Genomic DNA, 56,679 nt, shown 5'->3' on the forward strand with positions numbered 1-56,679 from the left:
GGACTTCGAGGATTACCTGGCGACGCTGCCACGGAACACCCGCACCAGCGTCCGCAGGGAGGTCGGGCTCTTCGCCAAGGACTGTGCGACCGAGACCGTACCTCTCCGTGAAGCCATCACGACCATCGCGCCGATGATCGTGAACGTGCGGGCCAAGTACGGGATGGCGTACAGCGTGGAGGCGGTCACGCGACGCCTGTCCGCGTACTCGTCCGCGCTGGGAGACGCCTCGTCGATGGCCATGCTGTGCCGTGTGCGGGGTCGTCTCGTCGGTGCTGGAGTCATGTGCCGCTGGCATGACCGGCTGTACGTGACCGACTTCGGGCGTCTCGACAACGACGATGACGGTGCGGCGCCGGACCCGTTCGTCTACTTCAACGCGGTGGTCTACGAACCCATCAAGTACGCCTATTCGGTGGGGCTGTCGAGAGTCGTCACCGGCGCCGGGGCGGAGCTGGGCAAGGCCCGGCGTGGTTCGGCCGTGCTCCCGCTGATGCACCTGGCGTGGGCGGCGACCGGAGGTGGCACCGACGGCCAGATCGACACCACGCCGGCGGAGAACCGCAGGCAGCACTGGCGCGAACTACGCAGCGCTCACCCCAGGTACTTTCACTCGGCGTGGGATGAGCTGCTGTGAACGCAACATCGATCCGACGGGCTGGACGTCATGCCCGCGAGGGAGGTTAGCGTGAGCCGAGTGGACGAGCCGGCCGGCCCCGTCCGTGACACGACCAGAACGACGACCAGCACCACATCCAACACCGCGACCAACACCGCGACCAACACTGCGACCAACACCGCCACCAGCGCTGTCCCGCCGGGGCTTCTCGGACGGGTGCCTCGTGACCTGAGCAGGGTCGCCCTGGTTCACGAGGATCGTGGCATCACCTTCGGCGACGTCGCCGCGCTCAGCGAGGACATCAGCGGCGTCGTACGGGGTCACCATCTGAAGGGCCGCGTGGTGGGCGTGCCGGCGGACCGGAGCCCGGAGTTCGTCGCGCGGATCGTGGGGCTCTGGAGCGCGGGAGCCGTCCCGGCGATCCTGGGAGACTGGGGTGCCGAGCGGGTGCGTGGAGCATTGACGGCCACTGGCGCCGTGGCGACCTTCGGACCGTCGTCCGCCCCGGCCGGCCTGGAACTCCTGGACGACGGTGTCCCGTCACCGGCGCGCCTCGATGGTTTCGACAGAGAGGACGAAGAGACCGAAGAGGACGTGGGAGGAGTCAGTCATATCCTCTTCACGTCCGGCACGACGGGCAGGCCCAAGGGCATTATCGTCGGACGAGCGGCCTTCGAGGCCGCCAGTGTGGCGTTCTTCAAGGAACTGCCCATGGACGAATCCGATCGGATCGCCTTTCTCAGCAGACCCGGCCACGATCCGAGCCTGCGGGAGCTCATCGCACCCTGGCTCACCGGTGCGACGTTGTTCATTCCCGACAGTCGCACGGCCGCGGATCCCCGGCTGCTGGCGGCCTGGCTCTCGAAGCATTCCATCACCGTGCTCCAGGGCTCGCCGGTCCTCCTCCAGCTCATGGCGGGCTCGTCGCTGCTTCCCGTCGACAGCCTGCGGCTGGTCTGCTCGGTGGGGGCCCGGCTCACGGCAGCGGCGCTGCGGTCGACGGCACGGTTCGCCCCACAGGCCACCATCGCCAACTGCTACGGCGCGTCGGAGACGCCGCAGGTCGTGTGCGTGCACCAGGTGCCGCCCGGTAAGGGGGTGGCGAGCGAGGACCCGGTTCCCATCGGACGCGCGCTCGACCATGCCGTGGTCAAGATCGTTCCCATCGACGCGTCCGACGGTGAGAGTACGGAAGGCCGACTGCACGTGGAAGCCGCCGCCTGCGCACTCGGCTACACGGACGGGACCCCGCTGCTGACTACCGGCCCTAACGGCCGCTGGTACGACACCGGCGACATCGTCCGTCGGCTACCGGACGGCTCGATGTGCTTCCTACGGCGGGCGGACCGGCAGGTCCAGGTCAACGGCACGCGGGTGGAGCTGGACGAGATCGAGGGCGCGGCCGCGCTGGTCGCCGGTGTCGCCGAAGCGGTGGCGACGTTCGTCGAAGACAGCAGCGGAGTCGGATCCGTACGCCTGACCGTCGTACGGAGCTCCACGACGGCGATCGACGGCGACGAGCTTCGTGCGGCGCTCCACGACCACCTGGACCCCGCGGTCGTGCCCTCGAGCATCGAGGTGCGTGCCTCATCGCCGGACGAACCGGCGGTCGTGGACGCCGCGCAGGCTGAAGACCGGGCGGCGACGCTGTGGGAGGTGCTTCACGAGAGCGCGCGGTCCGCTCTCGGCCAAGGCCGGAGCGACGACCGGATCGACCCTGACGACGGCTTCTTCGAGGCCGGCTTCACCTCGATGTCCCTCATGCGGTTCGTGTCGGAGCTCTCCGTACAGCTCGGAACGGAGATCTCTCCCCTGCTGGTCTTTCGCTGTCCCACCCTGAATGCCTTTGCCAACTACCTGCGGGAGAACCTGGACGACGTGTCCTGACCCCGCGACGGCTCGCTCCTCGTATGGAGCGGCAGCAAGCGAATCGGAGGACGGACGATATGGGCAACCTCGTTGAGCCGATCGCGATCATCGGGATGGCCGGTCGTTTCCCGGGAGCGGTCGACACCCAGCGGCTCTGGCGGAACCTCGTGGCCGGCGAGGAGGCGGTGCGCTTCCCGTCCGAGGACGAGCTCCGGTCGAGCGGCGTGTCGCGGGAAGCGCTGGACGACCAGGCATACGTGCGGGCGGTGGCCGAGCCTGAGGGCATCGACCTGTTCGACGCCGGGTTCTTCGGCCTGAACCGGCGTGAGGCCGAGGTGTGCGACCCGCAGCTACGGCTGTACCTGGAGACCTCGCACGCCGCTGTCGAGAACGCCGGTTATGACGCCTTGAGGCTCGGTAGGGCAGGCGTGTTCTCGTCGGTCGCCGCGAACCGCTACGGGGTCGGCCGCGTCCTCGGAAACCTTGAGGCACTCCGGAGTGCCACCGGCATGGCGGCCGGCATGTGGAACAACCCCGACAGCGCGTCCACGCTGGTCTCGTACAAGCTGAACTTGCACGGCCCCAGCATGACCGTGCAGACCGCGTGTTCGAGCTCCCTGGTGGCCGTACAGCTCGCCGTGAACGCGCTCCGGCTCCACGAGTGCGACGTCGCTCTGGCCGGCGGTGCCGACGTCGAGTTCCCGGTCGGTCACGGCTACTGGTGGGCCCAGGACGGCCCGCTGAGCCGGGACGGCCACTGTCGCCCCTTCGACGCGGCGGCCACCGGCACGATCTTCGGCAGCGGCGTCGGCGTCGTGGTGCTCAAGCGGCTCGCCGACGCCATGGCCGACGGCGATCGGATCACCGCGGTGATCCGGGCCGTGGCCGTCAACAACGACGGCGCGAACAAGGTCGGCTTCACCGCGCCCAGTGCCGATCGGCAGGCGGAGGTCGTGCTGAGAGCCATGGAGCTCGCCGACGTGGGTCCCGAGGACATCGGGTACGTGGAGGCACACGCCACCGCGACTCGGCTGGGTGATGCCATCGAGATCGCGGCGCTGAGAAAGGCGTTCAGCGCTCGGGCGACGTCGGGACTCGCGCCCGGGCGGTGTCCCATCGGATCGATCAAGGGAAATGTGGGCCACCTGGGTCACGCGTCAGGGATCACGTCGCTGATCAAGGCGGCGCTGTCGCTCGATCATGAGCAGATCCCCGCGAGCGTCAACTTCGCGGAGGTGAACCCGTTCCTCGAGCTCGGGAACTCACCGTTCTTCGTCAACGACACGCTGCGGCCCTGGCCTCGATCGGCCGGCCGGCGACGCCTGGCGGGGGTCAGCTCGTTCGGCATCGGTGGCACGAACGCGCACGCGATCCTCGAAGAGGCGCCGACCCGTACGGTCGACCCGGCTCCGGAGCCCACGCAGCTGATCGTGTGGTCGGGACGGACGCCGTCCGCGGCCGAGGCGTACCCGGAGCAGCTTGCCCAATCTTTCAAGGAGAGCGCGGACCCGCTCTCCAGCGTCTCGTTCACGCTGCGGCAGGGGCGCACGCCGCACCCGGTGCGAGGCGCTGTGGTGGTCGAGAGCATGTCCGACGCGGCCAATGCCGTGCGTGACCACGGGCGGCGAATCGTCACCCCGGAGGAGCAGGCAGACCGAAGCACCGTGTTCCTGTTCCCGGGCGAAGGGGCGCAGCACGCCCACATGGCGGCGGAGCTCTATCGCACCGAACCAGCGTTCAGTGAGGCACTCGACGAGTGCTTCGCTCTCTTCGATGCCTGCGGCCTGCCCCAGCGGCAGGTCTGGGAGCGGGCGCCGGAAGAGCCGTCGCTCTTCAGCGTCGAGTACGCGCTGGGGCGGCTGTGGCTGGCGTTGGGCATCGAGCCGGACGCGCTGCTCGGCCACGGCATCGGGGAGTTCGCGGCCGCCACGCTCGCCGAGGTGTTCACCCTCCCGGAAGCGGTACGGCTGGTGAGCGCCCGAGCCCGAGCGATGGGCGAGTCACCCGGAGGCGCGCGGCCGGCCTTCGACGGTATCGAGTTACGTCGTCCTCGGTGGAAGCTCTACTCCGCGTCCACTGGCGGCCTGGTGAGCGGCGTGGACTTCTGGAGCCGGCAGCTCACCCAACCCGCCCTGTTCAAGCAGGCGCTTGAGGCCGTGTTGTCCGACGGTGACCGGGTGCTGGTAGAGGTGGGCCCCGGGCGGACGCTCACCACCCTGGCGCGCTCACATCCTCAGGTACGCGCCAAGCGGCATTTGACGGTGCCGACGCTCCCGAGCGGGCCGTCCAAGGGTGCCACCGAACGCGCCTCGTTCCTTCACGCGCTGGCCCGGCTGTGGACCCTGGGCGCTGATGTGGACTGGTCGGCGCTGGCCGCGACGGGTGAACGCGTACCTCTGCCGGGCTACCCGTACCAGCGCGAGCGGTACTGGATCGAGTCTCCGAGCGGCCCCGCGCCCGTCCACGAGGCGCGGGAACCAGCGGGCCGTGCGGTGTTCCGTCTGCCCACGTGGGTGGAGGCCGAGTCGGCCGGGCACACCGACGTCTGGGACCGGCCACTGGTATTCCTGCCCGACGACGCGCGACGAGCCGCCGAGCTGGTCGCCCTGCTCGGCAAGGCTGGGTGGGATGACGCGTTGCTGGTACGGCACGGTGCCTCCTATTCGGGAGCTCGGGGCTCGGAGTTCGTGATCCGTCCCCGCCACGAAGCGGACGTCGTCCGGCTGCTGGACGAGCTGAGAGACTCGCAGCGATACCCGGAGCTCATCATCGACGCGACGCAGCTCGGCGGCGGCCTGGCCGAACCCGACCTGAGCGACATCGACCACCAGATCGACACCGGTTTCCAGCGAATCGTCGAGCTGCTGCAGGAAGCGGCGCGACGGGCGCCCGACAAGCGCGCTCGCGACGTCCTGGTCGTCACCGAGCTGTCCGCGGACGTGACGGGCGGCGAGACCGTGCACCCGGTGCGAGCCATGCTGCTCGGACTCCTGCGGAGCTACATCCTTGAGAACCCCCGCGCCATGTGCAAGCTCATCGACATCCAGGGCGGCGTGACCGACGAGCGGCTGGTCGCGGAGCTGTGCGGCCGGAAGCGATCCGAGATCGTCGCCCTGCGGGGGGATCGCCGTTGGGTGCCCGGTGAGCGGGAGTTCGTCCCTGACGGTGCGGGCCCTGTCGACCTGCGTCACAGGGGTGCCTACGTCATCACCGGCGGGCTGGGCGGCCTCGGTCTGGCCGTGGCGCGTGGCCTGGCGGACACCGGTCTGCAACCACGGTTGCTGCTGCTGGGCCGCCATGTGACAGACGGACACGACGCCGAGCTCGCCGAGATCCGGGCTCTCGGCGCCGAGTGCCGCGTCGAGGCATGCGACGTGACCGACGTGGACGCGCTGCGGCGGGTGATCGACCAGGCGTCGGACTCCTTCGGGGGGATCAACGGCGTCTTCCATCTGGCCGGCGTGGCGGGAGGGGGCATGCTCCAGTTCCGGACGCGGGAGCAGGTGTCGCGAACGCTCGCGCCAAAGGTCCACGGTACGTTGGCGCTGGTCGAGGTGCTGCAAGGCCGGGCGGACCTCGACTTCTTCGTGGCCTTCTCCAGCCGCGCGGCGCTCAGGGGCTTGGTCGGCGGCGCCGACTACGCCGCGGCGAACGCCTTCCTCGATGCGGTGGTACGCCGGCAGCCCTTGGCAGGCTGCGCCTCGATGACCATCAACTGGCCCTCGTGGGCCGAGGTCGGTATGGCTGCCCGTCAAGGGCGGCCACCGCAAGACGCGCCATCGGATGTGCGCTGGTGGTCGACCCCGCTGTCGGCCGAGAACTATCCGATCCTGGACGAACACCGTATGGACGGCGTACCGGTACTGCCGGGCACGGCCCAGGTCGACTTCGTCCTGCGCGCCTTCCACGAGGCGATCGATCGCCCGAACGGGCGGCCCGCGCAGCTGCGCCACATGGTCTTCCGGAAGCCGATCACCACCCCGGAGCCCGTGTCACTCGAGGTCGGCTTCGAACCGCACGAGGACCTCTGGCGATTCACCGTTCGCACCGCGCCGCTCTCCCCCGACTCCCTTGACGGCTACCGCGTCCACACGACGGGGGAGATCCTGCTGGTGGACGCCGGGGCGGACACGGTGGACCTGGACGGGCTGCGCGCGTCGCTGCCCGAGCGGCGGATACCCGTGAACGACGCTGAGAACCGGCTGTTCACCATCGGGCCGCGATGGCCGGGAGAGGAGATCTGGACCTCGGGAGAGGACATCAGCACGAAGCTCGCCGTACTCACCTTTCCCGAGGCGTTCGGCCATGAGCTCGATGAGCACGCGCTGCATCCCACCCTTCTGGACGCGGCGGTGTCGCTGGCGCGGGATCCTGACCTTGAGCCTCCGCACGCGCCCTTCGCGTACCAGTCGATCGTGGTGCACCGACCGATACCGGGGCTCGCCTACAGCCATATCCGCCGACGCCCGAGCGGTTCGGACACGATCGTGGCGGACATCGACGTACTGACGGCCGGCGGTGACGTCGCCGTCGAGGTCAGGGGCTTCACGATGCGCCGCGTCGACGAATCCATGGTCGCCCCCGAGACTTCTCGTGAAGAGCGAGGCGCCGATGCCCAGTCGTCGCCCGACGACGGGATCACGCCCGCGACCGGGGTCGGCATGCTGCTGCGCCTCCTGGGTCGCCCCAGCCACAGGCAAGTGGCGATCACCATGTCGGGGGAAGACTCGGTCCTGAAGAACTCCCCCGAGGACATGCCAGACGCCGCCGACGCCGCCGACGCCGCCGAACAACCGACGGCCATGGCACGTGCGCCCGAGCGGGTCTCGGATGGAGCACCATCGGACGAGGCGTCGCTCGAGGCTCGACTGATGGAGATGTGGTGCGCCGAATTCGGTGTGGAGTCGGTCCGCCCCGACGAGGACTTCTTCGAGCTGGGCGGCGACTCCTTCGCCGCGGTGGGTCTGGTCGAGGAGATCCGCAGGGCGTTCAGCGTGGACGTCGGCATCGCGGTGATCTTCGACCACCCGACGGTGGCCGAGCTGGCCGCCGAACTGCACCGGCTGTCGTCATAGCGGCGTTCAGCCACGAACCTTCCTGACCCATTCGTGAAGAGTCTCGGGAGGCAATTGCTCGACGATCTGGTGGCCGCCGTCGATCATGTGGACCGACAGCCATTCCGTCGTGTACTGGCTCCAGTCATTGAGGCACTCGGTGTTCCAGGAGCTCGCATCATCCTTGGCACCGACCGCGATTATCGGCGCGTTGAGCATCGGGCGCGAATCTGTCTCAAGATAGCGATTGAGCAGCTGATATTCAGACCGCCAGAGACGTGCGTACTCGGGGAGAGCCGCCGTTTCCATGATGTGTGACGGCGCCTCCAACTCCTCGGCCAATGCCCGGTCCGGCAGCTCCGCCAAAGGCGAGACAGGCGTGCGATGCGGCGGGTACTGGCACATGACGACGATGCCGCGAAGCTGTCGCTCCAGGTGCTTGGCCGCCTCCAGGCAGACCAGAGCGCCCATACTGTGGCCCACGAGCACGACATCCGTGGCGCCAGAGTCCGCGATGAGGGCCGCGAGCGCCGCGCCGCGCTCGTCAACGGAGGGCACATTCATCGGCTCGCTCCAGGTGGCCCGGCGGACGACAGGTTCCCGGCCCGGCTCGTTCCACCGCTCCACGAACTTCGTCCGGCCGCCCAGACCGGGAACGAAGATGACGGCCTGGCCACCATCGAGTGCCGGGCTGACAATGTAGCTCGCAGGCTCCTGACCACCCATTTCATTCGCTCCTATTGACAAGTGACGAAGTACAAGGGCCAACCATTTACCAACGTGTAACTACCCCATCCCGGACAGTCTCCATATATCGCAACATCAACCGCCAGAGGCAAATTTTCCGAGAATACTGGTTCATTTCAGTAGATCATGGCAAAGTGTGGCAGGTGTCCACGCTGCTAGCTGCCGCCGTGATTATCCTGATCGCTTCAACAGTGCACGCGGTGACCGGATTCGGGTACGCCCTCGTCGCCACTCCCCTACTGGCCCTCACGGTCGACCCTCATACAGCGGTGGTCGCCACGACGATGTCCGCCCTGGCCATGACCGTCACGATCGCCGTGCGTCAGCGTCACCACGCCGAGTGGAAGGTGGCCATGATCGCCATGGCCGGCATTGTGCTCGGCATGCCGCTCGGCCTCTGGGTGTATGGAGTGACGTCGGAGCGAGTGCTCACGGCCCTCATCGGGGTCGGAGTCCTGGGCTGCACGGTGATGGTGTGGCGGCGGGTGAAGGTGCCGGGGAATGTTCCCGTACTGGTGGGAGTCGGCTTCATCTCCGGCGCACTCTCCACCTCGACCGGCACCAATGGGCCGCCGATGGTCGCCGCCTTCCAGGGTATGGGCTACGACCCCACGAAGTTCCGCGCCACCCTCTCGGTGGTGTTCGCCGGCACCAGCGTGCTCAGTCTGGTCGGATTCGCCGTGGCCGGCGAGGTGAACACCCAGTCGATCTGGATCGGCGTGGTGGGCCTGCCGATCGTGCAGCTGGGGTGGTTCGCCGGAAACGCGGTCTTCCGCCGCATCGATCCGGAGCGCTTCCGCAAGGTGGTGCTGGCGGCCCTCCTGGTCAGCGCGGTGGTAACCCTCTCCGCCGCACTCAACGGCTGACTTCCGCTTTTACAGCTCTTTTACGGCAAGCACGGTGGGCCCCAACCGCCACACGGGGCCGGCCTCTGTCCAGGGAGACGCTTCTCCGGTGGAGGTGGCCGACCGCCGTGACGAGATGGTGAGACCACCCGCGTGGACTCCCGCCAACTGGCTTCCGAGAGGAGCAGCGGCTGCCGCACGTGGCCTAGGAGATCTTGCGGCGGTAGGTGTTCATGGCGAAGGCGTAGGCGACGACGAGGATGCCGACGCACCAGCCGAGGGCGATCCAGATGTCGGTGCCGACCGGCTGCTGGGCGAACAGGGCGCGGATGGCGTTGACGATGGAGGTCACCGGCTGGTTCTCGGCGAAGACGCGCAGCGGGCCGGGCATGGTGTCGGTGGGCACGAATGCCGAGCTGAGGAACGGCAGGAAGATGAGCGGGTAGGAGAAGGCGCTGGCGCCTTCCATGGTCTTGGCCGACAGGCCGGGGATGACGGCGATCCAGGTCAACGCCAGGGTGAACAGGATCAGGACGCCCGCCACCGACAACCACGCCAGCACTCCCGCCCCCGAGCGGAAGCCCATGAGCAGGGCGACGAGCGTCACGACCACGAGCGAGATCAGATTGGCGACCAGCGAGGTCAGCACGTGCGCCCACAGCACTGACGAGCGCGCGGTCGGCATGGACTGGAAGCGCTCGAAGATGCCGCCCTTCATGTCCATGAACAGCCGGTATGCGGTGTAGGCGATGCCCGAGGCGACCGTGATGAGCAGGATGCCGGGCAGCATGTAATTCACGTACGAATCCGACCCTGTTCTGATCGCGCCGCCGAACACGTACACGAACATCAGCATCATGGCGATCGGCATGATCGCGGTCGTGATGATGGTGTCCGGGCTGCGCGTGATGTGGCGCAGGGATCGTCCCAGCAGGACGGTGGTGTCGGTGAAGAAATGCTTGCTCATTTTTGTTCCTTATGCCTTCGTGCCGACGAGGGTGAGGAAGACGTCCTCGAGGGTCGGCTGCTTTTCGACGTATTCGACCTTGGCGGGTGGGAGCAGTTGCTTGAGCTCGTCCAGGGTGCCGTTGACGATGATCCGGCCTTCGTGGAGGATCGCGATCCGGTCGGCGAGTTGTTCGGCCTCGTCCAGGTACTGCGTGGTGAGCAGCACCGTTGTGCCGCGGGCGGCGAGCTCCTTGACGGCCTGCCAGACCTCGATGCGGGCTTGGGGGTCGAGGCCGGTGGTCGGCTCGTCGAGGAAGATGACCGGCGGGTTCCCGATGAGGCTCATCGCGATGTCCAGGCGCCGGCGCATGCCGCCGGAGTACGTCGCGACCTTGCGTCCGCCCGCGTCGGTGAGCGAGAAGCGGGCGAGCAGGTCGTCGGCGATCTCGCCGGGCTTCTTGAGATGCCGCAGCCGGGCGACCAGCACGAGGTTCTCCCGCCCGCTGAGGATCTCGTCGACGGCGGCGAACTGCCCGGTCAGGCTGATCGATTCGCGTACGTCCGCGGCCTGGGTGGCGACGTCGAAGCCGTTCACCCGTGCCGTCCCCGCGTCGGCCTTGAGCAGCGTGGACAGGATCTTCACGACCGTGGTCTTGCCGGCCCCGTTGGAGCCGAGCAGGGCGAAGATGCTGCCCCGCGCCACGTCGAAGTCCACGCCGCGTAGCACCCGCAGCTCCTTGTACGCCTTCTCCAGGCCCTGCACCTGGATCGCCGCAGCTTGCTGTGTCGTCATCAGTCTGTCCTGTCCTTTGTCGTGGTGTTCTCGCCGGCGGCGCGCTCGATGGCAGTGGCGAAGCGGTTCCGCTCGTAGATCCCCGGGCGGCTACTTAGCGGTGCTGGCTACCAGTACAAAGTAGCACTGACTACTAGTACTTAACAACACCGAATAGCGGAGGATTGTGCGTGTGGGTGCGGGCGGCCTGATCGCTGTTCGTGAGCGAGTCCGTCATCCCTTAGGCGAAGACGGGCTCCGCCGGCTCACTGGAGAGTTCGATCGTCGCGGACGAGGCGGAAGCGCCCGCCCCGCGATCACAAGTGCGTTCGCTGAACTGTTCATGGCGTCCACCATCGCCGAATGCGCTGATACCAGCCCGTTGCCGTGCTGACACGGACGCTGACACAACACCGCGGCAGGCCCGATCCGCCGCGGCCTGGTGCGCCTCCCTAGGGGCGATTGGGCGTCCACAGAGCCCTCCCGGGCCCGGGATCTCACCGTCGGCCGCCCGCTGGACGCGCGGGCGGGTGTCCACCAGCCGAGCGCCGCGGGCGACCGCGACGCCGGCTTCGGCGGGAGACAAGCGGCGCCACTCGGCGCGCGCGGCGGCAAGCGGGCTGTCGATGGCCAGGGGCCCGAAGAACTCCGCCTGGCACCGGTCGACGGGTGTTACTTCTCGGCCGTGCCGGATTCCCCGCTGATGGACTCCTGATAGATGTCCGCGTAGGTGCGCGAGTCCTTGATCAGGTCGTCGCAGAAGGCGGCGACATCGTTGCCGATGAGTTCCAGGACTCCCCTGTTGGCCGCGACGCCCTCCTCGAAGAAATCGACGATCCCGGTGAGCAGGGACCCGTCAAACAAGTCGATCGGTCCGACCTTGAAGAGGTACTTCTGAATCTCCTTGTAGACGATCCGGTAGTCCGGCGGGAGCGCCTTGACCCGCGCCATGTGCGCCCGCCACTGCTTCTTGCCCTCGATGATGTCTTGGATGCCCACGTCAGCCTCCTAGCCGGCCCAGTTTCCTTGCGACGTTCCTGTTCAACTGCTCGCGCCACCGGTCGCGATAGCCCCGAGCCCCTTCTCCGCCGACCAGCGCCGCGCAGAAGCCCGCGATGTCGTCACCCAGCACCTCGTGAATGCTCTGCTCATCGGCCGCTGTCTCTTCGAGCAGCCCCAGGGCGCTGTCGAGGATCGGCATCAGGTTGCGACCTGAGAAGTCCCCGTAGGGAAAAAGATGGCCCTTGATCTCTTCCCACGCCGCCCGGTATTCGGCCGGCAATGTCGCGGCCCGGGCTTCGAACGCCTTCCAGTCCCTGGTGAGATCGCTGCCTGTCATGGCCTCCCAGAAGTTCATCTCCCGCCCTCCTTGAGCTTGTCGATCCGTGATGTGACGTACTCCCATTTCGCCCAGAACCTCGCGAGCTCTTCGCGCCCCGCGTCGTTGAGCGCATAGAACTTGCGCGGCGGGCCCAGCCCGGACGGTCGTTTCGTCACCTGGACGAGCTTGTTCTTCTCCAGCCGCAACAGGATGGTGTAAACGGTCCCCTCGACGACGTCGGCGAAGCCGAGTTCGTTCAGCCGACGCGTGATGGCGTACCCGTAGGTCTCCTCGCCGCCGATGATTTCAAGCACGCAGCCCTCAAGCGTGCCCTTCAGCATCTCCGTCAGGTCGTCCATCGTGGTTCCTCTTCGATCTCCTAGTACTTTGTAGTACCGAGTACCACTACACAGTAGCACAGAGTAGAGAAGAAATGCCTAGCGAGCAGACCGGCGAACTAGAAAGGATCATGACCGCACGTCCGCGCAGCTCCACGCGCGTGTGCGCCCGCGACGACGCCCCCGGGGGCCTCGGACCGGCACCTGGTGCCAAGGCGTCAGTGGCCGCCACCCGCCAGGTTGAGACCGACAACACCGAGGAGGATCAGCGCGATCGAGACGATCTTGAGGAGGGACACGTCTTCTCCCAGCACGATCATGCCGAGAGCGGCCGTGCCGACGGCACCGATGCCTGTCCAGACCGCGTAGGCCGTACCGATCTCGAGGTTCTTGAGCACCAATGCCAGTAGGCCGAAGCTGAGCACGGCGAAGACGAAGAAGCCGACGCTCGGCAGCAGCACGGAGAATCCATTGCTGTGCTTGAGCGAATAGGCCATGGCGACCTCGAACAGACCGGCGACAATGATCATGACCCAGGCCATGACAGCCCCTTTCTTTCAAGGAGCGTCGTCTTTGCAGGCCGGGTACGGCGCGTCTCGTCCGGGCGGGACCCGATCGGCCCCACATCGCTGACAACGGCCGCGACCACGTGAGGATTCCCGGCCGCGCCCTGCCCGGCTGGGGGCTCATCGTCCGGCACGACAAGGACAATTGCTCAAGCGGTGAATGCGGATGACGCCGGAACTGCGGCAGCTCCGTGGGTGCGGGCGCCCACTCCGGTGCTGGGGGCGCAGGGCCGGTCGTGCCACGCCTGACCGAAGGGGCACACGGGGCCGGTGGGACGCCGCCGCCCGCCAGTCCGCCGCTGCTTCAAGCCCCGAAGCATCGACGCTAGTACGATCCTTCAATTCGCGAAACGTCTATAGGATGGCGATATGACCACGCCCGAGCTCACCGCGGTGGTGGCCGCGACCCACGAGATCTGGATGCGGACCAACGACCTGATCGGGCACGCGCTGGCCGGGCACCAACTGACACCGGCGACGTTCCACGCGCTTTGGGCCATCGACCCGGAAGAGCCGCCACCCTCGATGAAGGTGATGGCCGAACGCCTTTATTGCAACGCCCCCAACCTGACCTTCATCACCAACCAGCTCACCGACCGGGGCCTGGTGGAGCGCGCCGTGGACCCGGCCGACCGCCGCTCTCGCGTCCTGGTCCTGACCGCCAAGGGCCGCGAGGTCCGCGACGAACTGGTCCGGACGGCGCTGGAGAAGACCCCGCTGGCGGCGCTGACCGACAGCGAACTGCGGCAGCTCATGGCCTTGTTGAACCGCGCCGTCGGACCCGACTGACTCACCCGGCACTCCCAGGAGTCGGCACCACGGTCTAGGTCCGGTCGTAGACGACCGCGCCGTACCCAGGCTCAGGTCGCTTCCGCGTCGTAGGGAGGCAGTTCGCCGTAGCCCAGCTCGTCGACCGGCTCAGGATCGTAAGAGGTGGTGACGGGCTCCAGCTGCTGGGGCTTGTTGGCCCAATCGTCCTCGTCCTCCAGCAGGTGCTTGCGGACGAAGTTTTTGGGGTTGAGGTCGCTGGGGTCGAAGTTGGAGAACTCCGGGCCCAGGCCCGCCCGCAGGTCGTCGCGTGCGCTGTTGGCCATCCGGCGCAGGTTGCGCAGCGTCTTGCCGGCTTGCGAGGCCGCCTGAGGCAGCTTGTCGGGACCGAAGACGAGCAGCGCGATGACGACCAGCGCGCAGATCTCCATCCACCCGAGTCCGAACACCGTTTGCTCCTACCGCAGTCCAACCAAACCGGGGACAACCCGACCCCTCAAGACTAAGGCCAAACCGCCCCGGCCAGGTCGCCAGCCCCCGTCTCGGTTCAGCAAGACCACGCGGGCGGTCTCACCGTCTCGTCACGGCGCCCGGCCACCTCCACCGGAGGAGCGTCTCCCTGGACAGAGGCCGACCCCGAACGGCGGTTGGGGCTCACCGTGCCTGCCGTAAAAGCTGTGAAAAGCCGTAGAGCGGTCGCACCGTCTCGTCACAGCGGCCGGCCACCTCCACCGGAGGAGCGCCCCTTTGGCAGAGGCGCACCCACACGGCGATTCTGAAGGAACCAGGACGATCAGGACGGCGTCGGAGCCGGGGTGTCATCCGCAGTAACGGTAAGGGTGGCGGTGCGGTCTTGGCCGGCGCGTTGGTATTTGATGGTGATCTTGGAGCCCGGAGACTTGCTGCGGATCAGGGCGATCAGTTCGTTGCCGTCCTGCAGCATCAGCCCGTCGATCTCCATGATGACGTCGCCCGCCTTGAGGCCCGCCTTGGCGGCCGGGCCGCCCGCGTCGACCGGCTGCCGGCCCTCCGTCGGGCCCGAGGCGATGCGTACGCCCTGGCCCTTGTAGTCCTTGTCGAGGACGATGCCGATCTTCGGGCGCTTGGCCTTGCCGGTCGTGATGATCTCCTCGGCTACGCGGCGCGCCTGGTTGACCGGGATGGCGAAGCCGAGGCCGATGCTGCCGCCCTGGCTGCTCATGGAGCGGCTCAACGTGGCGATCGCGGAGTTGACGCCCACGACCTCGCCCTTGCCGTTGACCAGCGGGCCACCCGAGTTGCCGGGGTTGATGGCGGCGTCGGTCTGGATCGCGCTGATGTAGGCGGGCTCCTCGGTGCTGGTGCCGCTCTCGTCGCCCGCGATGACCGGGCGGTTCAGGGAGCTGACGATGCCGGTCGTCACCGTGCCGGTGAGGCCGAGCGGGGAGCCGATCGCGATGACCGGGTCGCCCACGACCACGTCCTCGGAGTTGCCGAGGGTGATCTCGGGCGTGCCGAAGGTCTCCTCCGGCTTGACCACGGCCAGGTCGGAGCCCGGGTCACGGCCGACGATGCGGCCCTTCGTGGTCTTGCGGTTGTTGAACATGATCTGGATGTCGCCGCCCTTGGCGGCCGGGGCGACCACGTGGTTGTTGGTGACCACGTAGCCGTCCTTGATCAGGAAGCCGGAGCCCGACACGCCCTCGGCGCTGCTGGCGTTGACCTCCAGCGAGACCACGCTGGCCCGGGCGCGGGCGGCCACTCCGGCGACGGAGTCGGGGGCCCGGTTCGTGGCGCCGCTCGGGATGGGGCCGAGGCTGTAGGAAGGGTTGGTGCCGCTGCCGCCCGACCTGGTCAGCAGGTAGGTGCCGACGCTGCCGAGCCCCGAGGCGACCAGGGCGATGACGACCGCCAGGACGATCAGGACGCCCGTGCCGGGGCCGCGCCTGGGAGCGGGTGCCGACGTCAGGCCGCCGGGCGGTGGCGCCCAGCCCGCGCCCATACCGAGCGCGTTGGGCGGCGGGGGCGGGCGCTTGGCGCCGCCACCGAACGGCGGCGGGCCCGCCGAGTTGCCGAAGAACGGGCTCTCGTAGGTGCGGGTGCTGTTGGGCGGCGGTGGCTCCTCAGCCGGTCCCTGGCCCGAGGCCGGAGCCGCGTACGAGGCCGGAGGCGGGTAGGAGGGGCTGCCATAGGACGCGGTGTCTCCGGGGCGGCCTGACGGGTCACCCCACCGGCCGCTCTCGGAGGAGGCCGTCTCGGACCGCCATCCAGACTGTTCGGCCTGGTCGTCGGCCGGCAGGAACTCCGGCCGCCCCTGTGGCTCAGGGAAGTCCGACGGCATGCGTCCTTCTGGTGGGCGCGTCTCGTCGGTCATCTAGATCTCACCACTCCTTGCCTCGGACACCGCAATCCTGGCGTGAACGGCATACGAGAGTCGTAAAGCAATTGTCAGGCAATGAGCCAACATATGTGGACACCTGACAGATTCCCGAACTCAAATCGTATGCCCCTGACGCCGTCGACTACGCCACTCGAGTATCCCAGGCATTCCTGAGAGTGGGCGTGAGATCAGGGCGTGGCGGTGGGCAGAGTCGTGGTCGGCGACGAAGTGGGCGTGTGCCGCGCCTGCTCGAACAGCTCGACCGGCGGCGCCTGGGCGCTCTGACCGACCCCCGAGACGGCGAAGAAGGTGCCGAGCGCGACGGCCGCGGAGACCACGCCGACCGCCACGTACGCGCCGCGCCGCCTACCCCCGCGACCAGGGCCCGAACCGCCACCAGTCGCGTCCCTGCGCGGGCGGTTGTCCAGCGGAGCGATGCTGTGCGGCCCAGGGATGGGCACTCCGCCGAACGTCCGGGTAGGGAAAGGCCGCTCCCTGGGGGGCAACGGGCCACCGGGCTCGGACATCCGCAGCAACGACATGGTGAGATCGGCCGGCATCACCGGGCCGTCGAGCGAGCGCAGGCGCGACTTCAGCGCCCGCATCGACTCGACCTCCCGCCTGCAGTCGCCACAGAAGGTCAGATGGGCTAGAGCGCGGTCGCGTTCGGTGTGATTCAACTCACCGTCCACGAGCGCGGAAACGCGTTCTCCAAGATGCGACATATCAGACTTCCTCCCCACGGGTTCCCGACGGGAATGATGGCGGGGGGAGTTGGGAATTACGGGGGGCCCGGTGATCGAGCGCCTCCCGCAACTGCGCCCGGCCACGGTGAATACGGCTTCGGACCGTACCCAGCTTGACGCCGAGCGTGGCCGCGATCTCCTCGTACGACAGACCCTCGATGTCACACAGCACGATCGCGGCCCGGAACTCCGGTGCGAGCGCGTCGAGCGCGGCCTGGATGTCCGGCTCAAGGTGCGCGTCGTCGAACGCCTGCGCCGGTGAGGGCTCGCGCCCGCGCAGCCGTTCGGCCGCGTCGTCGGCGAGTCCTTCGAACCGGATGCGCTGCTTGCGCCGCGCCATGTCGAGGAACAGGTTCGTCGTGATCCGGTGCAGCCAGCCCTCGAACGTTCCGGGGGTGTAACTCGACAGGGACCTGAAGACCCGCACGAAGACCTCTTGGGTGAGATCTTCGGCATCGTGGACATTGCCGGTCAGGCGATACGCCAGCCGGTATACACGTGCGGAATGAGTCCGCACCACTTCCTCCCAGGTGGGAGGCGTCCAGTCAGACACGGGAGTATCGGCCTGGTGGTCACTTTCGTCCACCAGAACTCCTCTCATTGGGACCACCGCTACCGCCATAGTGCCTGGTTTCGTCCCTTCGTGCGTACTGCCTGCCTTCCGGACCGGCAAAGCCCGTTTAAACCTGCAACGCCTCACGGCCGTCTTGAGTTCCCGTCCCGGCGTGTCTCCCCTAGGCTGCGATCGGTGACCAATCGCACGAAAGTGGGGGGAGGAGGCCGATGACCAGTCCGGTAGAGGCCACTCTGGCCTATGCGGAGCAGTTCCATCATGAGGATGAGATCCTGCACGCGGCGCGCCTGCGCGGCCTGGAAATGGGTGCCACGCCCATCCTTCCCGGGGGCGGGGCGGCGCTCTGCTTCCTGGCCACGGCCGTCAACGCCAAGTCGGTCGTCGAGATCGGCACGGGCTGCGGCGTCTCCGGTCTCTGGATGCTGCGCGGCATGCGTCCCGACGGCACGCTGACCAGTGTCGACGTGGAGCCGGAGCATCAGCGGCTGGCCAGGCAGGCGTTCGCGGAGGCCGGGTTCTCCGGCGGGCGGGTGCGGCTGATCACCGGCCGGGCCCTCGACGTACTGCCCCGGCTCTCCGACGGCGGCTACGACATGGTCTTCGCCGACGGGGCCAAGCAGGAGTACGCCGACTACCTGGCTGAGGCGGTCAGGCTGCTGCGCGTGGGCGGCATCGTCGCCTTCGACAATGTCCTGTGGCACAACCGCGTGGCCGACCCGGCGCAGCGCGACCCCGACACGGTCGCGCTACGCGAACTGGGCAAGCTGGTGCAGTCCGACGACCGCCTGCGCTCGCTGTTGATGCCCCTGGGCGACGGCCTGCTCGCCGCCGTCAAGACCGCCTCATAGCGCCCTCATAACGCCAAACACACGTTGTCCTAGCGCGTCAGCCACTCCAGCAACACGCGCACCCCGAACCCGGTCGCGCCCTTGGTGAGCACGCCCTCGTTCACGGTGCTGCGTCCCACGCCCGCGATGTCCAGGTGCGCCCACGGCCGCTTGCCCGCGAACTCCCTCAGGAACAACGCCGCCGTGATCGACCCGGCCCCATAGGTGGAACCGCTCTCGACATTGGCCAGGTCCGCGATCGAGGACTCCAGCGCCGGCGCGTAGTCGTCGATCAGCGGCATCCGCCACAGCCGGTCGTCGCTGGCCTGCCCCGCCTCGACAAGCCCCTGGGCGAGGTCGTCGTCGGTGGCGTAGACGGCGCCGAAGCCGCGGCCGAGCGCGACGGTGATCGCCCCGGTGAGCGTGGCGATGTCCACCACCGCGTCCGGGTCGAGCTCGGCGTCGGCGTAGGCGAGCGCGTCGGCCAGCACCAGCCGCCCCTCCGCGTCGGTGTTGAGCACCTCCACCGTGCGGCCGCCGTAGTGCTTGATGACGTCGCTGGGCCGCTGGGCCGTACCGGAAGGCATGTTCTCGGCCGCCGCGATCAGGCCGGTCACCCGCACGGGCGCGCCCAGCCGGGCGAGCGCGGAGATGACGGCGATCACCACGGCGCCGCCCGCCATGTCGGTCTTCTGGGTCTTCATGTTCTCGTTCGGCTTGAGCGACAGGCCGCCCGAGTCGAACGTGATGCCCTTGCCCACCAGCACGACATGCCGATCGCTCGGCTCGGGCGGGGTGTAGGAGAGCTGGATGAGGCGGGGCGGGTTGGCCGAGCCCCGGCCGACGGCCAGGATGCCGCCGAAGCCGCCCGCCTGCAGCTGCTCCTCGTCCCAGACGCGTACCGGCACGTCCTGCTCGGCCGCGCGCTCGGCCAGCCAGAGCGGGTTCTTGACCGACGCGGGCGTGTTGGTCAGGTCGCGGGCCAGCGCCACCGCCTGGGCGACGGTCTGGCCGCGCCGCACCGCGCCCTCGTCGGCGCCGACGAACGTCAGCGCCCGCACGGACGGCTTGCCCGGCTCGCCGATCTTGAAGGTGTACGCCGCCAGCAGCGCGGCCTCGGTGAAGGCCGTCACGTCGCCCGCCGGCGTCACCACGACCAGCGCTTCCCTGCCCTTGGCCTTGCGAGTGAGCGCGGCGCCCGCCTTGCGCAGCGCGCGCGGCGAGCCGTCGCCGACCCCGTACAGGAGCACCCGGCCGACCCCGTCCGCCCGCGCCACCGGGACCTCCACCACCTCACCCGCCTCTCCGTTGGCGTCATAGTGCGCCAACAGGGCGGCCGTCGGCACGTGCAGATCCAGCTCGACGGCGGGAGCGAGATCGGCGTCATAGGGCACGGCGAGCAGCTCGACGTCCGCTGGTACGTCGGCCACCACCGATGCCGTGGTCTCAATGGGCACGGAAATCCCCCTCAAACGTCAGCGGCCCTGGCGCGGACGCACGCCAGGGCCGTGGAACGACCTGTGTCTCGGGAGCTCTCAGCCGACGACGTTCTTCAACGCTTCGCCGAGCGCCTTCGCCTCGTCGGCGGAAATCTCCACGACGAGCCGGCCGCCACCCTCCAGGGGGACCCGCATGACAATGCCGCGCCCTTCCTTGGTGACCTCCAGCGGACCATCGCCGGTCCGCGGCTTCATCGCCGCCATGCGTGCATCCCTTCCTGCCTTGGGCTCCCGCGGCCCGCGGTTTCCGGCCGCCCCTGAGGATGGCCGACGCATTCACGTCATCTGTGATGTCCTATTCTCCCGCATCGAGAGCGCTCATGGGTAACGATCTCCTCCCAGAATGCGTTGTCCATGCTGGCGAAGGCGGCCAAACTGGACTTCGTGCATGCTCGCGCCGCTCTGTTCGACCTCTATGGAGACCACCTGCGCTCGCGCGGTGGACAGGCGTCCGTGGCCGCGCTCGTACGGCTCATGAAGCCCCTCGAAATCGCCGCCCCGGCCGTGCGGACGGCCGTTTCCCGCATGGTGCGGCAGGGCTGGTTGCAGCCCGTCAGGCTGCCCCAGGGCGCCGGTTACGGACTTACGCCGAAGTGCGTCAGACGTCTGGACGAAGCCGCCTTGAGAATTTACCGAGCCGGAACTTTGAGCTGGCGTGGCCGGTGGCACCTGATCGTCCTCGAGCCGGTCAAGGACCGTCCGCGCAGGGAACGGATCCGCGCCGACCTGACCTTCCTGGGGTACGCCGCGCTGTCGGAGACGACGTGGATCGGCCCGCGTTCGTCGATCGAGCTGGACAACCTGCTGGAGGGCGAGGGCGTGCGCGCCGACAGGTTCGACGCGGCGCTTGAGGGCGACCCGCGCGAGCTGGTGGCCCGCGCCTGGGATCTGACCGCCATCGGCGCGGCGTACGAGCACTGGCTGTCGGAAGCTGTCACTCTGGTCGGCGCGCTGCCCGGCGGCGCCCCGGCTGATCAGGTGTTCGCGACCAGGAGCAAACTCGTGCACGGATGGCGCAACTTCCTGTTCCGGGACCCCGGCCTCCCCCCGGAGCTGCTGCCGTCCGCCTGGCCGGGCGAGAAGGCCAGGGCCTACTTCGAGCAGGAGGCGGTCCGCCTGCTGCCCGCGGCCGCCGCGTTCGTCGACAGGGAGCTGCCTTGATCCGCTATGACGTGACCGATGCCGTCGCCACCATCACCCTCAACCGGCCCGAGGCGATGAACTCGCTGACGGCCGAGGTGAAGGCGGCCCTGCTCGACGCGCTGCGCCGCGCCGCCGCCGACCCCGAGGTGCGCGCGGTGCTGCTCACCGGCTCGGGACGGGCCTTCTGCGCGGGCCAGGACCTGCGCGAGCACGCCGACAACCTGGAGGCGGGCCGCGGCCTGGCCGACACGGTCCGCGCGCACTACAACCCCATCGTCGAGCTGATCACCACGATGGCCAAGCCGGTCGTGGCGGCGGTCAACGGCGTGGCCGCCGGGGCGGGCGCCTCGCTGGCCTTCGCCTGCGACCTGCGGGTGGCCTCGGACAAGACCAAGTTCGCGATGGCGTTCGCCGGGGTGGGCCTGGCGCCCGACTCGGGCGCGTCGTGGACGCTGGCCCGCCTGGTGGGTCTGGGACGGGCGACCGAGCTGCTGCTGCTCGGCGAGCCGCTCGGCGCGGCCCGCGCGCTCGAACTGGGCGTGGTCACGCGCGTGGTGCCCGCCGACGACGTGCTCAAGACCGCCCATGAGCTGGCCGTACGACTGGCGGCGGGGCCCACCAGGGCGTTCGCGGCCACGAAGCAGGCGCTGGCCTACGCCGCGACGCACTCGCTGCCCGAGACCCTGGCCGTGGAGGCCGACCTGCAGGACGAGTGCGTGGCCACCCAGGACCACCTCGACGCCACGCGGGCCTTCCTGGCCAAGGAACCGCCGACGTTCCGCGGCCGCTGACTGTCAGGGCTGTTGCTGCCGGGCGACGCAGCCCTCGATGTGGTCGTTGACCAGGCCGATGGCCTGCATGAGGGCGTACGCGGTGGTCGGGCCGACGAATCTGAAGCCGCGCTTCTTGAGGTCCTTGGCCAGGGCCTTGGAGGCCGGGGTGATGGCCGGGACGTCGGTCATCGACCTGGGGACCGGGGACTCGGCGTCGGCGTACTGCCAGACCAGGTCGGACAGACCGCCGGGCAGGTCGAGCGCGGCCCGCGCGTTGGCGATGGTCGCCTCCACCTTGGCGCGGTTGCGCACGATGCCGGGGTCGCCGAGGAGCCGGGTCACGTCCTCCTCGGTGTACGCGGCGACCTTGGGGATGGAGAACTGGTCGAAGGCGGCGCGGAAGTTCTCGCGCTTGCGCAGGATCGTCAGCCACGACAGGCCCGACTGGAAGGCTTCCAGGGAGACCCGCTCGAAGACACCGTCGTCGCCCCGGACCGGGCGGCCCCACTCCTCGTCGTGGTAGGTGATGTAGATCGGGTCCGCCATCCCTGGCCAGGTACAGCGGATCACTTCGGGCACTTGCGTCACTTGCTCTCGTCCCTGTCCTCGCCCGGCGCCACCCGCACCGGCTCACCCTCGCGCTCCAGCCCCTTGTCGCTCGGCTGGGCCGCGATCGGCTCCCCGTCGTCACTCGGCTGGACCGCGACCGGCTCACCATCGCGAACCAGCTCACCGTCGCGGACCGGCTCGTCTTCCGTTGCCGCGGCCGAGGCGTCGAACGCGGCCGTGCGATCGGCCGGCGCCTCGGATGGCGTGGCGTCGTCTTCCGGCTTCACCACAGCGTCCGGCTCTGCCGCGACGTCCTGCTGGTCGGGCATCGCCGACGCGTCCTGCGGCTCGTCCGTGGGCGGCTCGGCGTGCTGGTCTCCCAGGTCGTGCGGCTCGGCCGCCGAGTCCCCCTCCTGAGAGAGGTCCCGGGGCGCGGCCGGTGGCTCGTGGTCGGTGCGCAGGCCGGCGCCAGGAGCCGCGTAGACCTCCTGGCGCGCGTACAGCCGGCTCGACAGCAGCTCGGAGACCCGCTGTTCGAGCACCGCGATCCTGGTGTCCCGAGCGCTGATCGCCGTCGCCGCCCTGCGCAGGGTCTCGTCGACACTCTGCGTGTGGTAGCCGACCAGGTTGACCGGCAGCTGCAGCGCCATGAAGTCCACCGCCGTGAGCTGCCCGGGCTCGGGCAGGTCGAGAGGCGGCACATCCGGCGGGAACTCGGTCAGCTCCCCGCCCCTTCCGAGGGAGACCAGGACCACGCAGGCCAGAATGGCGAGCGCGGCAATGGCGAGTACGACCAGCACATTGGCATCGTACTCATACGATCGAGGCACGAGTCCCGCACTTGCCGCGCCTGTTACGTCTTGGGACTCCCCGGGACGGGTCAGCCGGTGGCCTCGCCGAGCTCCTCGACGCTGGGCCGAACCGGCGTGCTGGTGGCCTCCAGGTGCGCGAACGCCTCCTCGACCGTGGTGGTCCAGGAGATGGCGTCGAAGACGTTGGCCCGGGTGAAGCCCGCGTCGTACATGTTCTCGATGAGCTGCCGCAGCGGCGTGTACAGGCCCCACGGGTCGAGGATCACCAGCGGACGGTCGTGGATGCCGAGGACGCGGGCCGTCCAGATCTCGAAGAGCTCCTCCAGCGTGCCGATGCCGCCGGGCAGGACGAGGAAGGCGTCGGAGCGTTCGTCCATGGCGGCCTTGCGCTCGCGCATGCCGGTGGTGACGATCAGCTCGTCGGAGCCCGTGTCGGCGACCTCGATGTCGACCAGGACCTGGGGGATCACGCCGATGGTGCGGCCGCCGGAGGCGCGGGTGGCGGCGGTGATGGCGCCCATGCACGAGACGGTGGCGCCGCCGCTCACCAGCGTGTGGCCACGCTGGGCGAGCTCGACGCCGACCTCTGTGGCGAGTTGGAGGTATTTCTCGTCAATCTTCTGACTTGAGGCGCAAAACACGCAGATATTCACATATTTGAGCTTATTGGGGCTCGGCCGGCTGGGCGGCGACGGCGCTCTTCTCCTCCCGGAGCTGCTCGGACCGCTTGAGGTCGGCGTCGACGATGAGGCGTACGGCCTCCTCGACGTCGTCGGTCATGGTGATGAGGCCGAGATCCTGCTCAGCGATCTTGCCGGTGTCCAGGAGCGTGCTCTTGATCCAGTCCATCAGGCCGCCCCAGAACTCCGAGCCCATCAGCACGACGGGGAAGGAGGTCACCTTCTGCGTCTGCACCAGCGTGAGCGCCTCGAACAGCTCGTCGAGCGTGCCGAACCCACCGGGCAGCGCGATGAAGCCGCACGAGTATTTGACGAACATCGTCTTGCGGACGAAGAAGTAGCGGAACTCGATGCCGAGGTCCACGTAGTCGTTCATCTTCTGCTCGAAGGGCAGCTCGATGCCGAGCCCCACCGACATGCCGCCCGCCACGTCCAGAGCACCCCGGTTGGCCGCCTCCATGATCCCGGGGCCGCCGCCGGTGATGACCGCATAGCCGGCCTGGGCCAGCGCACGGCCGAGCGCGCGGCCCATGCCGTAGTCGGCCGAGCCCTCGGGCGTGCGGGCGGAGCCGAAGACGGTGACCGCCGGGGGCAGCTCGGCCAGCTGCCCGAATCCCTCCACGAACTCCGCCTGGATGCGCAGCACTCGCCACGGGTCCATGTGCACCCAGTCGGCGGGGCCCTGACGGTCGAGCAGCCGCTGATCATGGGTGGTTTGAAGCGCGAGACTGCCGCGGATCACGGCCTGCCCCTGACGGCGTTCCGGACGTGTCTGTTCCATGCGGTCACGCTAGCCCAACGCCGGGCGACCCCGCGCACAACGAGGACTAGTCACCCGTTAGAGGGCCTCTGCGGCAAATGCCCTGGTAGATGGCACTAAGAACCCGCGTAAAAAATCTTGTAAGAAGCAGGAACCAGATTTCGACCTGCCTGCGTCTAACTGCCGAGGGTGCTGCTCGGGACTGAAAGTGGCTTTCCCCGCCAAATGGCCGGCGAGGAAAGCCACTTTCACTTTGTCAGCCAGTTCAGCAGAGCCCGCTCGCTCTCCACGATCTTCGGAAGCGACACGTACTCCCCCTGCTGATGCGCCAGGTTCGGGTCACCGGGACCGTAGTTCACCGCCGGCACCCCCAGTGTGGAGAAGCGCGCGACATCCGTCCAGCCCAGCTTGGCCCGCGGCGCGCCGCCGACCGCGGCGGTGAAGGCCGCCGCCACCGGGTGGGTGAGGCCGGGCCGCGCCGCCGGGGCGCCGTCGGTGAAGCGGACCTCGAACCCGTCGAACACCTCGCGTACGTGCTCCTGCGCCTGCTCGATCGACAGGTCGGGCGCGAACCGGTAGTTGACCGTGACCACGCACTCGTCCGGGATCACGTTGCCCGCCACGCCGCCGCGCACGCCGACCGCGTTGAGACCCTCGTGGTAGGCGAGCCCGTCGACCACGGGCTGCCGGGCCTCATAGGCGTTGAGCCGGGCCAGCACCGGCTCGATGCCGTGAATGGCGTTGACCCCGAGCCACGACCTGGCGCTGTGCGCGCGCTTGCCGGTCACGGTGATCTCGGCCCGCAGGGTGCCCTGGCAGCCGCCCTCGATCACCCCGTCGGTGGGCTCCATGAGCACCGCGAAGTCGGCCGCCAGCCAGTCGGGGTGCTCGCGCGCCACCCTCGTCAGCCCGTTGCGCTCGGCCTCGATCTCCTCGCAGTCGTAGAAGACATAGGTGACGTCACGGTTGGGCGCGGGCACGGTGGCCGCCAGCTTGAGCGCGACCGCCACCCCCGCCTTCATGTCCGAGGTGCCGCAGCCGAAGAGCAGGTCGCCCTCGACGCGGCTGGGCAGATTACCGGCGACCGGCACCGTGTCGAGGTGCCCGGCGATCAGCACCCGCTCGGCGCGGCCCAGCTCCGTGCGCGCGACGAGCGTCTCGCCCGATCTGTCGACCTTGAGGTACGGCAACGCCGCCAGCGCCCGCTCGACCGCGTCGGTCAGCGTCTTCTCGTCGCCGCTCACCGACTCGATGTCCACGATGGCCGCGGTCAGCGTCCGTACGTCCTGCGTCAGGTCCAGCATCAGGTGTTCACTCCGTGTTCGCGCAGCGCCTCGTTGAGCGCTGCCTTGTCGTGGCGCTGCCCCGGCTCCAGGCGCTTGATCACCAGCACGCAGGGCAACCCGAACGTGCCGCCGGGGAACTCCTTCTGGCGGGTGCCGCCGACGGCGACGCACCAGTCGGGTACGCGGCCGCGGGCCAGCTCCTCGCCGGTCTGCACATCGATCACCGGGATGGAGGCCGACAGGATCGTGCCCGCCCCGATGACGGCGCCGCGTCCCACCCGGGCGCCTTCGACCAGCATCGCACGGCTGCCGATGAGCGCGTCATCCTCCACGATCACCGGCACGGCGTTGGGCGGCTCCAGCACACCGCCGATCCCCACACCGCCGGACAAATGAACGTTTTTCCCGATTTGGGCACAGGAGCCGACCGTGGCCCAGGTGTCGACCATCGTGCCTTCGCCGACGTACGCGCCGATGTTCGTGAACGACGGCATCAGCACCACGCCGGGCGCCAGATAGGAGCCCCAGCGCGCGATCGCTCCCGGAACCACCCGCACCCCGTCGAGCGTGGTCTTGAGCGGATGCCGGTCGTGGTGCTGGAAGTCGCCCACCTGCGACCTGGCCAGGCCCAGCACCTGGAAACTGAGCAGGATCGCCCGCTTGGCCCGCTCGTCCACGACCACCTCGCCGTCGGACAGCCGGGCGGCCCGCGCCTGTCCCCTGTCCAGCAGGTCGATCGCGCTCACCACCACCTTGCGCGCGTCGAGGTCGCGGGGGGACAGCTCCTCGCGACGCGCCCACAGCTCGTCCACCGCGGATACGATCGGTGACACACCGCTCACGTGCCTCATGGCCACGGAGCTTATCTGGCCGGGTAGGTTTTTCAGCGTGCGCCTGCGCTTCTCCCGCGGAGTCATCACCATCGCGGTCATCGTTCTCCTGCTCGCGGTGGGGATCTCCGTCGGCCTCTATCACCTGCTCAAAAAGACGCAGCCGCTGGCCATTCCGGAAGCCCACTGCAGCGTCAAGACCCCCGTGGGCGACCGGGATCTCGACATCGAGCAGGCCCAGATATCGGCCACCATCGCGGCCGTCGCGGAGCGCCGCAAGCTGCCCGAACGAGCGGTGGTGATCGCCTACGCGACCGCGCTGCAGGAGTCGAAGCTCTTCAACCTCGACTACGGCGACCGCGACTCCGTCGGCGTGTTCCAGCAGCGCCAATCGCAGGGGTGGGGCAAGCGCAAGCAGCTCCTCGACCCCGTCTACGCGACCAACCGGTTCTTCGCCGCGCTGGTCAAGGTCAAGAACTACCGGAAGATCCCGCTGGAGGACGCCGCCCAGGCCGTGCAGCGCTCAGCGGGCGGCTACGCCTACGCCCAGCACGAGGAGGACGCCAAGATCCTCGCGGCGGCGTTCACCGGGCGTGTCCCCAAGGCCGTGCACTGCTGGTATCCGCCGCCCAAGACCGGCACGCCCGCCCCCCAGGCCAAGACCGCCGAGGCGCGGCGCCAGCTCGCCCGGGCGCTCGGCGACCCGTCCATCTCGACGCGCAAGCGCGGCTGGCTGATCGCCGCATGGTCGGTGGCCCACGCGCAGAAGTACGGACTCAAGCACGTCGGCTTCAACGGCGCCACCTGGACCAACGACATGAACCTGGAGGGCTGGCAGTCGGGCGGCAAGGCGACCGACAGCAAGGTGGACATCTCCTAGGCGATCCGCCTTAGGAAGTGGCGCGGCTGACGATGCTGATCGAGCCGGGCGGCAGCGGCCTGGCGTAACTGGCCGTCCATCGGCCGCCCTGGATCCGCTCGAAGGAGAGCAGCCGCCCGTCGGAGGCGCGGTAGTCGGCGAAGTCGAGCAGGCCCCGCTCGGCGTTGCCGGTGTTGCCCTCCGACCTGAACGCGGCCGTGCCCCGCTCGATCGGATGGAACTCGACGCCCTCCATGATCAGCATGCTCTTGGCGGGCACCATGCCCTCGGTGGGCACCTCGGTCCAGATGAGTACTTCCAGGTGCGACGGCTCGCCCTCGGCCTGCCGCACCTGCACCGACAGCCACTGCATGCGGCGGGAGCTGTCACGCAGCCGGTATTCGACCCACTGCATGCCCTGCCACGAGATGTACATGGCGCCGAGGACCCGCGCGGGCGATCCGTGCACCTCTATCCGGTCACCGACCTTGATGGTGCGGGGATCGACATAGTCGGATCCGGTGTACCCGGACATGCTCACCGGTGCCGGCAGTGGGGCCTCGGTGGCCGCTATCTCGACCGGCTGTGCGGTCGCGCGACCCTTCCTGTCCTGGCGCATGGTGGCCAGGAAGGCACCCAGCAGCAGGAGGACGGTGGCGATGCTCAGCCCGAGTACGACCACGAAGGTCATGCTCATCGATCAGCTCGCTCCACTCGCGGTCTGCCTCAGCAAACGCCGTTATCAACTTATGTGTGCCCTGCTTCGCGGGGGATCCTACTGGAGGCGGCGCACCGCCGCACTGATGCGTTCATCAGTGGCGGTCATGGCGATGCGGATATGCCGCCCACCTGCCGATCCGTAGAATTCCCCCGGAGCAACCAAAATACCGATTTCGGAGAGCTTACTGACCTGTTCCCAGGAACTGGTCCCGTCCGTCGCCCAGAAATACAGCCCGGCGGTCGAGTGCTCGATGCTCCAGCCCGCCTTCTCCAGCACCGGCCGCAGCTGGAGGCGCCGCCTGGCGTAGCGCTCGCGCTGCTCCTCGGCGTGCGCGTCGTCGCCCAGCGCGGCCGTCATGGCGGCCTGTACGGGGGCCGGCATGAGCATCCCCGCGTGCTTGCGGATCTCCAGGAGCCGCTTGACCAGAGCCGGGTCGCCGGTCACGAACCCGGCGCGGTAACCGGCCAGGTTGGAGCGCTTGGACAGCGAGTGGACCGCGAGCAGCCCCTCGTGGGAGCCCTCACAGACGTCGGGATGCAGGATGGAGACGGGTCGCTCCTCCCAGCCCAGCTCGATGTAGCACTCGTCGGAGGCGACGACCACGCCGCGCTCGCGCGCCCAGGCCACCACCTTGCGCAGGTGCTCGACGGGCAGCACCCGGCCCGTGGGATTGCCGGGCGAGTTGACCCAGACGAGGTCCACGTGCTGGGGCCCCAGCGCGAGCAGGCCGTCGGAGGCGGTCGCCTCCGCTCCGGCCAGCCGGGCGCCCACGTCGTAGGTGGGATAGGCCAGCTCGGGGAAGACGACCCGCCGGGCGCCCAGGTAACTGGGCAACCAGGCGACGAACTCCTTCGAGCCGATCAGCGGCAGCACGTCGCTCGGCTCGACGGTGACCTCGTGCCTGCGGCGCAGCCAGCCGGCGGCGGCCTCGCGCAGCGCCTTCGTCCCGTGGGTGAGCGGATAGCCGGGGCTGTTGGCGGCCTCGACGAGCGCGCTCTGGACGAGCGGCGGCACCGGGTCGACGGGCGTGCCGACCGACAGGTCGACGATGCCGTCGGGGTGGGCCAGCGCACGCGCCTTGTACGGCTCCAGCCGGTCCCAGGGGAAGTCGGGCAGGTTGTTCACGGTTCTCCAGGTTTCAGGCGTGCACGTCTCCACCTCTCAGGCGTGCGCGCCGTACGCCCGGCAGCGGGGCCCGCCGTTCGGGCGCCCCGCTGCGGGGTGCGGGCTAGTGCTCTTCAGCCTGCGGCGGCAGCGCGGCGATGACCGGGTGGTCCTTGTCGATCTTGCCGACCTTGGAGGCGCCACCGGGCGAACCCAGGTCCTCGAAGAAGTCGACGTTCGCCTTGTAGTACTCCTTCCACTGCTCGGGAAGGTCGTCTTCGTAGAAAATGGCCTCGACGGGGCACACTGGCTCGCAAGCGCCGCAGTCCACGCACTCGTCGGGGTGGATGTAAAGCATGCGCTCGCCCTCGTAAATGCAATCAACGGGGCACTCCTCGATGCACGCCTTGTCCAGGACGTCCACGCAAGGCTGCGCGATGACGTAGGTCACCTCGAGCTCCTTCTCTCCGCACCATGGCATGACTCTGACGGCGGTCTGCTAGCCCTAGTATTGCCGTGCTTGCCAACTGGCCGAAACGGAGGGTGGCAAACTCGTGGCCGCTCGCCTCGTGATCGCGATCACAACCGCTGACGTCGGCGCCCGGATCACCACCCGCAGACGGGTTCCGGAAGGCTTCCGTGACGCCGTCGGAATTCTCGAATCCTGGGACGGCGGCGTGCTGCGTGTCCGCAAGAGGGACGGCACTCTGGTGGAGATCTCCGAAGAGGTGCTGGTGGCGGCCAAGGTCGTTCCGGCCGCGCCTCCTCGACCTGAACGGAAGTAACGGCGAGTATTCGTCGTGTGACCGTACGTATCTGCGCCGCCGTAACCGTCCTCATCGCAAGCGCCGGATGCGGCGTGTCGTCGCCCCCGGCCGAGAAGCCGCTGCCGCCGGTGAACGTCAAGGCCGCCTCCATGAAGCAGGGTTTCACGACCCTCGACAACCTCGCCGCGACCGCCAAGCGGGAAGGCTCGCTCACCGTGATCGGGCTTCCCCGGGACTGGGTCAACTACGGCGCGATCATCGACGCCTTTACCGACAAGTACGGCATCAAGGTCAACGAGCTCGAGCCCGGCGCCAGCAGCCGGCGCGAGATCGACGCCGCCGCCCAGCTCAAACCCGACGTGTTCGACCTCACCCTCGACGTCGCGGTGGCCGATGCCGCCAAGTTCGCCCCGTACAAGGTGCAGGGCTGGCAGGACCTGCCCGACCACATCAAGGACCCCGCGGGCGCCTGGTACGGCGTCTACGGCGCCTACATGTCGCTCGGCTATGACCGGCGCAAGGTCCCCGCCCCCGCCTCCTTCGCCGATCTGGCCGCCAAGCCGGGCTACCTGGTCGCGCTCGACGGCGACCCGCTGCACTCCGCGGCGGCCTTCGACGGCGTGATGGCCGCCTCGCTGGTGTCGGGCGTGCCACAGCCGCAGCGCGGTGTCGAGCTGTTCGCGAAGCTCAAGCAGGCGGGCCGGCTCACCGATCCGGCCAAGGCCAACGTGATCGTGGACTGGGACCATCTCAACGCCGCCCGCAGCGCCCGCGACGCGGAGGCGTGGAAGGTGACGATCCCGCGTGACGCGCCGCTCGGCGACTACCACGTACAGGCGATCAGCAAGGACGCGCCACATCCCGCCGCGGCCCGTCTCTGGCAGGAGTTCCTCTTCTCCGACGAGGGCCAGAACCTCCTGCAGAAGGGCTGGGCCCGCCCCGCCCGCGGCGAGGCGATGCTGATGCGCGGCACGCTCGACGCCGAGCAGGCAGCCAAAATGCCCGTCGCCCCCGGGCCGCCGGTGCTCCTCACGATTCCGCAGACAGATGCCGGAAAGTCCTACCTCAAGAAGCGATGGACGCAAAGTGTGCGATGAGACCATTGTGACTTGATATGTCGCGGAGACAATCAACCTCTAAAGTGAACAGACAGCACGGCCACAGGGGGCCCTTGTCTGACGAATGAGAGCTGATCGTCTTGCGATACGACACACCGAGCTTGGAGCGGTGGAGCAGTCGCGCCTACGACGGCAGTTTCGGCTACGTCTCGACGCAGGGCGCGCCCCTGGTGGACCTGCTCGATCCGCGGCCGGGAGAGCGCGTGCTCGACCTCGGCTGCGGCACCGGGGTGCTGACCGCCCAGATCGCGTCGCGGGGTGCCGACGTCCTGGGGATCGACGGCTCCCCCGCCATGATCGAGAAGGCCCTGGCCCTTTATCCGGGTGTCGACTTCATCGTCGGCGACGGGCACGACTTCAGCGTGGCGCTGGCCTACGACGCCGTCTTCTCCAACGCCGCGCTGCACTGGATGAGCCGCGACCCCGTCTCCGTCATCGCCAACGTGCACGAGGCGCTCTCGCCCGGCGGCCGGTTCGTGGCCGAGATGGGCGGCGCGGGCAACTGCGCGGAGCTCACCGCCGCCATGCACACCGCCTGGCGGGAGTACGGTCTGCGCGAGCCCGACCTGCCCTGGTACTTCCCCACGCCGGCCGAGTACGCCCGCCGGCTGGAGCAGGAGGGCTTCGTGGTCCGGCTGCTGGAGTACTTCGACCGGCCGACGCCGCTCGAGGAGTGCCCGCAGGGGGCCGCCGACTGGGTACGCATGTTCGCGTCCTCGGTCATCGAGGGGCTGCCGAAGGACATCGTCGAGCCGCTGCTCCAGCGGGTCAACGAGCTCGCCGCACCCGCTCTGCGCAGGGAGACGGGCTGGATGGCCGACTACGTCCGTCTACGCTTCGCCGCCGTCCGGCGCTGATACGTAGTGGATGATGCGTAGGGGAGTTTTGCCGGACTATGGTCTGTTCGTGGGCGGCGGAAAGAGTGGCGGAGAGAGTAAGGCTGCACCGCTGACGAAGTTGAGGAGCCTTGCGACGACACGGCGGCGTGAGGGGCTGGTGAACGGAACGGGATGAATTTCTGCCTGAGCGACCTCGTACCACCGTTGAGGTGGAGCGACGCGTCCACGATCACGCTGCTCACCGGGCAGCCGGAGCTTCCGGACGCCTGGTGGCGCAGCCTGCCCATGCCGCTCGTGCTCGCGGCCATCGGCCCCGAGCCGCTGGCCGAGCTGCTCACGGAGATCGCGCTTGAGCACTGGCCGGCCGCCGCTGTGGGCGACGTGCTGCCGGCGCTGCACGTCCTGGATCCGGACGAGGCCGATGAGCCGCAGGTGGCGATCGCGCTGGACCGCGCCGGGTCGTGGTCGGGGTTGCTCGCGCTGACCGGCAGGGAGCTGGTGGACCAGCCGTTCATCCAGGCGCGTCCGGTGCTCAACACGCTGTTCTCCGCGGCCCTGGTACACCTCGCACCCCAGCTCCAGCGCCCGTCGGCGCCGGTATCCGCCCCAGCCTCAGCCCCGGCCCCGGTTGCCCTCGCGCCCGAGGCTGTGCCGGTCGCGCTGCCTGTGGAGGCGCCGCCGAGCGCCGAGCCGGTCGTCGAGGAGGCTCGCGTCGCCGAGCAGACCCCGGTCGCTGAGCAGGCACCGATCGCCGAGCAGGCACCGGAGCGCGAGGAAGCGCCGGACGCCGAAGAGGCGGTGGCCGCTCACAAGGCCGAGGACGCCGTGGAGGCCGAGGAGCCGGTGCTCGACGCCGACGACGAGCCGGTCGTCGACGAGGCCGCCGAGCCCGAGCCCGAGCCCCAGCCCGTCCTGGACGCCGCCGACGAGCCCGCGCCGGAGCCCGCCGCCGAGGAGGCCGCCGCGCTCGAAGCCGAGGGCGCGCAGCCGGAACCGCAGGACGCCGAAGCCGCACCTGAGCCTGAGCCCGCTCCCGAAGAGGCGAAACCCAAGTACGACACACCGGACTTCGAGGCGGCCGAACCAGAGGAGCCGGAGCCGGCGGAGCCTGCGGGACATGAGCTGCCCGAGCTGATCGAGGCCGCGTTCGCCGGTCTGGACGACAAGAGCTGGGCCGTCGCCCAGAACCGGGTCTTCACCGACCAGCCGTCCGCCGTGGACCAGCTCGCCAAGCTGTTCGCCGTGCCGCCCGCCGACATCTCCGCCACCGAGACCGAGTTGCGGGCCCGCCTCGGCCAGTGGCTGGCCAGCGAGGAGGCGGCCCCGTACCGGGCGCATCTGGACGAGCTGCGCCGGACGATCGGCCCGGCCGCCCCCAGGGACCAGCTGATCGGCGCGGCCGACTGGCACGCCCGGGAGATCCGCGCGCTGGAGGTCCCCGCCTGGCAGTTCGTGCTGGCCACGCTGCCGTCGGAGGCGCCCGCCAGGCCCTCTGAGCCGCCGGCTCCTTCGAAGCCGCAGATCATTGAGGTCCCCCCGGCGTCCGCGTTCGCCCAGGTGCCCCCGATACCGTCGCCGCCGCCGGGGACGCCGCAGTTCCAGGCGTTCGCTCCGGCCGAGGTCGTGGTGGGCGAGGGCAACGGGGCATCGAACGAGCCGGCCAAGCCGTACCAGCCGCTGAAGGACGTCTCGCAGACCAGGCGGTGCTTCCGCCAGCCGGACGGCCGGTGGTGGCTGCGGATCGACGTGACGGCCGAGCAACTCGGCGGCGGTGAGTGCGCGCTGCCCACGGGGTTCGCCACGTACCTCGGACTGTCGCCGGGAGAGAGCAGGACCGTGCGGAGCGCGGCCGGCGAGCTGACCATGGTCTGGCACGGCAGGCCGGTGCTCGAATCGGTCGAGCGGCTGCTCGCGGACGTCGGCGCGAAGGAGGGCGGGCACCTGTTCCTCACGCTGTCGGACGAGGGCGTGTTGCGGGCCAGGCACCTGCCGGTGGCCGCGCAGGGGGCCGAGAAGATCACCAAGGCGCTGCGCCTGGTCGGTTACACCGCCCCCGGCGGGACCCGCGACCAGGCCGCCAGAGTGATCGCCACCAGGATCGGGATGACCGGACCTGTCGGACTGCCCGACCTGCTCACCAGGCTCCGCGAACGCGGGGACCGCGACCTGCTGCAACTCTTGGACTGAGCCGTGCCGCGGCTGGCGATCGCCCCGGACTTCCCCCGGGACCTCAGCGCACTGGCACAGCCGGTGCGCAGGGACGCCGTGGTCGCACTCCGCCGCCTGCTGCTGAACGTCTCGGGCGCCCCGCACCCCGAGCGGGTCAGGGGTGCCAGGGACCCGCGGATCGCGACGCTCCGCCTCACTTCGGGCCACCGGGGCGTGGTGGTGCGCCAGCGGGACGTGTACTGGCTGCGTACCGTGCTCCCGGACCCCGAGGCTTGGTCGTACGCGCAGCGCTACCGCTACGGGATCAACCCGGTGATCGGCGTCGTCGAGGAGTGGGACGCCGAAGCGCTCGAACGAGTCGAGCCCGCGTTACGGCGATCAGCGAGTGCTTCGGGGTTGTTCGCCCCGATCTGCGATGGTGATCTGCTCGCGCTGGGCATCGACGTACGCGCGCTGCCGCTGGTGCGGCTCATCAGCAACGAGGCCGACGTGGAGGCGCTCGAACCGCTGCTCCCCCCGACCCAGCACGTGCCGCTCGCGGTGCTGGCCCGGGGCGGCACGCTCGCCGAAGCCTGGCGGGAGCTGGACACCTGCCGCGCCACGGACGCGGATGCCGACCGCATCGATGTAAACGACTTCCATGCGGCGCTGCGCCGCAGTCCGGACCGGGCGGTGTTCGCCGCGGACAAGGTGGAGCTGGAACGGATCCTCGACGCGCCGGAATGGTGCGCCTTCCCGCGTCCGGAACAGCACCGGCTGGCCCGCGCCGCGCGCTACGAGCACCCCGTGCTGGTGATCGGCGGGGCGGGCACCGGCAAGACGATCATCGCGCTGCATCGGGCGGCCCATCTGGCCGCGCACGGGAGCGGGCCGGTGCTGCTGGTGACGTACTCGCAGGGACTGGGCGAGGATCTGTCAGACCGGCTCGACCGGCTGATCGACGACGGGGTGACGCGCAAGCGGGTCGACGTGGACAACGCCGAGCGGCTGGCGATGCGCATCGTGGCCAGCGCGGAGGGCCGGCGCCCGGCGCTGATCGGCCCCGGCGCGCGTACGCTGGCCGAGCTGACCGACGAGGCGCTCCGGCTGCTGTCGAGGGCCACCGGCGACCTGCTCGACGACATCGAGCCGGGCCGCAAGCCGTACCGGCACGTCGTGGTGGACGAGGCGCAGGACATCAGCCCGTCGCAGTGGCGGTTGCTGCGGGCGGTGGCGCCGCGGGCGCACGACGACCTGTTCATCGTCGGCGACCCGCACCAGCGGATCACCGACACGCGCGTGACGCTCGGCTCGGTGGGCATCCCGGCTCTGCAGCACACGCTCAAGGTGTCCTACCGGCTGCCGCAGGAGCTGCTGTCGTTCGCGGTCCGGCTGCGCGGCGGCAGTCCCGCCGACGGGCTGGTCAAGGGCATGTCCCCGCTGTACGGGTTCCGCGCGCTGCGCAACGGCGAGCGGCCGGTGCTCAGGGCCTACGACTCGCCGGAGGCGGAGCTGGCCGGGCTGGTGGCCACGGTCGTCTCCTGGCTGGACGACGGTGTCCCGGCCGATGAGATCGCCGTCGGCGCGCGCACCTCGAAGCTGGTCCGTGAGGCGCGTAAGGCGCTCGGGCGGGCGGACGTGCGGGTGGCGGCGTTCCAGAATCTGAAGGGGCTGGAGTTCGAGCGGGTCGCGCTCATCGGCGTGGCGGAGGGCGTGGTGCCCGAACCGCCGCCCGACGAACCGGGGGCCCGGGCGAGAGCACTGCAACGGGAACGGAGCATGCTGTATGTAGCCTGCACGCGGGCTCGATCCATGCTCTATATCTCCCATTCAGGAAGAGGTAGCCCTTTTCTGTCGCTCTGATCACATAGTCTGAACTGCGGATATCTTCCCATTGCCGGTTGGACCTCAATGAACCTCAGCCTGAGCGACCTCGCGCCACCGCTGCGCTGGACTTCTCCTGTGCAGATAGCGCCGATCGTGGAGGAGCCCCAGCTTCCCGAGGCGTGGTGGCAGACGATCCCCCTCGACCGCGCGTGCGCCGTCATCACTACGCAGACCGTGGCGGGCCATCTCGCCGATCTCGCCGTGGCCTGCTGGGGGCACCTGCTGATCGGCGACATCCTGCCGCTGCTGCGTTTCTCCGACCCCGCCGAGGCCGAGCGTACGCCGGAGATGCTGGGCAAGGACGTCGTGCAGAAGCTGTTCAGCGGGGTGTTCGAGCGGTTGCTCGAACCTCCGTCCGAGCCGGTCGCCGCGGCCGTGGCGCGGCCGGACAAGCCGCTGCCCGAATTGATCGACGGCCTGTTCGCGGCGCTGGACGAGCGGCAGCGGGCGATCGCCCGCGACCGCCTGTACGCCTCGCAGCGGGCCACGCTCGACGAGCTGGCACAGCGCTTCTCGGTCACGCGGGAGCGGATCCGGCAGATCGAACGCGACCTGCGCGACCATGTCGAAGCCTGGCTGGGCGGCCCGGAAGCGGTCTCGCTCGTCGCGCACGTCACCTGGCTGCGCGGCCGGCTCGGCTCGGCCGTACCCGCCGACGACCTGGCCGCGGCCGTGCCGTGGCACCGCGGCGAGCTGCGCACGCTGGGCATCCCCGCCTGGCGGTTCGTCCGCACGCTGCTGACCGGGTACGAGCAGGCCGACGACTGGCTGATCGCGGGCGGCGCGGACGAGCTGAGGGAGAAGACGCGCCAGCTGTTCACCGACGGGCCGCGGCCGATAGGCGAGGCCGTGACCATGGTCACACAGCTCGGCATCCGCGAGGACGTGGCCGAGCGGTGGATCCTGGCCGTGCCGCAGCTGCGCGTACTGGACCAGCACGTGGTGCCGTGGCCGCGCAGCATCAACGAGAAGACGGAGGCGGTCCTGGCGGTGGCCGGGCGGCCGATGACGCCGGAGGAGATCCAGGAGCGCATCGGCGAGGACTACAGCCTGGTCGGCATCCGCAACCAGCTCACCGCCGACGAGCGGTTCCGCCGCGTGGACCGGAACAAGTACGGGCTGACCAGATGGGGCGGCGACGAATACCTGGGGATCAGGGAGATGATCGCCAGGGAGATCGAGCGCGCCGGCGGTGAGGCGTCGGTCAGCACGATCGTCTCGAACCTCACCTCCCGCTACGACGTCAGCGAGAGCTCGGTGCGCGCCTACTCGGGCGGCCCCGGGTTCGAGCGGACGCAGCGGGGCTGGATCCGGGTGGCGGGCACCTCGCCGACCGGTGAGGCCGAGCCGTACCAGCCGCGCAGGGACGTGTCGGAGACCCGGCGCAGCTTCCGCAGCCGCGACGGCCGCTGGTGGCATCGCGTCGACGTCAACGCCGAGCACCTGCGCGGATCGGGGTCGCCGCTGCCGACGGGGTTCGCGGCGTACCTGGGGATGGCTCCCGGCGGGCAGCTCACGGCCGCGACACCCTCCGGGGACGTGGTGATCAGCTGGCACAACCAGCCGACCATGGGGTCGATCAGGAACGTGCTGGCGGACTTCAAGGCCGGGGAGGGCGACCACGTCTTCCTCACCGTGTCCGACGGGGGCGAGCTGCTGACCCGCTACCTGCCCGCGGCGGCTCCGGGGATGCCGCCGTTGAACCGGGCGCTCTATCTGATCGGCTACACCGCTCCCGTCACCTCGGAGTTGGAGGGGCTGCGGTTGATCGGGGCGCGCATCGGGTTGCCGGACACAGCGACGCGTGATGAGGTGCTGGCGCGGCTGCGGGAGCGGGGAGACCGGGACATCGTCGGCTTTTTGGGTGGCTGACGTTTCTTGGCGGCCGGGGGCTAGGCTCGGGGGATGTTGCGGATCTACGACACGCGCGCCAGGCAGGTCGAGGAGATCGCCCCCGCCCGCGCGATGCGCATGTACTCCTGCGGGCCGACGGTCTATCGCCACGCGCATGTCGGCAACCTGCGCTCCCAGCTGCTGTCCGACCTGATCCGGCGGGTCCTGGAGCGGCAGCGGGTACGCATGGTGGTCTGCCAGAACATCACCGACGTGGGCCACCTGGCCGACGACTCGGAGGCCGGCGAGGACAAGGTGCTCATGCGGGCGCGGGCCGAGGGCCGCTCGCCGCGTGACCTGGCCCGCTACTACGAGGACGTCTTCAAGCGGGACACCGCCGCCCTGAACATGCGGCCGCCGGAGCACATGCCCCGCGCGAGCGAGACGATCGACCTGATGATCGAGCTGATCGCCAAGCTGATCGAGCGGGGACACGCGTACGCGCTGCCGGACGGAGCGGTGTATTTCGACGCCACGTCCTTCCCCACTTACGGCGAAATTTCCGGCAACCGCCTCGACTCCCTCCGCCCCGACGCCACCGACCCCCGCAAGCGCTTCCATGCCGACTGGGCCCTCTGGAAGCCCTCCGACGGCGAACTGTCCTGGGAGGCCCCCTGGGGCCGCGGCTTCCCCGGCTGGCACATCGAGTGCTCGGCCATGTCGCTGCACTTCCTCGGCGAGCGCATCGACCTCCACACCGCCGGCATCGACCTGCGCTTCCCCCACCACGAGGACGAGCGGGCCCAGTCGAACGCGGCGGCCGGCCACGAGGTGGTGCGTCATTGGGTGCATGGGGAGCACCTGCTGTTCGACGGGCGGAAGATGGCCAAGTCCACCGGGAACGTGGTGCTGCTGTCGGATGTGACCGAGGCGGGCCTCGATCCGCTGGCCGTACGCCTGGCGTTCCTGGAACACCGCTACCGGCAGCAGCTCAACCTCACCTGGGACACCCTGCACGCGGCCGACAGGACCGTACGGCGGTGGCGGACACGGGTGGCCGAGTGGTCGGAGTCACCCAGCGCGCCGATGGCGGCCGACTACGTGCGGCGGGCGGAGTCGGCCTTCGATGACGACCTTGACACGCCGACCGCGCTACGTGCGCTTCGGGAGCTGGAGCGGGACGAGTCGGTGGCGCCGGGGGCGAAGCTGGAGTCGTTCCTGCATCTGGACCAGGTGCTGGGGCTGGACCTGGCCGTCGAGATCGGGCGGTCCCGACGGCCGGCGTTGCCGCCGGGGGCGGCGGAACTGCTGGCCGAACGGGCGCGGGCCCGGGAGGCGGGGGATTGGGCGGCGTCGGACCGGCTGCGCGAGTCCCTTGTGAGCATGGGTGTCCGGGTTTCTGATACGCCCTCCGGACAGGTGTGGGACTGACGTGCTCCTCGCCTGCTGCTTACGCAGCAGCCAGGATGCTTGACGCTGCACTGAGCCGCCTACCTCGCCACGCCCGCGCCCACACCATCCCGCCTGAAGACGGGAGCATCGGCCCGTGTCTCGATAGTTCGATGTTGGCGCAGTCGGTCTTTCGTTGCCCCTGGCAGGCCGTCTCCATGTGCTGGAACCCCGTAGGCGCCGGTGTTTCAGGAGGGGCTCGTGGGGCGGGAGTAGTGATCGTGGGCTGTCAGACTTGAGGGGCTGCGCGAGAGATGGAGGTCTTCGTGAGGTTGCGGCCCTACGCCTGGATGCCCTGGCCGTTCCGGTGGGTGGCGCGGGCATTGACCGTGGTCCTCGTCCTCGCGCTGGTGCTCGCCGGGGTGCTCGTGTACACGGTGCGACGGTCGTTCCCTCAGGTGGACGGAGCCGTGCGGCTACCCGGTTTAACCGGGAATGTGGAGATTTATCGCGATAAAGCGGGAATTCCACAGATCTACGCGGACACGGCCGAGGATCTGTTCATGGCTCAGGGGTTCGTTCACGCGCAGGACCGGTTCTGGGAGATGGACTTCCGGCGGCACGTGACCTCAGGGCGGCTGTCGGAGCTGTTCGGCAAGGCGACGCTCGACAACGACAAGGCCATCCGGACCATGGGCTGGCGCAAGGTGGCCGAGCAGGAGCTGCCCGAGCTGGGCGAAAGCACCCGCCGCTACCTCGACGCGTACGCCAAGGGCGTCAACACCTGGCTCCAGGCCAACCCCAACGCCTCCGACCGGAGCCTCGAATACTCGGTGCTCAAGGTGCAGAACGGGTCCTACAAGCCCGAGCCGTGGACCGCGCTCGACTCCGTCGCCTGGCTCAAGGCCATGGCCTGGGACCTGCGTTCCAACATGGAAGACGAGATCGACCGCGCTCTGGCGCTTACCAAGCTGCCTCGGGCCCGGGTTGAGCAGCTTTACCCGGATTACCCGTACGACAGCCATATGCCGATCGTCACCCAGGGCACGATCGCCGACGACCGCTTCGACCAGCGCGACCGTCTGCCCGCACGCGACACCTCCATGCGCGGCACCACAACGGACGGCACCACCCCACGCGGCACTACTCCGCATGGCACCACGACACGCAAGACCACGCCGCAGGAGGCCACGACACCAGGCCAGGGCGCGGCCAGGGCGCTCGCCCAGGCCGCGAAGGCGCTCGACGCGGTGCCCGGCACGATGAGCGCCGCGGACCGCGAGGGCATCGGGTCGAATTCGTGGGTGGTCTCCGGCGAGCACACGGCCAGCGGCAAGCCCTTGCTGGCGAACGATCCGCACCTGTCGGCGCAGATGCCGTCCGTCTGGTACCAGGTCGGGCTGCACTGCCGGAAGATCACGGAATCCTGCGCGTACGACGTGACCGGGTTCAGCTTCTCCGGCGTTCCCGGCGTGATCATCGGCCACAACGGCAAGATCGCCTGGGGCTTCACCAATCTGGGCCCCGACGTGGCCGACCTGTTCCTGGAGCGGGTGAAGGGCGACACGTACCTGTACAAGGGCGAGTCGGTGAAGCTGGGGACCCGGCGGGAAGAGATCAAGGTGGCCGGCGGCGCCACGGTCACACTGAACGTCAGGAGCACCCGGCACGGCCCACTGATCAACGAGGTGATGGGCGACGTCAAACCGAGCGACGGCGCGAACGCCGTGGCCCTCCAGTGGACCGCCCTGACGCCCGGCACCACGGTCGACGCGATCTTCGCGCTGAACTCGGCCACCGACTGGCAGGAGTTCCGCGCCGCGGCCGCGCTCTTCGACGTGCCGGCCCAGAACCTGGTGTACGCCGACGCCGAGGGCCACATCGGCTACCAGGCGCCCGGCCGGATCCCCGTACGCCAGAAGGGGGACGGCACGTGGCCGGTGCCCGGCTGGACCGGCGAGTACGACTGGCGCACCGCCCCCATCCCCTACGACCAGCTGCCCTCCATGGAGGACCCCTCCGACGGCTACATCGTGACGGCCAACAACGCCGTCATCGACCCCAGGCAGTACCGGCCGCTGCTGACCAAGGACTGGGCGTACGGCTATCGCTCCCAGCGCATCATCGACCGGCTCAACCAGGAGATCGCGAAGGGCAAGGTCGACGCCACGACCATGTCCAAGATCCAGCAGGACACCCAGAACGGCCTGGCCAAGACCCTGGTCCCCGCCCTGATGCGGGTGCCTCTGGCGGGGCCGGCCGTACAGGCCAGGCAGTCGCTGAAGGACTGGGACGGCTCACAGGGCGTCGACTCGGCTCCCGCGGCGTACTTCAACGCGGTCTGGCGGCAGTTGCTCAAGCTGACGTTCGACGACGACCTGCCCGCCGGTGCCAGGCCGAGCGGCGGCGACCGCTGGTACGAGGTGATCAAGCGACTGCTCGAAACCCCTGACGACCCGTACTGGGACGACACCACGACCAAGGGCCGTACGGAGACCCGCGACGACATCGTCCAGCAGGCACTGGCCTCGGCCTACCAGGAGGTGTCCGACCGGCTCGGCACGGACGTCACAGCCTGGCGCTGGGGCGACCTGCACCAGTTGACGCTCACCAACGGCTCACTCGGCACATCGGGCATAGCGCCCATCGAGGCACTCTTCAACCGGGGCCCGTTCGAGGTACCGGGCAGCAAGGACGCCCCGAACGCCACCGGCTGGAACGCGCAGCGCGACTACGCGGTGACTTCGGTGCCGTCGATGCGGATGATCATCGACCTGGGCGATCTGGACAAGTCTGAATGGATCAACCTGACGGGGGCTTCGGGGCACGCGTTCCACGACAACTACTGGGACCAGGCACCGCTGTGGGCGAAGGGACAATTGCTCCCGATGTACTCGAGACCGGCAACCGTCAAGAAGGCCGCCGTCCACACCTTGCGCCTCACTCCTTGACCAGGCGGCCCGCCCCTTGACCAGGCGGCCCGCTTCCTGACCTGGCGGCTCACTCTCTGACCTTTGCGGCCCACTCCTGGCCTGCTGGGCGCTCCCCAGCCTGGCGGGGCGCCCCCTGCCCTTACGGCCCGCTCCTGGCCCGGCAGGGCGCTCCCTGACCTGCCGAGGCGCTGGCGCTCCCCGACCCTGCCGAGGCGTCCTTGCCCATTGCCCCTTGCTCCCTGTCCTGGTGGGGCGCTCCTCAACCCCTGTGCCTCATCCCCCGACCTGGCAGCTACGACCACAGCCGTATGTGGAATCAAGACCCTGGGCTGACGCCCGCGCCCCTCCTCCACGTCACCATGGCGAACATGACTCGCCTCTGGTACGTGATCGGACTGCTCCTGATCGTCTCCGGGCTCGTCCACCTGGGCGTGCTCGTCCTCGACGGTGGCCCGTGGGACGGCCCCGTGTCGTGGCGCAAACCGTTCACGTTCGGGGTCTCGTTCGGGTTGAGCGTGCTTTCGCTCACCTGGGTGTCACAGTTCATCCGACTACGCAGGCGCAACGTCTTCCTGGGCGTCTTCGCGGCGGCTTCGGTCGTGGAAGTCGCCCTCATCAGCGTGCAGGCGTGGCGCGGCGTGCCCTCGCACTTCAACATGTCCACCGACGTGGACTCGCTCATCGCCAGAACACTGGCCGCCGGCGGCTTCACCCTGATCGCCATAGCGATCTTCATGACGGTCAGCGCCTTCCGCCCATCACATCCGAATACCGGCAAGTCGCCCAGCACGGACCTCGGCGGCACCCCCAGCACGAATCTCACCACATCCAACACGGTTCCCAGTGGGTCACCCATCGCGCGGTTGGCCGGATCGCCCAGCATGCGTCTGGCCGTCCAGGCCGGGTTCGGCACGTTCCTGACGGCGATGGCCTTCGGGGGCATCATGATCGCCCGCGGAGTGTTCGAGGCCTTGACCGGCTCTCAGCAGCTCGCCTACACCGTGGCCGGCTCGCTCAAACCCGCCCACGCCATCCTCATGCACGGTGTGCTGCTCCTGCCCGCCCTGGCCTGGCTCCTCTCCCGCACCCACCCGTCCGAGCAAACCCGCCTGCGTGTCGTACGACTGGCGATCTGGACGTACATCACCGTCTCCGCGATCATCTCGGCCCTGGCCCTCTTCGGCATCACCATCGTCAGCCCGTCAACCGCCTCGGTGCTCTGCGCGGGCGCGATCTCAGGCCTGGCCATCGGCGCCCTGACCCTGGGCACGCTCCTCCGCCCGCAGACGCACAGCCCAAACGCATCGGGAGACGAAGGAATGTGACTCCCCGCCCGCCAGCGCACAGCCCACACACATCAGGAGATGAAAAGGCGTCACCCCGCAAACCGCAAACCCACAGCCCACACACATCAGGAGACGAAGGAACGTGACTCCCCGATCGCCAGATCCCACAGGCCCTCTCGTGGCAAGCTCTGGGCGCGCCAGGCGGACCGTGCGGCCTCGACCGGCGCCAGCAATGGCTCCCCCGACAGCACGAACGTGCCCCAGTGCATGGTGGCCATCCGCCGCGCCCCGACGTCCAGACAGCCTTGCACCGCCTCCTCGGGGTTGACGTGCGCGGCCTTCATGAACGAGTGCGGCTCATACGCCCCCACAGGCATGAGCGCCAGATCCAGCCCACCGAACCTGTCCCCGATCTGCGCCAGCCGGTCTCCATAGCCGGTGTCGCCCGCGAAGTAAACCGAGCCGTCGATCACCCACCCACCCCAAAGCGTCTTGCACGTGTCCCAGACGGTCCGCCGGCTCCAGTGGTGGGCGGGTACGAAGTCGAACGTGACGCCGTCGATCGACGTGGACTCCCACCAATCCAGCTCTGTTACCCGGGTGAAGCCGCGCCGGTCGAACCAGGGCTTCAGCCGGGCTGGCACGAGGATCGGTGTGTCCCTCGGCAGCTTGCGCATGGTGGGCGCGTCCAGGTGGTCGTAGTGGTTGTGGCTGATCACCACGGCGTCGATCCTCGGCAGGTCGCTCCAGGCGACACCCGGAGGCGTCAGCCGCTGCCGTACTCCGGGAATCCTGCGCGACCACACCGGATCGGTCAGGATCGTTAACCCTCTGATCTGCAGGACGAACGTGGAGTGACCCACCCAGGTCACCATGGTCTCGCCGGTGGCGGCCCGAGGAAGACCGCCGTTGCGCAGCACCGGAATCTGGTCGGCGTCACCGATGTCCGGACGGAACGCGCCGTGCCAGGTGACGCTCAGCAACTCACGAAACTCGGGGAGGGGGGCGGTGAGGCGGTCCTTGAAGCTGTCCGGCCAGTGCGGGACTTCGATCGTCTGCGTCATACGCGTCGCTCTGCCCTACGTAGCGGATCAGTCACCCAGACCAATCGTGACCTGCGCCCCTTCCCCATCAGAGGGGTACACGGATCACCCCAATCGCGCCAGCCCCGCCCCACCAGAGGCGGGCGGCTCACCCCAACCGATCCCGGCCCCCGCCCCTTCTCCACCAGAGGGGTGCGCGTGGGTAGCCGCCGTCGTCGAGTCCGGCCAGCCGTTCGAAGACGTTGTACGAGGCCTGGTGCCCGCAGACCACTACGGACACGAGCATGGCCACCAAGTAGAGCGGGAGCATCGGCAGGCCGACGCACCAGGCCCACTGGGTGGCGTGCCGGCCCTCGTGCCGGATGAGCTGGTCTTCGAGCGAGTCGCGCCTGGTCAGGACGACATTTCCGACGGTGAAGGCCCCGGCGATGGGGAAGCGGTAGCGGTAGCCGTACGCGAGGACGAGGCCGTTGGGCCCACTCTGCCTCGTGGCACCGCCTACGACGGAGATCAGCAGACCGAGCGGGGTGGAGAGGTTGACGTAGTTCACCGCCCGCCGGAACCGATAGCGCCTGTTCATGCGTTTCAGCCTTGACCAATCTTGACAAGACGGAATAATGATCCGCGTCCTGAAATCTCCCCCAAGAGCAGGATTATGAGATTCACCATCGTGGGCGCGCTGGTCGGCACCATGGCCTTGGCCGGAGTCGGCGGAGTCGCGATCACCCAGACGTCAGCGTCCGATCCCCTCAATTCCACTGGCCCTCCTCTCCGCGCAGAGGTGGCGTTACCCGCCGCCGCCCCGACGACGACCCCCACCCCTAAAGTCGGGAAGTACACCGCGAAGACGAAGGTCGTCAAGAAGAAAGGCGTCTCGTATCTGGATGTCTCCGTCAAGTACGACGGAGCGGCCAGGTTCAGCGTGAAACAGAAGGTCTGCAAGGCCAAGTCGTGCAAGACGACGGCCACCGACCTCCCCGTGACCACCGGTGCCGGCCAGACGAGCAAGAAGATCGGCAAGGGTAGCTACAAGGTCAAGGGCAAACCCGGCATCAAGGTCAAGGTCCTGCCCTGGCCCACTCGCACCGTGACAGCCACCCCAACGGCGACGGCCACGGCGACGATCACCGGCACCCCTGGCACCAGCGATTCGGCAACCAATACGGCGACCGCGACAGTGACCGAAACTGCCACGGCGACCACCACGGTCACCCAGCAGGCCACGATCACGGTAACTGAAGCCGCCCCAGCGGCCACCGTCACCGCCACGGTCACCTTCACCTGCCAACCCAACACCGCAGAACCGTTGGCCCCCACCGAAACCCCAACAAACCCAGAAACCCCAACAAACTCGGCAATCGCGACAACCTCGGCAACTCCAGAACCCACCCCGACCCCGACCCCGTCGGTCACGGCGTCGAACACGGTTTCCGAGACAGTGCCCGAAACAGCGCCCGAGACGGCGTCGAACACAGCGTCCGTGACGGCCACCGAGACGGCGACATCGACCGAGTCCGCTGCAGACCCGGTCCCCACGTGCCCGCCAGCGGCGAAAACGCCGTCGGCGACCCCCACGGCGGAAACACCGGTGCCCACGGACACGGCGGCCGAAGCACCGGCGCCAACGGACACAACCCCAGCTCCCGAGGCCCAATAATCCCGACCCGCCGACCCGACTCCCCCTCCGGCGCCGGGTCGGCGGTCACCGTGGCAACTAGGCACACGAGCACATGGCCACACACGCGACCGGATACACACGCGCGCACACAGACACACACGCGGGGCACACGGGCGCAGGCACAGTCACGCGCGCAGGACGCACGGGCACGAGCACGGGCGCACGAGCTCGGGCGCACGGACATGGGCGCACGGGGCTACAGGACCCATATTCCGCCCGTAGAGCCGACAGAGCCCATCACATAGGGGGCAGCGGCCCACGCGTGACCACGGCCGGGGTCAAGAATGCGCACGTCACGGCGCTCAGCCACCTCCACCGGAGGAGCATGCCCCCGGACAATCCCCAGTCATGCACCCGGGGCGGCCGCAAAAGACTGCTCATAACGTCTTATAGCGGCCCTGGTGGTAAAGCAGCGGACGGTCGTCAGCGCGGGCACCGAGCGCGGTAACCCCACCCACCACGATCGAGTGGTCGCCGCCCTCATGGACGGAGGTCGTCCGGGCCTCCAGCGTCGCCACGGCGTCGGTGAAGAGCGCCACGCCCGATTCGCCACGATGGTGCGCCCAGCGTTCCAGCTGTCCGTCGAGCTCCCGCCCCCGATGCGCGAAGAACCGCGACGCGTCCTCCATGGAGGCCGGCAGCACCGACACCCCCCACACACCCGCCTCCATCACAGCGTCGTGGAAGCGGGCCACCTTCTCCGCGCAGAACAGTACGAGCAGCGGGTCCAGTGACACGGACGTGAACGAGTTCACGGTCATCGCGTGATCGATCCCGTCGAGCCTGGTCGTGACGATCGCGACTCCGGTGGCGAATCGGCCGACCACCTTGCGGTAGATGTCCCGATCGACGTGCTGCTCTGTGGAACCATGGTGCACGATCGCTACTTTATGCCTCTAAGTCGGGTTCCTTGGCTGCTGGCCATGCAACAACCAGGAACCGCCGCCCGACGAGGGCGCCAGCCAGAAGGCCACGACCACCGCCGCCATGCCCCCGTACAAGTAGACGAACCCGGAGGGGTTACCGGAGATCACCAGGTCGCCTTGCGAGAGCCTGAGCGAGAACGGCATGGACACCAGCAGCCACCCGAGCGCCGTCACCGACACCCCGAGGCGCGAACCCATGAGCTTGCCCGCCCCGAAACAGACGCCGAAGAGCGCGAGCAGCCAGCCGATCGCCGAGCCCGGGATCATCCCGACGAACGGGACAGGACCGACGTGCCAGATCGCCTGCGTGAACCCGCCCACAATGCCCATGACCAGCCCCAACACGAACAGCATGCCGTAGGCGGCCCCACCCAAAGCCGACTCGGCCTGGCTGCGTTGCTCCATGAAGAACGAGGTTAGTGGATGCCTGCGAAGAGATCGTTCTCGCGGGTGTGCGGCGCTCCCATCCCGCCCGCCTCGATCGGCGGGCCAGGCATCGCGTGGCCGGGCGCGCCGAGCGCCAGGATGTAGTGCTCGACGCCCTGCGCCTCCTGGCCGATGTTGTTCGAGAGCGCGAACCACGGGTCGTCCACACTGATCTGCGTGGCGTGCGCGCGCATGGCGTCCAGCTTGTTGCCGACCCACGGCCGCGCGTCGATCTCCGTGGTGATCACCTCGTCGGGGCTGACGAACGGCATGTCGTCGACGTCCTCGACGAGAAAGCCGACGTCGGCCGCGCGCAGCGCCTCGGCCGTACGGCGCATCACCGACCTGGCGACGGCCGTGTGGTAGAACTTCGTGATCCGCCACGGCGCCCCCTCACCGAAGCGTGGGTCGGCGGCGAGTTCGTACGCCCGCCGCGAAACGCGATGCGCCTGAATGTGGTCGGGATGCCCATAGAACCCGTTGTCGTCATAAGTGACCAGGACCTGGGGCCGTACCTCTCGGATGACCTTGACCAGCTCCCCCGCCGCCTCGTCGAGGTCGGCCTGCCAGAACGCGTTGGGCCGGTCGTTGGAGGCGACGCCCATCATGCCCGAATCGCGCCAACGGCCCGGCGCGCCCAGGAAGCGGTGGTCCTCGACGCCGAGTGCCTTGCAGGCCATCGCGAGTTCGGCGATGCGGTGCGTGCCCAGCGTGTCGTCGCGGTCGGCGGCCAGGTGGGCGAGCTCCGGGGGGATGACCTCCCCCTCCTCGCCGAGCGTGCAGGTCACGAGCGTGACGTGCGCGCCTTCCGCCGCGTACTTGGCCATCGTCGCGCCGGTGCCGATCGACTCGTCGTCGGGGTGGGCGTGCACCAGCAGCAGCCGTCGGTCAGTCATGCGTTCGAGCGTACTGGCAGGATTAGGGCATGAGTGAGAGCTTCCCGCGCCTGTCGGCCAGGACCCGCAGGTTCACCCTCGGAGTGCCCAGGGGCTTCACGATCTCCCCCGACGGCGGCAAAGTCGTGTTCTTGCGTACGAAGTCCGGCACCGACCCGGTGACGTGCCTATGGGAACTCGACACCGAGACTCACGTCGAGCGCCTCGTGGTCGACCCGCGTACGCTCGACGCCGACGACGGCGATCTCCCGCCCGAGGAGCGCGCCCGGCGCGAGCGCAGCCGCGAGCAGGCGGGCGGCGTGGTCGGCTACAGCACCGACTCCTCGGTGACCAGGGCCGCCTTCGCGCTGGCCGGCGGCCTGTACGTCACCGACCTGCCCAACGGCGACACCCGGCGGCTGGAGACGCCGGGCGCGGTCATCGACCCGCGCATCTCCCCCGACGGCCGGCGGGTCGCGTACGTCAGCGGGGGCGCCCTACGGGTGCACACCCTCGCGACAGGTGACGACCGCGCGCTCGCGGAGCCCGAGTCGCCGACCGTCACGTACGGTCTGGCCGAGTTCATCGCCGCCGAGGAGATGGACCGGATGCGCGGCTACTGGTGGTCGCCGTCGAGCGACGCGCTCCTGGTCGAACGGGCCGACGAGGCTCCGGTACACACCTGGCACATCGCCGACCCGGCCAACCCGGACCGGCCCGCGACGGCCCAGCGCTATCCGGCCGCCGGCACGCCCAACACGGTGACCCAGTTGTTCGTGCTCGGAGTCGACGGGTCGCGCGTGGCGGTGCCGTACGAGGACGAATACCTCACGACGGCCGCCTGGAGCTCCCATGCGCTGTCGATCGTGACCATGTCGCGTGATCAGAAGAGGCTGCGCCTGTTCGCGGTCGATCCGGCGACCGGCGTGTCCACGCTGGTCCGCGAGGACACCGATCCGGCCTGGGTCGACGTCGTCACCGGCGTGCCCGCGCACCTCGACGACGGCTCGCTGGTCTGGGTGGCCGCCGCCGACGGCGGCAATCGCCTGTTCGTGGGTGACCGCGCCGTCACTCCGCCCACCCTGCAAGTACGCGCGGTGCTCGACGTCGACCACGACAGCGTGCTGTTCAGCGCGAGCGGCGACCCCACCGAGATCCAGTTGTGGACCTGGGACGGCCACTCGCTGCTGCCCGTGTCGACCCGGTCCGGCGTGTTCTCTGGGCGGATGTCCGGCGGTGTGGGCGTACTGACCGAGCAGAGCCTCGACACCGAGGGCGTGTCCACCACGGTCGTACGGCGTGACGGCATGGCCATCCCGATCCCCTCACTGGCCGAACGCCCCGGCCTCGACCTGCGGGTCTCGCTCGGCCGCTCCGGCCGCCGCGACCTCTCCACCGCCGTGGTACTGCCCTCCTGGCACGAGCAGGGCTCGCGGAAGCTACCGGTCCTGATGGATCCGTACGGCGGGCCGCACGCGCAGCGGGTGCTCAACCGTCGCGGCGGCTACCTGGAGAGCCAATGGTTCGCCGAGCAGGGCTTCGCCGTCATCGTGGCCGACGGCCGCGGCACCCCGGGCAGGGGCCCCGCCTTCGAACGCGCCGTACTCAACGACCTGGCCACGCCCCCGCTGGAGGACCAGATCGACGCCCTGCAGGGGGTGGCCGAGCAATACCCTGACGACCTCGACCTGACGAAGGTGGCCATCAGGGGCTGGTCGTTCGGCGGCTTCCTGGCGGCACTGGCGGTGCTGCGCCGGCCCGACGTGTTCCACGCCGCGGTGGCGGGGGCGCCGGTGACGGACTGGCGGTTGTACGACACGTGTTACACCGAGCGGTACCTGGGGCATCCGGACGAGCAGGCGGACGTGTACGACAACTCCTCGCTGTTCGGCGATGCGGCCAAGCTGGAGCGGCCGCTGCTGCTGATCCACGGGCTGGCAGACGACAACGTCGTGGCCGCGCACACCCTTCGCCTGTCGTCGGCGCTGCTGGCGGCGGGGCGGCAGCACAGCGTGCTCCCGCTGTCGGGCGTCACCCATATGACGCCGCAGGAGGTCGTGGCGGAGAACTTGCTGCTGCTGCAGGTGGAGTTCCTGAAGAGATCCTTGGGCGTGTGACCGCCTGGGGCGGGCCGTGGCCCGGCTTCCCGCGCTGTAGGTGACACTCGTTGGTCGACCCCTCGGGGTGGGCCGCGTCGCAGGTGTCATCAGCCCGTGGCATGACATGCCACGGGCTGATTCGCCTCCCCCCAGACCAGCCCCTGGTCCGATGTGCCCGCAACCCCCGCTGCGGGATCGTCGTTCGCATGCTCAAGCACATCTCCCTCTCCATCGCCATGGCCCTCCTCGGCTCTGGCGTCCAGTCCCAGCAGGCGGCCACCCTCGACTGGGCCGCCTGCCCCAACGACAAAGTTGGGATGACCTGTGCCGACCTCCAGGTCCCCGCCGACTGGCAGAAACCCGACGGCCGCAAGATCACCCTCAAGCTGGGCCGGTTGAAGGCCACCGGCACCTCCTCCGAAGGGTCGGTCCTGGTGGCCTACGGCGGCCCCGGTGCCCCCGGCATCGCCTTGACCCAGACGTATGCGGACCTCTGGGCCAAGCTGCGCGAACGGATGGACGTCATCACCTGGGACACCCGCGGCTACGGCGCGCAGTTCAGCGGCCTCAGCACCGGGCTGGCCTGCACCTGGACCCGAATCCCGCTGCCCGACGTCCCCAAAGACGACGCCGACTTCGGACGGCTCTCCGACACCAACCGCGGCTACGCGGAAGCCTGCCGCAACAAGGACCCCGAGCTGTTCGCCAACATGAGCTCGGCCGACCACGCCAGAGACATGGAGGCCATCAGAAAGGCCCTGGGCGACGGCAAGCTCAACTTCTACGGCGCCTCCTACGCCGGGATCTACGCGCAGGACTACGCCCGGCTCTTCCCCGGCCAGGTGCGCACCATGGTGCTCGACGGCACGATCAGCCACAGCGGCACCGACTGGACCACCGACATGGTCAACATGGCCAAGGACAACGAGACGTCCTTCAACCGCTTCTTCACTTGGTGCGCCGGTGCCGGCAAGTGCCGAGAGCTGTCCGCCCAGTGGCGCGGCCTGGTCGCCAAGGCCGACCGCTCCCCGGTCCCGGCCAAGTCTGCAGGGATCGCCTATACGGGGGGCGACCTGCAATCCCTCGCCATGGGGTTCGCCCATCAGGGTCCCGAGGGCTATCCCAAGCTGGCGGAGGCCCTCCGTAAGGCCGTACGCGGCGACGCCTCCGGCTTCGTCCCCGCCCGCGGCTCCCGCTACCCCGACCAGTCGACCGGCGTCACCGAATGCACCGACTGGCCACGCCCCGCCGGCCGCGCCGAGCTCGACAAGACGATCGCCCGACTCCGCAAGATCGCCCCCAACGCGGGCGCGGCCAACACTCTGGCGACGGGCACGCTCGGCTGCATCGGCTGGCCGGTATCAGTGACCAACCCGCCCGCACCCCTCCCCAAGGGCCTGCCACCGATGCTGGGCGCTGGGGCCTGGCGCGAGTCCGACGCGGTCGCCCGGATTCTCACGCAGGTGCCAGGCAGCGCCACCATCCGCCACGAGGGCCCAGGACACACGCTCTTCGCCTTCAACGAGTGCGCCCGCAACCACATGTTCCGCTACTTGACGGACCGCACCTTGCCGTCCCCTGAAGCGAAGTGCTGACCACCCCCGGAAGCCGACTCATCGACCCCCAAAGGCCGCCCATCGGGAGCCGACTCATCGACTCCCAAAGGCCGCCTATCGGGAGCCGATGACCGGTAGCCGGTCACCAGAGTCGGTGACCAGGAGTCGGCGGTCAGGAGTGCTGTGCCAGCCACTCTGACGACTCGTCCGTGGCGAGGGAGCGGGTGCTGGCCGGGGTCCCGTGCCAGCTACTCCACAGGGCCGCGTACGAGCCGCCCTCCGCCACCAGCTCATCGTGCGACCCGAGCTCGCTGATCCGTCCGTCCTCGACCACCGCCACCCGGTCCGCGTCGTGCGCCGTGTAGAGGCGGTGGGCGATGGCGATCACCGTGCGACCGTCGAGCACCGCCGCCAGCGACCGCTCCAGGTGCCGGGCGGCTCGGGGGTCGATGAGCGAGGTGGCCTCGTCCAGCACCAGCGTGTGCGGGTCCGCCAGCACCAGGCGGGCCAGCGCCAACTGCTGGGCGTGGGCAGGGGAGACGGCCAGCCCGCCGGACCCGACGACCGTGTCGAGTCCGTCGGGCAGGGCGAGCACCCAGTCGAGCGAGTCGACCGCCGTGAGGGCCGCGCGCACGGCGCTGTCGTCGGCGTCCGGACGGGCGATCAGCAGGTTGTCACGGAGTGTGCCCTTGAAGATGTGGTGCTCCTGGGTGACCAGCGCGACGTGGCCGCGCAGGTCGTCGAGGGGCAGGTCGACCAGGGGCACACCGCCCACCGACACCGCCCCCGTACGCGGCCCGTGGATGCCCGCCAGCAACCTGCCGAGCGTCGACTTGCCCGCGCCGGAAGGGCCGACCATGGCCAGCCGTTCCCCCGGCCGGACGGTCAGCGACACGCCGTGCAGCACGTCGCGGCCCTCGCGGTAGGCGTAGCGGACGTCGTCGGCCTCCAGCAGTTCGCCCTCGGGCCGCGCGGTGGAGGCGGTCCGGTCGTCAGGCACGTTTGCGACGCCGAGCAGCCGGGCCATGGCGGCCCCGCCCACCTGCAACTCCTCGATCCACATGAGAAACCGGTCGAGCGGGTCGATGAGCTGCTGCGCGTACAAGGTGGCGGCGGTGACCTGAGCCAGCGACACCCAGCCGTTGGTGTAGAACAGGCCGCCGATGAACAGGGTCGAGACGACCGGGATCACGTAGCCCAGCTCAACGGCGGGATACCAGATCGTGCGCAGCCACAGCGTGTAGCGTTCGGCGGCGAACGAGCCACGGATGTCGTTCGCGGTCCGCGCCTCCCGCCGCCGCTGGAGGCCGAGCGCCTCAACGGCCCTGGCGCCTTCGACGGTCTCGGCCAGTCCCTCGGTCATGTCCGCGTAGGCGGCGTTCTCGCGCAGGTAGCCGTCGCGGGCGCGGTTGAGGTACCAGCGGGTGGAGATCCAGAGCAGCGGCACCGCGATCAGCATCGGCAGCATGAGCAGCGGGCTGACCAGCACCATCGCGCCCACGGTGATCGTGAAAGTGACGATCGCGATCAGCGTCTCGGGCACGGCGTGCCGAACGGTTTGGGAGAGGGAGTCGACATCGCGGGAGGTCCTGGTGATCAGATCGCCGGAGCCGGCCCGCTCCACCGTCGACAGCGGCAGGCCGAGCACCCGGTCGACGAACTCCTCACGCAGCTCGGCGAGGACCTTCTCACCGAGCTTGGCCGAGGCGAGCACCGCGTAACGCACCAGAGCGCCCTGCCCGAACAGGAACGCGCCGATGCCGACGGCGAAGAGCAGCACGTTGACGTGGCCGCCGTCCTGGACGTTTTGCACCAGATTGCCGAGTTGCCAGGGCACGGCCAGGCCCACGATCGCCGCGAGCCCGTGCAGGGCGAGCACGACAGTGAGCTGACGCGGATACTTGAGCGTCAGCCGCCTGGCGTAGGCACGCACCTGTCTCTGGTCGGCGACCGGCAGGATCTCGCGGGCCATCGTCAGTCCTCCCCTCTCGTCACGGTCGCGGTGTATTCCGGCGAGGTCGCCAGCAGGTCGCGGTGCGTGCCTTCGGCGAGCACCCTGCCGTTCTCGACGTAGATCACGTGGTCGGTGCGGTCGAGCACCAGCGGGCTGGTCGTACAGACCAACGTGGTCTTGCCGACGCGGGCCTTGGCCAGCCGCTCGCCGATGCGGGCCTCGCTGTGGGCGTCCACGGCGCTGGTCGGCTCGACCAGGATGAGCACCTCCGGATCGGCGAGCAGCGCCCTGGCCAGCCGGAGCCGCTGCTGCTGCCCGCCGGAGAACTCCCGTCCCGCCTCGGCCACCAGAGCGTCGAGCCCGTCGGGCAGGGCCTCGATGATGTCCTCGGCGCAGGCGGCGTACAGCGCCTGCTCCACCCGCTCACCGGACGAGTCGCCACGGACATCGAGCTCGCCGGAAGAGTCGCCGCGGACGCCGAGCCCGCCGGAAAAGTCGCCACGGACGTCCAGCTCGGCGGAAGAGTCGCCACGGACGTCCAGCTCGTCGCGGAGCCTCCCGGTGAACAGGCGGGCGCCGTTGTCAGCGACCAGGATGCGCGTACGGATCTCGGCCATCGGCAGTGTCGCCAGGTCGACCCCACCGAAAGTGACGTCGCCGTCGGCGTAGCGGCCGAGCCGGTCGGCGATGGCGATGGCGTCCTCCGGCAGAGCGGCCGCGATCGCGGTCATGACGCCCGGCTGGACGGTGACGCCGCTGTAGGAGTCGCGCAGCACGCCGCCCTCACTGGTGCCGGTGCCCCCTGACACCTCGGGTTCGATGGACAGAATGCGCACCACGCGACGGGCGGCGACATGGCCCTTGGTCAGTTTGTCGGCGACCTCGGTGAGCGTACGCATCGGGCCGATCAGGAAGACCGCGTAGCCGTAGAAGGCAACGAGCTGACCAGCGGTGATCTCGCCGCCAATCGCGAACGAGGCGCCTATCCCGGTAACGACCGCGATGAGCACTCCGGGCAGCAGGATCTGCGCGCCTTCGAGCAGCGATTCGACCTTGGACACGTTGACGCCCGCAGCCCGTACACGCTGGGACTCCTCGCGATAGCGCGCGGCGAACACCTGCTCGCCACCGATGCCGCGCAGCACCCGCAGCCCCGCCACGATGTCGGCCGACCTGGTGGACAGCTCGCCCATCAGGTCGCGCTGGGCCTTCTGACGCCTGTGCAGCGGCTTGAGCAGAGGCCCGATCGCGACGGCCATCAGCGGCACGCCGAACATCACCAGCAGCCCCAACGGCAGCGAAGTGGAGATGAGGATCACGGTGACCGCGATGATCGCCACGACGGAGCCGGTGCCACGCGGCAGGATCTCCATCGAGTTACCGATGTGGGAGATATCGGAGTTGCCGACGCTGACAACCTCGCCGGTCGAGACCCGCTTGGGCAGCGTGGCACCGAGCCGCGCGGCCTGTCTGGCGGTCACTTGTACGGTGCGGTAGGCGGCGGCCAGCCAGTTGTAGACCGCCATCCGGTGCCGCATGATCCCGGTGAACGCCTGCAGCATGCCGATCACGAGCATGATCGCCGACCAGGTCAGCAGCGCGTCGGTGTCCTTGGCCGTGACGGCGTCGATGCCCTTGCCAAGCACAGCGGGGACCAGCGCCTGCAACAGCCACCAGGCGGTGGCGAAGCCGATGCCGCCCAGCAATGCCGGGGCCTGGGCACGCGCGTTCCACCACAGGTACCGGAGCGGGCTGCGGATGTCGGGCATGCCGAAATCGGCTTCTGGAAGGGATCGCATAGCTCATCAAGGTTGACAAGGCGCCGGCTGACCCGGCAAACCATTTTCCGACTCGAGCACCGCAACGAGTGCTGACCGATCAGGTCCACCAGTCTCCGACCTCACCACCCATAGCGGCGCTCACCGACCAGACCCGCTGATCTCCGACCTGAACACCACACCGATGCTGACCGACCAAGTGCAGCGGTTTCCGACCTGAGCACCCCGGCGGTGCTCACCGACCGGATCCACCGGTCCGTTGTCGTGGCGGCCGGCTGCGTGTACGACCTGCCCGCGACGAACCGCACCGACCTGGATCGCCGACCCCTGCCAGAACGGGGTTCCGGCCACGGCACTCCCGGCGAAGGCGTTCCGCCAAGGCGTTCTGGCGGAGGCGCTCCCGCCGCGCCGAGCGTCGGCCGCGCGCCGGCTGCCGGATGCAGCGGCTGCGCACCGGCGGCTCAACCCGCGCCTGCTGCAGGCGGCGTGTCGGCGTGCCACGGCGGTCCCGCCTGGTCGGCCGGTTCCGGCCACGGCGGCCCTGCAGGCACGGTCCGGCACCCGATCATCCAGCGGACGGCTCCCGCCGATCATCCAGCGGACGGCTGCCGCCGGACTGTCCTTGCGCCTGGCCCCAAGCAGGTAGCAGGGAGCGCGCTGCGGGGACACGCCGAAGCGCTTTACAGGACGCATGTTCGCATCGGGCTGACACATCGTCGTGCTTTTGCCGTTCAGCCGCCCGGTGCCTGCGGTTTCCCTACTATTCTACCGCCGA

Annotated in this window: 50 protein-coding genes and 1 riboswitch (1 of these 51 running past the window's edge); of the genes, 21 read left to right on the top strand and 29 right to left on the bottom strand. The window is 69.2% G+C overall.

The window, feature by feature from the left end; translation table 11 throughout:
* The 3 genes in view from ACGFJ2_RS34045 to ACGFJ2_RS34055 are tightly spaced (at most 59 nt apart) and all read left to right on the top strand, a layout consistent with a single transcriptional unit that may run on beyond the window.
* Nucleotides 1-637, top strand: the 3' portion of a protein-coding gene (locus ACGFJ2_RS34045; protein ID WP_393475300.1) for a peptidogalycan biosysnthesis protein. 566 nt of this gene lie to the left of the window's left edge; 637 of the gene's 1,203 nt are visible here — the last part of the coding sequence; its start codon lies off the left edge, out of view; it ends in the stop codon at nt 635-637.
* Between the two features lie 51 nt (nt 638-688).
* Nucleotides 689-2,506 carry an AMP-binding protein gene (locus ACGFJ2_RS34050; protein ID WP_393475303.1) on the top strand — a complete coding sequence of 606 codons (1,818 nt, stop codon included), beginning with the start codon at nt 689-691 and terminating at the stop codon, nt 2,504-2,506.
* A 59-nt stretch (nt 2,507-2,565) separates the two neighbouring features.
* Nucleotides 2,566-7,563, top strand: coding sequence for an SDR family NAD(P)-dependent oxidoreductase (locus ACGFJ2_RS34055; protein WP_393475306.1), 4,998 nt, complete (start codon nt 2,566-2,568; stop codon nt 7,561-7,563).
* Between the two features lie 6 nt (nt 7,564-7,569).
* On the opposite strand, the gene ACGFJ2_RS34060 is transcribed toward ACGFJ2_RS34055, so the two are convergent.
* Complete coding sequence (locus tag ACGFJ2_RS34060) at nt 7,570-8,268, bottom strand: thioesterase II family protein (RefSeq protein ID WP_393475309.1); 699 nt, start codon at nt 8,266-8,268, stop codon at nt 7,570-7,572.
* A gap of 188 nt (nt 8,269-8,456) precedes the next feature.
* Between ACGFJ2_RS34060 and ACGFJ2_RS34065 the strand changes: the two genes are divergently transcribed.
* The gene (locus tag ACGFJ2_RS34065; protein ID WP_393475312.1) at nt 8,457-9,155 is read left to right on the top strand and encodes a sulfite exporter TauE/SafE family protein; all 699 of its coding nucleotides are present in this window, start codon (nt 8,457-8,459) and stop codon (nt 9,153-9,155) included.
* A 184-nt stretch (nt 9,156-9,339) separates the two neighbouring features.
* Here ACGFJ2_RS34065 and ACGFJ2_RS34070 read toward each other — a convergent pair whose 3' ends face one another.
* The 6 genes from ACGFJ2_RS34070 to ACGFJ2_RS34095 form a co-directional block, all read right to left on the bottom strand.
* Entirely contained in the window at nt 9,340-10,101 is a 762-nt protein-coding gene (locus ACGFJ2_RS34070) for an ABC transporter permease (RefSeq protein ID WP_357944271.1), read from the bottom strand.
* Nucleotides 10,102-10,110: 9 nt separating this feature from the next.
* Complete coding sequence (locus tag ACGFJ2_RS34075; RefSeq protein ID WP_393475316.1) at nt 10,111-10,875, bottom strand: ABC transporter ATP-binding protein; 765 nt, start codon at nt 10,873-10,875, stop codon at nt 10,111-10,113.
* Between the two features lie 651 nt (nt 10,876-11,526).
* Nucleotides 11,527-11,853, bottom strand: a complete 327-nt coding sequence (locus tag ACGFJ2_RS34080; RefSeq protein WP_393475319.1) for a DUF1048 domain-containing protein — start codon at nt 11,851-11,853, stop codon at nt 11,527-11,529.
* A gap of 1 nt (nt 11,854) precedes the next feature.
* Nucleotides 11,855-12,211: a DUF1048 domain-containing protein gene (locus ACGFJ2_RS34085; protein ID WP_357944264.1), complete on the bottom strand. Its 357-nt coding sequence runs from the start codon at nt 12,209-12,211 to the stop codon at nt 11,855-11,857.
* On the bottom strand, nt 12,208-12,534 hold the full coding sequence (locus tag ACGFJ2_RS34090; protein ID WP_393475322.1) for a PadR family transcriptional regulator: 327 nt from the start codon (nt 12,532-12,534) through the stop codon (nt 12,208-12,210). Before ACGFJ2_RS34090 ends, ACGFJ2_RS34085 begins: the two co-directional genes overlap by 4 nt.
* Nucleotides 12,535-12,731: 197 nt before the next feature.
* Nucleotides 12,732-13,055, bottom strand: a complete 324-nt coding sequence (locus ACGFJ2_RS34095) for a DMT family transporter (RefSeq protein WP_393475325.1) — start codon at nt 13,053-13,055, stop codon at nt 12,732-12,734.
* Nucleotides 13,056-13,074: 19 nt separating this feature from the next.
* Nucleotides 13,075-13,140, bottom strand: a riboswitch (guanidine-III (ykkC-III) riboswitch).
* 308 nt (nt 13,141-13,448) lie between these two features.
* Here ACGFJ2_RS34095 and ACGFJ2_RS34100 point away from each other — a divergent pair.
* Nucleotides 13,449-13,868: a MarR family winged helix-turn-helix transcriptional regulator gene (locus ACGFJ2_RS34100; protein ID WP_357944258.1), complete on the top strand. Its 420-nt coding sequence runs from the start codon at nt 13,449-13,451 to the stop codon at nt 13,866-13,868.
* Nucleotides 13,869-13,939: 71 nt separating this feature from the next.
* Here ACGFJ2_RS34100 and ACGFJ2_RS34105 read toward each other — a convergent pair whose 3' ends face one another.
* From ACGFJ2_RS34105 to sigE, 4 genes are all read right to left on the bottom strand, one after another.
* Nucleotides 13,940-14,296, bottom strand: coding sequence for a sec-independent translocase (locus ACGFJ2_RS34105; RefSeq protein ID WP_357944255.1), 357 nt, complete (start codon nt 14,294-14,296; stop codon nt 13,940-13,942).
* A gap of 344 nt (nt 14,297-14,640) precedes the next feature.
* Nucleotides 14,641-16,200, bottom strand: coding sequence for a S1C family serine protease (locus ACGFJ2_RS34110; protein ID WP_393475329.1), 1,560 nt, complete (start codon nt 16,198-16,200; stop codon nt 14,641-14,643).
* A 194-nt stretch (nt 16,201-16,394) separates the two neighbouring features.
* Entirely contained in the window at nt 16,395-16,931 is a 537-nt protein-coding gene (locus ACGFJ2_RS34115; protein ID WP_357651909.1) for a zf-HC2 domain-containing protein, read from the bottom strand.
* Between the two features lies 1 nt (nt 16,932).
* On the bottom strand, nt 16,933-17,553 hold the full coding sequence (gene sigE / locus ACGFJ2_RS34120; protein ID WP_372451219.1) for an RNA polymerase sigma factor SigE: 621 nt from the start codon (nt 17,551-17,553) through the stop codon (nt 16,933-16,935).
* A gap of 182 nt (nt 17,554-17,735) precedes the next feature.
* Between sigE and ACGFJ2_RS34125 the strand changes: the two genes are divergently transcribed.
* Nucleotides 17,736-18,374, top strand: coding sequence for an O-methyltransferase (locus ACGFJ2_RS34125; RefSeq protein WP_357944250.1), 639 nt, complete (start codon nt 17,736-17,738; stop codon nt 18,372-18,374).
* A 29-nt stretch (nt 18,375-18,403) separates the two neighbouring features.
* Here the strand turns inward: ACGFJ2_RS34125 and ACGFJ2_RS34130 are convergent, their stop codons facing one another.
* Both ACGFJ2_RS34130 and ACGFJ2_RS34135 read right to left on the bottom strand, forming a co-directional pair.
* Nucleotides 18,404-19,810 carry a leucyl aminopeptidase gene (locus ACGFJ2_RS34130; RefSeq protein ID WP_393475333.1) on the bottom strand — a complete coding sequence of 469 codons (1,407 nt, stop codon included), beginning with the start codon at nt 19,808-19,810 and terminating at the stop codon, nt 18,404-18,406.
* Nucleotides 19,811-19,888: 78 nt separating this feature from the next.
* Entirely contained in the window at nt 19,889-20,056 is a 168-nt protein-coding gene (locus tag ACGFJ2_RS34135; protein WP_020545024.1) for a DUF3117 domain-containing protein, read from the bottom strand.
* 150 nt (nt 20,057-20,206) lie between these two features.
* On the opposite strand from ACGFJ2_RS34135, the gene ACGFJ2_RS34140 reads away from it, so the two are divergent.
* Both ACGFJ2_RS34140 and ACGFJ2_RS34145 read left to right on the top strand, forming a co-directional pair.
* Nucleotides 20,207-21,013: a PaaX family transcriptional regulator C-terminal domain-containing protein gene (locus ACGFJ2_RS34140; protein ID WP_357944246.1), complete on the top strand. Its 807-nt coding sequence runs from the start codon at nt 20,207-20,209 to the stop codon at nt 21,011-21,013.
* A complete protein-coding gene (locus ACGFJ2_RS34145; protein ID WP_393475336.1) occupies nt 21,010-21,786 on the top strand; it encodes an enoyl-CoA hydratase-related protein in 777 nt (258 codons plus the stop codon). The genes ACGFJ2_RS34140 and ACGFJ2_RS34145 overlap by 4 nt, the downstream gene beginning before the upstream one ends.
* Nucleotides 21,787-21,789: 3 nt before the next feature.
* Here the strand turns inward: ACGFJ2_RS34145 and ACGFJ2_RS34150 are convergent, their stop codons facing one another.
* The 6 genes from ACGFJ2_RS34150 to ACGFJ2_RS34175 form a co-directional block, all read right to left on the bottom strand.
* Nucleotides 21,790-22,347 (bottom strand): DNA-3-methyladenine glycosylase I, encoded by a 558-nt coding sequence (locus ACGFJ2_RS34150; protein WP_393476274.1) that lies wholly within the window; start codon nt 22,345-22,347, stop codon nt 21,790-21,792.
* A gap of 5 nt (nt 22,348-22,352) precedes the next feature.
* Complete coding sequence (locus ACGFJ2_RS34155) at nt 22,353-23,117, bottom strand: hypothetical protein (RefSeq protein ID WP_393475339.1); 765 nt, start codon at nt 23,115-23,117, stop codon at nt 22,353-22,355.
* A gap of 80 nt (nt 23,118-23,197) precedes the next feature.
* A complete protein-coding gene (locus ACGFJ2_RS34160) occupies nt 23,198-23,782 on the bottom strand; it encodes a TIGR00730 family Rossman fold protein (RefSeq protein WP_357944238.1) in 585 nt (194 codons plus the stop codon).
* 10 nt (nt 23,783-23,792) lie between these two features.
* A complete protein-coding gene (locus tag ACGFJ2_RS34165) occupies nt 23,793-24,590 on the bottom strand; it encodes a TIGR00730 family Rossman fold protein (protein WP_393475342.1) in 798 nt (265 codons plus the stop codon).
* Between the two features lie 227 nt (nt 24,591-24,817).
* Nucleotides 24,818-25,873: a succinyl-diaminopimelate desuccinylase gene (dapE, locus tag ACGFJ2_RS34170; protein WP_393475345.1), complete on the bottom strand. Its 1,056-nt coding sequence runs from the start codon at nt 25,871-25,873 to the stop codon at nt 24,818-24,820.
* Nucleotides 25,873-26,706: a 2,3,4,5-tetrahydropyridine-2,6-dicarboxylate N-succinyltransferase gene (locus ACGFJ2_RS34175; RefSeq protein ID WP_358179325.1), complete on the bottom strand. Its 834-nt coding sequence runs from the start codon at nt 26,704-26,706 to the stop codon at nt 25,873-25,875. The genes dapE and ACGFJ2_RS34175 overlap by 1 nt, the downstream gene beginning before the upstream one ends.
* 37 nt (nt 26,707-26,743) lie before the next feature.
* On the opposite strand from ACGFJ2_RS34175, the gene ACGFJ2_RS34180 reads away from it, so the two are divergent.
* Nucleotides 26,744-27,565 carry a hypothetical protein gene (locus ACGFJ2_RS34180; RefSeq protein ID WP_393475348.1) on the top strand — a complete coding sequence of 274 codons (822 nt, stop codon included), beginning with the start codon at nt 26,744-26,746 and terminating at the stop codon, nt 27,563-27,565.
* A 10-nt stretch (nt 27,566-27,575) separates the two neighbouring features.
* Here ACGFJ2_RS34180 and ACGFJ2_RS34185 read toward each other — a convergent pair whose 3' ends face one another.
* From ACGFJ2_RS34185 to fdxA, 3 genes are all read right to left on the bottom strand, one after another.
* Nucleotides 27,576-28,241, bottom strand: a complete 666-nt coding sequence (locus ACGFJ2_RS34185; protein WP_357944228.1) for a DUF4178 domain-containing protein — start codon at nt 28,239-28,241, stop codon at nt 27,576-27,578.
* 78 nt (nt 28,242-28,319) lie between these two features.
* Entirely contained in the window at nt 28,320-29,390 is a 1,071-nt protein-coding gene (dapC, locus tag ACGFJ2_RS34190; RefSeq protein ID WP_358179323.1) for a succinyldiaminopimelate transaminase, read from the bottom strand.
* Nucleotides 29,391-29,493: 103 nt separating this feature from the next.
* Entirely contained in the window at nt 29,494-29,820 is a 327-nt protein-coding gene (fdxA, locus tag ACGFJ2_RS34195) for a ferredoxin (protein WP_357944222.1), read from the bottom strand.
* A 103-nt stretch (nt 29,821-29,923) separates the two neighbouring features.
* On the opposite strand from fdxA, the gene ACGFJ2_RS34200 reads away from it, so the two are divergent.
* The 9 genes from ACGFJ2_RS34200 to ACGFJ2_RS34240 all read left to right on the top strand — a co-directional run bounded on the left by ACGFJ2_RS34200 (nt 29,924) and on the right by ACGFJ2_RS34240 (nt 43,608).
* Complete coding sequence (locus tag ACGFJ2_RS34200) at nt 29,924-30,154, top strand: hypothetical protein (protein WP_357944220.1); 231 nt, start codon at nt 29,924-29,926, stop codon at nt 30,152-30,154.
* A gap of 17 nt (nt 30,155-30,171) precedes the next feature.
* On the top strand, nt 30,172-31,233 hold the full coding sequence (locus ACGFJ2_RS34205) for an ABC transporter substrate-binding protein (protein WP_393475353.1): 1,062 nt from the start codon (nt 30,172-30,174) through the stop codon (nt 31,231-31,233).
* 101 nt (nt 31,234-31,334) lie between these two features.
* The gene (locus ACGFJ2_RS34210) at nt 31,335-32,111 is read left to right on the top strand and encodes a class I SAM-dependent methyltransferase (protein WP_357944215.1); all 777 of its coding nucleotides are present in this window, start codon (nt 31,335-31,337) and stop codon (nt 32,109-32,111) included.
* Between the two features lie 153 nt (nt 32,112-32,264).
* On the top strand, nt 32,265-34,280 hold the full coding sequence (locus ACGFJ2_RS34215) for a hypothetical protein (RefSeq protein ID WP_357944212.1): 2,016 nt from the start codon (nt 32,265-32,267) through the stop codon (nt 34,278-34,280).
* A gap of 3 nt (nt 34,281-34,283) precedes the next feature.
* The gene (locus tag ACGFJ2_RS34220) at nt 34,284-36,104 is read left to right on the top strand and encodes a UvrD-helicase domain-containing protein (RefSeq protein ID WP_357944209.1); all 1,821 of its coding nucleotides are present in this window, start codon (nt 34,284-34,286) and stop codon (nt 36,102-36,104) included.
* Between the two features lie 48 nt (nt 36,105-36,152).
* Nucleotides 36,153-38,000, top strand: a complete 1,848-nt coding sequence (locus ACGFJ2_RS34225) for a sigma factor-like helix-turn-helix DNA-binding protein (RefSeq protein ID WP_357944207.1) — start codon at nt 36,153-36,155, stop codon at nt 37,998-38,000.
* A 33-nt stretch (nt 38,001-38,033) separates the two neighbouring features.
* Entirely contained in the window at nt 38,034-39,392 is a 1,359-nt protein-coding gene (gene cysS / locus ACGFJ2_RS34230; RefSeq protein WP_393475358.1) for a cysteine--tRNA ligase, read from the top strand.
* A 308-nt stretch (nt 39,393-39,700) separates the two neighbouring features.
* Nucleotides 39,701-42,301, top strand: a complete 2,601-nt coding sequence (locus ACGFJ2_RS34235; RefSeq protein WP_393476277.1) for a penicillin acylase family protein — start codon at nt 39,701-39,703, stop codon at nt 42,299-42,301.
* 350 nt (nt 42,302-42,651) lie between these two features.
* Nucleotides 42,652-43,608, top strand: a complete 957-nt coding sequence (locus ACGFJ2_RS34240; protein ID WP_393475361.1) for a hypothetical protein — start codon at nt 42,652-42,654, stop codon at nt 43,606-43,608.
* A gap of 86 nt (nt 43,609-43,694) precedes the next feature.
* Here the strand turns inward: ACGFJ2_RS34240 and ACGFJ2_RS34245 are convergent, their stop codons facing one another.
* Nucleotides 43,695-44,633: an MBL fold metallo-hydrolase gene (locus tag ACGFJ2_RS34245; protein WP_393475364.1), complete on the bottom strand. Its 939-nt coding sequence runs from the start codon at nt 44,631-44,633 to the stop codon at nt 43,695-43,697.
* A gap of 127 nt (nt 44,634-44,760) precedes the next feature.
* Complete coding sequence (locus tag ACGFJ2_RS34250; RefSeq protein WP_393475367.1) at nt 44,761-45,192, bottom strand: hypothetical protein; 432 nt, start codon at nt 45,190-45,192, stop codon at nt 44,761-44,763.
* 75 nt (nt 45,193-45,267) lie between these two features.
* Here ACGFJ2_RS34250 and ACGFJ2_RS34255 point away from each other — a divergent pair, with 75 nt between their 5' ends.
* Nucleotides 45,268-46,269: a hypothetical protein gene (locus ACGFJ2_RS34255; protein WP_393475370.1), complete on the top strand. Its 1,002-nt coding sequence runs from the start codon at nt 45,268-45,270 to the stop codon at nt 46,267-46,269.
* Between the two features lie 398 nt (nt 46,270-46,667).
* Here the strand turns inward: ACGFJ2_RS34255 and ACGFJ2_RS34260 are convergent, their stop codons facing one another.
* The 3 genes from ACGFJ2_RS34260 to mshB are packed head-to-tail and all read right to left on the bottom strand — an operon-like array spanning nt 46,668 to nt 48,538.
* The gene (locus tag ACGFJ2_RS34260) at nt 46,668-47,168 is read right to left on the bottom strand and encodes a flavin reductase family protein (RefSeq protein WP_357944188.1); all 501 of its coding nucleotides are present in this window, start codon (nt 47,166-47,168) and stop codon (nt 46,668-46,670) included.
* Between the two features lie 18 nt (nt 47,169-47,186).
* On the bottom strand, nt 47,187-47,621 hold the full coding sequence (locus ACGFJ2_RS34265) for a DUF6113 family protein (protein WP_393475373.1): 435 nt from the start codon (nt 47,619-47,621) through the stop codon (nt 47,187-47,189).
* Nucleotides 47,622-47,632: 11 nt separating this feature from the next.
* A complete protein-coding gene (gene mshB / locus ACGFJ2_RS34270) occupies nt 47,633-48,538 on the bottom strand; it encodes an N-acetyl-1-D-myo-inositol-2-amino-2-deoxy-alpha-D-glucopyranoside deacetylase (protein WP_393475376.1) in 906 nt (301 codons plus the stop codon).
* Between the two features lie 29 nt (nt 48,539-48,567).
* On the opposite strand from mshB, the gene ACGFJ2_RS34275 reads away from it, so the two are divergent.
* Nucleotides 48,568-50,634, top strand: coding sequence for a DPP IV N-terminal domain-containing protein (locus ACGFJ2_RS34275; protein WP_393475379.1), 2,067 nt, complete (start codon nt 48,568-48,570; stop codon nt 50,632-50,634).
* Between the two features lie 188 nt (nt 50,635-50,822).
* Complete coding sequence (locus ACGFJ2_RS34280) at nt 50,823-52,211, top strand: alpha/beta fold hydrolase (RefSeq protein WP_393475382.1); 1,389 nt, start codon at nt 50,823-50,825, stop codon at nt 52,209-52,211.
* A 133-nt stretch (nt 52,212-52,344) separates the two neighbouring features.
* Here the strand turns inward: ACGFJ2_RS34280 and ACGFJ2_RS34285 are convergent, their stop codons facing one another.
* On the bottom strand, nt 52,345-54,144 hold the full coding sequence (locus ACGFJ2_RS34285) for an ABC transporter ATP-binding protein (RefSeq protein WP_393475385.1): 1,800 nt from the start codon (nt 54,142-54,144) through the stop codon (nt 52,345-52,347).
* A 2-nt stretch (nt 54,145-54,146) separates the two neighbouring features.
* The gene (locus ACGFJ2_RS34290; protein WP_393475387.1) at nt 54,147-55,925 is read right to left on the bottom strand and encodes an ABC transporter transmembrane domain-containing protein; all 1,779 of its coding nucleotides are present in this window, start codon (nt 55,923-55,925) and stop codon (nt 54,147-54,149) included.
* Between the last annotated feature and the right edge of the window lie 754 nt (nt 55,926-56,679).

Origin of the sequence: Nonomuraea sp. NPDC049028 (genome assembly GCF_043197735.1) — a bacterium.
GTDB lineage: Bacteria > Actinomycetota > Actinomycetes > Streptosporangiales > Streptosporangiaceae > Nonomuraea.

Bases quoted from the DNA above. Each gene is read 5' to 3' on its own strand.
- ACGFJ2_RS34055 (WP_393475306.1), top strand. From the start codon at position 2,566: ATGGGCAACCTCGTTGAGCCGATCGCGATCATCGGGATGGCCGGTCGT.
- ACGFJ2_RS34060 (WP_393475309.1), bottom strand. From the start codon at position 8,268: ATGGGTGGTCAGGAGCCTGCGAGCTACATTGTCAGCCCGGCACTCGAT.
- ACGFJ2_RS34070 (WP_357944271.1), bottom strand. From the start codon at position 10,101: ATGAGCAAGCATTTCTTCACCGACACCACCGTCCTGCTGGGACGATCC.
- ACGFJ2_RS34075 (WP_393475316.1), bottom strand. From the start codon at position 10,875: ATGACGACACAGCAAGCTGCGGCGATCCAGGTGCAGGGCCTGGAGAAG.
- ACGFJ2_RS34085 (WP_357944264.1), bottom strand. From the start codon at position 12,211: ATGAACTTCTGGGAGGCCATGACAGGCAGCGATCTCACCAGGGACTGG.
- ACGFJ2_RS34090 (WP_393475322.1), bottom strand. From the start codon at position 12,534: ATGGACGACCTGACGGAGATGCTGAAGGGCACGCTTGAGGGCTGCGTG.
- ACGFJ2_RS34095 (WP_393475325.1), bottom strand. From the start codon at position 13,055: ATGGCCTGGGTCATGATCATTGTCGCCGGTCTGTTCGAGGTCGCCATG.
- ACGFJ2_RS34100 (WP_357944258.1), top strand. From the start codon at position 13,449: ATGACCACGCCCGAGCTCACCGCGGTGGTGGCCGCGACCCACGAGATC.
- ACGFJ2_RS34110 (WP_393475329.1), bottom strand. From the start codon at position 16,200: ATGACCGACGAGACGCGCCCACCAGAAGGACGCATGCCGTCGGACTTC.
- ACGFJ2_RS34115 (WP_357651909.1), bottom strand. From the start codon at position 16,931: ATGTCGCATCTTGGAGAACGCGTTTCCGCGCTCGTGGACGGTGAGTTG.
- sigE (WP_372451219.1), bottom strand. From the start codon at position 17,553: ATGAGAGGAGTTCTGGTGGACGAAAGTGACCACCAGGCCGATACTCCC.
- ACGFJ2_RS34125 (WP_357944250.1), top strand. From the start codon at position 17,736: ATGACCAGTCCGGTAGAGGCCACTCTGGCCTATGCGGAGCAGTTCCAT.
- ACGFJ2_RS34135 (WP_020545024.1), bottom strand. From the start codon at position 20,056: ATGGCGGCGATGAAGCCGCGGACCGGCGATGGTCCGCTGGAGGTCACC.
- ACGFJ2_RS34140 (WP_357944246.1), top strand. From the start codon at position 20,207: ATGCTGGCGAAGGCGGCCAAACTGGACTTCGTGCATGCTCGCGCCGCT.
- ACGFJ2_RS34165 (WP_393475342.1), bottom strand. From the start codon at position 24,590: ATGGAACAGACACGTCCGGAACGCCGTCAGGGGCAGGCCGTGATCCGC.
- dapE (WP_393475345.1), bottom strand. From the start codon at position 25,873: ATGCTGGACCTGACGCAGGACGTACGGACGCTGACCGCGGCCATCGTG.
- ACGFJ2_RS34175 (WP_358179325.1), bottom strand. From the start codon at position 26,706: ATGAGGCACGTGAGCGGTGTGTCACCGATCGTATCCGCGGTGGACGAG.
- ACGFJ2_RS34185 (WP_357944228.1), bottom strand. From the start codon at position 28,241: ATGAGCATGACCTTCGTGGTCGTACTCGGGCTGAGCATCGCCACCGTC.
- ACGFJ2_RS34215 (WP_357944212.1), top strand. From the start codon at position 32,265: ATGAATTTCTGCCTGAGCGACCTCGTACCACCGTTGAGGTGGAGCGAC.
- ACGFJ2_RS34225 (WP_357944207.1), top strand. From the start codon at position 36,153: ATGAACCTCAGCCTGAGCGACCTCGCGCCACCGCTGCGCTGGACTTCT.
- cysS (WP_393475358.1), top strand. From the start codon at position 38,034: ATGTTGCGGATCTACGACACGCGCGCCAGGCAGGTCGAGGAGATCGCC.
- ACGFJ2_RS34235 (WP_393476277.1), top strand. From the start codon at position 39,701: ATGCCCTGGCCGTTCCGGTGGGTGGCGCGGGCATTGACCGTGGTCCTC.
- ACGFJ2_RS34240 (WP_393475361.1), top strand. From the start codon at position 42,652: ATGACTCGCCTCTGGTACGTGATCGGACTGCTCCTGATCGTCTCCGGG.
- ACGFJ2_RS34245 (WP_393475364.1), bottom strand. From the start codon at position 44,633: ATGACGCAGACGATCGAAGTCCCGCACTGGCCGGACAGCTTCAAGGAC.
- ACGFJ2_RS34250 (WP_393475367.1), bottom strand. From the start codon at position 45,192: ATGAACAGGCGCTATCGGTTCCGGCGGGCGGTGAACTACGTCAACCTC.
- ACGFJ2_RS34255 (WP_393475370.1), top strand. From the start codon at position 45,268: ATGAGATTCACCATCGTGGGCGCGCTGGTCGGCACCATGGCCTTGGCC.
- ACGFJ2_RS34265 (WP_393475373.1), bottom strand. From the start codon at position 47,621: ATGGAGCAACGCAGCCAGGCCGAGTCGGCTTTGGGTGGGGCCGCCTAC.
- mshB (WP_393475376.1), bottom strand. From the start codon at position 48,538: ATGACTGACCGACGGCTGCTGCTGGTGCACGCCCACCCCGACGACGAG.
- ACGFJ2_RS34275 (WP_393475379.1), top strand. From the start codon at position 48,568: ATGAGTGAGAGCTTCCCGCGCCTGTCGGCCAGGACCCGCAGGTTCACC.
- ACGFJ2_RS34280 (WP_393475382.1), top strand. From the start codon at position 50,823: ATGCTCAAGCACATCTCCCTCTCCATCGCCATGGCCCTCCTCGGCTCT.
- ACGFJ2_RS34285 (WP_393475385.1), bottom strand. From the start codon at position 54,144: ATGGCCCGCGAGATCCTGCCGGTCGCCGACCAGAGACAGGTGCGTGCC.
- ACGFJ2_RS34290 (WP_393475387.1), bottom strand. From the start codon at position 55,925: ATGCGATCCCTTCCAGAAGCCGATTTCGGCATGCCCGACATCCGCAGC.